Source organism: Caulobacter sp., assembly GCF_039596335.1.
Taxonomy (GTDB): domain Bacteria; phylum Pseudomonadota; class Alphaproteobacteria; order Caulobacterales; family Caulobacteraceae; genus Caulobacter.
In genome coordinates this window covers 1-55,453 of record NZ_JBCNJZ010000007.1, presented here as the reverse complement: position 1 = coordinate 55,453, position 55,453 = coordinate 1, and the positions used below count along the sequence as shown (strand labels likewise).

Genomic DNA, 55,453 nt, shown 5'->3' with positions numbered 1-55,453 from the left:
GGTCGGCGCGCGATTCCTGTTCGCGGCTGTAGCCCAGCGCGCCCAAGGCGCCGGCATATTGCGAATTGGCGATCAGGGCCGCGGCGCCGTCGGGCGATCCGGCCAGGGCGGCCAGGATGCCCAGCCCCATGGTCAGGATCATCGGCTTGAGGCCGGCCTTCATCATCTCGTCGGAGCGGATCGGGTGGCCGCCGGCCAGGTGGCCGGTTTCGTGGGCGATGACGCCGCGCAACTGGTTGGGGTTTTCGGTCTGCAGGATCAGGCCGGTGTTCAGGCCCATCTGCAGGCCCGGCGTGGCGAAGGCGTTCAGCGACTTGTCGCCGACGATCAGGATCCGGACGTTCTTGGGATCAAGGCCCGCTGCCGCGAAGATCGGCGCGGAGTCGTGATAGAGGATTTCCTCGATCTCGGTGTCCCGGATCAGGGACTGGGCCGAGGCGGACGAGGCGATGGCGCTCGACGCGAGAACGGTCAACGCGGCCGCGGCCACGCCAATTCGTCCTCCAACACGCGCACTCCGCGAGGTCATCGCATGATCTCCAGATCGCGCCCCCGCGAACCACGACCAGTCTAACTTGGATTTGAAAGGCGAGGGAACAAGGGTTCCGCTTCGCCCCACAACGAAAAAGGCCCGCGCGCCTGGAAGAGCGCGCGGGCCGTCTTCAGATCAGCCTACCGGCGCCACCAGCCCCGACGGGGCTTTTCGGGCGGGGTGGTGATCTCGTTCGGATCCGGCTCGGCCGGGGCCGCAGGCGCGACCTCGGCGACGGGCTCGGGCTCCGGCGCAACGACCGGTTCCGGCGCAGCTTCCACGACCGGCTGAGGCGCCGGTTCCGGAGCCGTCTCGGGCTCGGCAGGCACGACAGCGACGCTCTCGGTCACGGCTTCGGCGACGGCCTCGACAGCTTCCGGCGCCGGTTCAGCGGCCTTCTTGCTGCGCGAGCGGGTGCGCTTGGGCTTCTTCGGGGCTTCCTCGGCCTCAGGCAGTTCCACCCAGACGTCGGCCGGCGGGCCGGCGATCACCGGCGGGGCCAGGATCGGGGCTTCGTACGGCTCGGCCGGTTCTGCCGGAAGGACCGCGACGTTGTCGGTCACGGCTTCGGCGACGACCTCAGCAGCCTCGGCGCGTTCGCCACGGCGACCACGGTCACGACCGCGACGGCCGCGTTCGCGACGACCGCCTTCACGCTCCTCGCGATCGGGACGTTCCGGACGCTCGGCGCGTTCAACAGTCTCGACCGCGTCAGCGCGGGCTTCCAGCGCCGGGCGGCGCGGTTCGCTGTTGCCGCCGACCAGGACGGCCGGATCGTGCCAGGTGAAGACGTTCTCGCCAAACGGGACACGCGGACGGATCCACACGAAGGCGTCAGCCGGACGATCACCATCCTCGCGACCGCCACGGCGGCCGCCACGGCGACCCCGGCGGCGGCGGCGGCGACGGTCGTCGTCATCGTCGCCACCGAACTCGGCGCGGTCGTCGGCGTCGCCCTCGGCGTCGTCATCTTCGGCTTCGATCTCGGCGTCGGCGTCGCGCTCTTCGCGGCGACCACGGCCACGGCCACGATCGCGACGGCCACGACGGCCCTTGCGGTCGCCGCGCTCGTCGTCGCGGGCTTGCTTGCGTGCCGAGGCGTCGTCGTCGTCGGTGTCTTCGCGCTCGAGGTCGTCTTCGTCCTCGTCGTCGATGATCTCGTCGTCTTCTTCCTCGTCGGCGAAGGCGTCGGCGTCGAAGCCGTCATCTTCCTCAACATACGGAGGCGGGGCCACGGCGATACGTTCGCCCAGCTCGGTGCGCTCGATTTCCTGGTCGCCGGCGTGCAGGCTGTCGTCGACCACGACGGTGACGTGCAGGCCGTGCGTTTCCACCAGGCGCTGCAGATAGGCGCGCTTTTCGTTGAGGATGTAGAGGCCGACCGAGCGCGAGACCTTAAGGATCACGCTGCCGGAGCCCTTCAGGGCCTCGGCCTCGACCGCGCGCAGAGCAGCCAGGGCGCTGGACTCGACCGAGCGGACGCGGCCGGTGCCTTCGCAGTGCTCGCAGACGTGGGTGGTGCCTTCCAGGACGCCGGTGCGGCGACGCTGGCGGCTGATCTCCATTAGGCCAAAGCCCGAGATCTTGCCCATCTGGATGCGGGCGCGGTCGTCCTTGAGAGCGTCCTTCAGGACCTTCTCGACCGTGCGGTTGTTCTTGCCTTCATCCATGTCGATGAAGTCGATGACGATCAGGCCGGCTAGGTCGCGAAGGCGCAGTTGGCGCGCGGCTTCCTCGGCGGCTTCGACGTTCGTCTTCAGCGCCGTGGCTTCGATGTTCCGCTCACGCGTGGCCTTGCCCGAGTTGACGTCGATGGCGACCAGGGCCTCGGTCTGGTTGATCACCAGATAGCCGCCCGAACGCAGCGGCACGACCGGCGAGTAGATCTGGGCCAGATGGTCCTCGATCTTGTTCTTCACGAACAGCGGGGTCGGGTCGCGGTAGTTGAAGACCTTCTTGGCCTGGCTCGGCATCAACATGCGCATGAAGTCGCGCGCTTCTTTATAGCCGGCGTCGCCCTCGACCCAGATCCCGTCCAGGTCCTTGTCGTACATGTCGCGGATGGCGCGTTTGACGAGGTCTTCTTCTTCGTAAATCAGCGCCGGCGCCACTGAGTGCAGCGTGTTGTCGCGGATGTTTTCCCACAGACGCAGCAGATATTCGTAGTCGCGCTTGACCTCGGCCTTGGTGCGCTTGGCGCCGGCCGTGCGGACGATTAGGCCCATCCCCTGCGGCACGTCCAGGCTCTGGACGACGCTCTTCAGGCGCTTGCGGTCGGTGACGGCCGTGATCTTGCGGCTGATGCCGCCGCCGCGGGCGGTGTTGGGCATCAGGACGCCATAGCGGCCGGCCAGCGACAGGTAGGTGGTCAGGGCCGCGCCCTTGTTGCCACGCTCTTCCTTGACGACCTGAACCAGCATGATCTGCCGGCGGCGGATCACTTCCTGGATCTTGTACTTGCGCATCAGGCGACGCTTGCGGCGCGCCAGTTCTTCTTCGACGTCGTCTTCATCGTCGTCGATGGCGTGATCGCGACCGTTGCCGTCGTCTTCATCGTCGCCGCCCGAGGCGCGACGCGAGATCGGGGTGTCGTCCTCGTCGTCGCCCGAATCGTCGCGCATCAGCGCTTCACGGTCGGCGACCGGGATCTGGTAGTAATCCGGATGGATTTCGTTGAACGCCAGGAAGCCGTGACGATTGCCGCCGTACTCGATGAACGCAGCCTGCAGGCTGGGTTCGACGCGCGTCACCTTGGCGAGATAGATATTACCGCGAAGCTGTTTCCGGGTTTGGCTCTCGAAATCGAACTCTTCAACCCGGTTTCCGTCCACGACGACCACACGCGTCTCTTCGGCGTGTGCTGCGTCGATCAGCATCTTCTTCGACATTAAGGAAGTCTCCACGGCGCGCGGCGGGCGCTAGGCCCGGTCGCCGATCTGAATGAGGGGCGCGCGCGTCGCCGACCGTCGCACCGTCACTGCGGTTGCGAAGGGTCAGGTGCCAAAGGCGGTCGGGTGCGGCGCAGCCCATGGGGGTTTCGTTTTGTCCTTATCGCGCCAGGCGCGAAGGGGTGTCTGTTGCCGCGCCGGATTGCGCGGATCGGATGGCGCGTCGTCGCCGCTTGGCATGGGCCAAAAAGGCGTGTGAGCCCGACGCGAGCCCCGCGACACGGCGTCGAAGCAGGCGTCTTGCCCACTCGGTCGGCCGTATCTCGAACACTATCTAGTCTGCCGCCTCCGCGCCGGAAGGGGTTCAGGACCACTTTCGAAGCACAGACGGCTCGCGCGGAGACGTGACGATCACGGAACTTCGCGCGCGGCGGGACTGTAGCCACATTGCCGCACAAAAGAAAAGCACCCGAGATCGGCGTCTCGACTTAACCCTTTGGCTACCGCCTTCGAACGATATTGACGATCGGTTCACCAGTTCCGGCTACCGCGGGCGGGTATGCGTAAGGTTCTTATCAGTTTGGCCCGTATGGGCTGGGTTCGGGCGGCTCTGATCATCGGAGGCCTGACGACGGCTGGCGTCGCCGTGGCGACCGCCCAAGGTCCCGCCGCGCCCGCAGGCGTGCAGAAAGTCCGCTTCGGCGGCGACCGCAACGAGACCCGGGTGGTCATCGACCTGGATCGCGCCGCGGCCGGCAAGCTCATTTCCGACGGCATGAGCGACCAGCGCCTGGTGATGGCGCTGCCGAACGTTGTCGTCTCCGGCGATCTGCAGGGTTCAGGCCAGGGCCTGGTCAAGCGCTGGGTCATCGACGAGGCCGCCGGCGGCGCCCGCCTGCGCCTGGACCTGGCCGACAAGGCCGAGGTCCGTCGCCGCTTCCTGCTGCCGCCCGGCGACGGTGCGACGGCCTATCGCTATGTCATCGACCTGAAGGCCGTGGGCGGCGGCGCAACCGCCGCGCCGCAAGCGCTGCCGCGGGTCACCCAGGCCGCGACGCCGATCAAGGCCGCACCGCTGCGCCTGAAGAAGGTCATCGTCATCGACGCTGGTCACGGCGGCAAGGATCCCGGCTCGCTGGGCGCCAATGTTCACGAGAAGGAAGTGACCCTGGCCGCGGCCAGGGCGCTTAAGGACCGCCTGGAGCGCTCCGGCCGTTATCAGGTCGTGCTGACTCGCGAGACCGACACCTTCATTCCGCTGGAATCGCGTGTGCAGATCGCCCGCCGCGCTGATGCGGATCTCTTTATTTCTCTGCACGCCGACTCTGGTCCGGACGCCAGCACCCGCGGCGCCTCGGTCTACACCCTGTCGGACAAGGGCGCTGATCGCGTCGGCCTGGTCCTGGAGAAGGACGACTGGCTGATGAAGGCCAACATGCCGGGCCGTGACCGCGCCGTCAGCCAGATCCTGCTGGACCTGTCGCAGCGCGCCACCAAGAACCGCTCGGCCGCCTTCGCCCAGCTGCTGCTGGCCAATGTCGGTCAGGAGACGGCGCTGCTGCGCCGCAGCCACCGCGACGCCGGCTTCATCGTGCTGCTGGCGCCCGACGTTCCGGCCGTGCTGCTGGAAATGGGCTTCATCACCAATCCCGACGACGAGGCCTTCCTGACCACCAAGTCCAGCCGCAAGCGGATGGTCGATGCGGTGGCGGACTCGATCGAGGCCTATTTCACGCCGCAACTGCGCAAGTCCTGATCCTGGAAGTAGAGCGCGCTTCCCCTTTTTCGCGGCGCGCTCTAATCACGACAGGGACATCGCCGCGCGTCCTCGCAACGAGGGTGCGACTGCAAAACCGCTTACGGTTCTGCGCCAAGCGATCTAGTGAAGTGTGTGCGGCGGGCCAGGGGGCCGCCTGACGGAGGTCGCGTGGATCTGAAACCCACCGAACGATGGATGGCCATCGCGGGCGTGGCGGTGCTGTCGGCCATCGCCGTCGCGGGCTTCGCGATCGCGATCTACGCCGCCTGGCTGTTCCATGACATGCCCGACGCCGGTGAGCTGCAGGACTATCGTCCGCCGACCGCGACTCGCGTTTACGCCTGGGACGGCACCCTGATCGGCGAGTACTCCAAGGAACGCCGGATCTTCATCCCCTACGACCAGATTCCGCCCCAGCTGGCGCAATCGTTCCTGGCCGCCGAGGATCGCAACTTCTTCCAGCACGGCGGCGTCGACGTGGGCGGTCTGTCGCGCGCGATGCTGAACAATGTCGGCAACGCCATGCGCGGTCGTCGCCTCGAGGGCGGCTCGACCATCACCCAGCAGGTCGCCAAGAACGTCCTGCTGACCAGCGACGCCACTGTGGGCCGCAAGTTCAAGGAAGCGATCCTGGCGCACCGCCTGGAGCAATCGCTGACCAAGCAGCAGATCCTCGAGCTGTATCTGAACGAAATCTGGCTTGGCTACCGCTCGTTCGGCGTCGGCGCCGCGGCCTACAACTATTTCGGCAAGTCGCTGCCGGACCTGACCCTGGCCCAGTGCGCCTATCTGGCGTCGCTGCCCAAGGGGCCGGACAACTATCACCCGATCCGCAACAAGGCCAAGGCGATGGCCCGCCGCAACTGGGTGCTGGGCCAGATGGCCGAGCAGGGCTGGGTGTCGCGCGAGCAGGCCAAGCAAGCCATGGCCGAGGACCTGGTCGTGCAAGCCGCCCCCAAGCGCGCCGCCTATCGCGACGCCGACTACTTCGTCGAGGAAGTGCGTCAGCGCGGCATGGCCACGCTGGGTCCCCGCCTGAACGAAGGCGGGTACTACATGCGCACCACGCTGGATCCGCGCCTGCAGACGGCCGCCCGCGTGGCGCTGATGGACGGCCTGGAGAACTACGACCGCCGCCACGGCTGGCGCGGGGCGTGGGGCCATGTGGAATCGACCGACCTGGCCTGGGAAAAGACCGCCCTGGCCAAGCAGATCCCGTCGGAGCGCAACAATTGGCGCCCGGCCCTGGTCACCTCCAATGACGGCCGCGTGCGGCTGGTCAAGAACGAGGGCGAGGGCCAGATCGTCGGCGAGGACGTCACCTGGGCCAAGAACGGATGGGGGCTGAAGGCCGGCGACCTGGTGTTCGTCGAGAAGACCGACGCTGGCGGTTACCGCCTGCGGCAGGCTCCGGCGGTCAACGGCGCCCTGGTGGCCATGGAGCCCTATACCGGCCGCATCGTGGCGCTGGTGGGCGGCTATTCCTACTCGCTGTCGAATTTCAACCGCGCCACCCAGGCGATGCGCCAGCCCGGTTCGTCGTTCAAGCCGTTCGTCTACGCCGCGGCCCTGGAGAACGGCTACACGCCGGCCAGCGTCATCGTCGACAGCGCCATCACGTTGAAGGGCGCCAACGGCCAGGACTGGAGCCCGGAGAACTACAGCAAGCAGTTCTACGGCGCCCAACCGCTGCGCAAGGGTCTGGAGCAGTCGATCAACGCCATGACCGTGCGCCTGGCGCAGGGCGTGGGCATGAAGAAGATCGTCGAGTTCGCCAAGCGCACCGGCGTGACCCGCAACATGGATCCGGTGCTGGCCATGGCGCTGGGGGCAGGGGAGACCACGCCCTTCAAGCTGACGGCCGCCTATGCGCCTTTCGTCAACGGCGGCCGCCGCGTCGATCCGCACCTGATCGAGCTGGTCCAGGACCGCGAGGGCAAGGTGATCTTCCGGGCCGACAAGCGCGACTGCGTGCGCTGCGACGCTGGCTTCAACGGCGATGAAAGCCCGCGCTTCGCCGCCCCGGGCGAGCAGGTCATGGACCCGGTCACCGCCTATCAGGTCACCTCGATGCTGCAGGGCGTGGTCCAGCGCGGCACGGCGGCTCGGGTCAGCTCGCTGGGCCGTCCGCTGGCCGGCAAGACGGGCACGACCAACGAGTACCGCAGCGCCTGGTTCGTCGGCTATTCGCCCAACCTGATCGTCGGCGTCTTTGTGGGCTTTGACGATAACCGCTCGCTAGGCGCGGGCGAGACCGGCGCGACCGACGCCATCCCGGTGTTCATGGACTTCATGAAGGTGGCGCTGGATGGCCAACCGGTCGTCGACTTCAAGCCGCCGAAGAACGCCAAGTTCGCCATGGTGCGCGGCGTGCGCGAAGCTTTCCGCCCGGGCACCGAGCCCAAGCCCGCGCCGCTGCCGACCGGTCCGATCCCCTATACGGACCTGCAGACCGGTCTGCCCAACCCGCCGCCGCAACCTCAGCAACCGGGCAAGCCGGCGCAAAAGGTCGACCCGCTCAGCGGGCTCTACTGATCTCACATTGCGCGGGAGGACGACGCACGCTATCTCCCGCGCCCTTCAACACTGTCACGGAGTTACGTGATGAGACCGGATGTCGAGGCCGCTGCGGCCGACATCGAGCAGTCCGTGGGACTGCTCAGGAGGCGTCTTTGACTGGGATGTCGCCCTCCGCAAGCTCGATGAGCTGAACGCCCGGGTCGAAGACCCGACTCTGTGGGACCGTCCGTCCGAGGCCCAGGCTGTCTCGCGCGAACGCGCCGGCCTGGCCGCCAAGGTCGAGGCCGTGCAGTCGATCGCACGCGACCTGAAGGACGCCCTCGAATATGCCGAGCTGGCCGAGATGGAGTCCGACGAGGACTCCCTGAACGACGCTCGCGCCCAGCTGAAGGCGCTGAAGGAACGCGCCGCCAAGGCCGAGCTCGAAGCGCTGCTATCGGGCGAAGCCGACGGCAACGACTGCTACATCGAAATCAACGCCGGCGCCGGCGGCACCGAGGCCTGCGACTGGTCGCTGATGCTGTTGCGCATGTACACCCGCTGGGCCAACGCCCACGGCATGAGCACCGAGCTGATCGAAGAGACCGACGGCGACCAGGCCGGCATCAAGTCGGCCACGCTGCTGGTCAAGGGCCAGAACGCCTATGGCTGGCTGAAGACCGAGGCGGGCGTGCACCGTCTGGTCCGCATCAGCCCGTTCGACGCCGCGGCCAAGCGCCAGACCAGCTTCGCCTCGGCCTGGGTCTACCCGGTGGTGGACGACACCATCGAGATCGAGATCAACCCGGCCGACGTGCGGACCGACACCTACCGCGCTTCGGGCGCCGGCGGTCAGCACATCAACAAGACCGACTCGGCCGTGCGCCTGACGCACATTCCGACCGGCATCGCCGTGGCCTGCCAGACCGGCCGCTCGCAGCACCAGAACCGCGACGAGGCCTGGAAGATGCTGCGCGCCCGCCTCTATGAGGTGGAACTGCAGAAGCGGGAAGCCGCCCAGCAGGCGCTGGAAGACCAGAAAACCGACATCGGCTGGGGTCACCAGATCCGCAGCTACGTCTTGCAGCCCTACCAGATGGTCAAGGACCTGCGGACCAACGTCGAGACGTCCGACACTCAAGGCGTTCTGGACGGCGACCTGGACGAGTTCATGGGCGCAGCCCTGGCTCAGCGGGTCGGCGCCACACGCGACGGTGGCGCAGAGGCTTAGAGCTTCTCGCAACGGCAAACGAAAACGCCCCGGAGCATTACTCCGGGGCGCTCTTGTTTCTGCGCTCTGAAAAGCCTCAGCCCGCGGCGGGCTTGGCGATCGCCAGGGTTTCGGGATGCGGCGCCGGCTGGGCGGCCGGGGCAGGGCGCTGGAACTTCAGGCTGCGGCCTTGGAAGAAGGCGCCGGTTTCCATGGCCAGTTGCTCGTGGGTGATGTCGCCATCGACATACGAGGTGCCGTGCAGGCGGACCTGCTTGGAAGTGATCGAACCGACCACGCGGCCGCGCACTTCCACAGCCTCGGCATAGACACTGCCTTCGATGTGGCCGGTTTCGCCGACGGTCAGACGGCCGACGCGGACGTCGCCCTTGACCACGCCGTCGATCTGCAGCTCGCCTTCGCCCGTGACGCCGCCCTCGATGGTCAGGTCGGCCGACAGCAGCGAGGCGACCTTCGGCGGCGCGCGACGGGCGGTTTCGACCGGCGGCATGGCCATCGGGGTCGGCAGCGGCTCGATGCGGGCCGGGGTCTTGGACGACTTAGCTTGCTTGCTGAACATACTCACCAGCCTTCAAGAAACGATTGGGGTTCTGGGCCTTGCCGTTGACCCAGACTTCATAGTGCAGGTGCGGACCGGTCGAGCGGCCGGTCGAGCCCATGGCCGCGATGCGGTTGCCGATCGCCACACGCTGGCCGACGCGAACGCCGATGGTGGCCAGGTGGGCGTAGCGGGTCTTGAAGCCGTTGCCGTGGTCAATCTCGACCGTGTTGCCGTAGCCCGAGCGCACGCCCGTGAACGACACGACGCCCGGCGCGGTGGCCATGATCGGGGTGTAGAAGGCGCCCGGGAAGTCCAGGCCCGAATGGAAGGCCGGTCGGCGCGTGAACGGGTCGAAGCGGACGCCGTAGCTGGACGAGAGGGCCGGATTGCTGGTCGGCCGGTACAGCGGCAGCTTCTTAGTGGCCGCGCCCAGCTGGCGCATGTCCGACATGTCATTGGCGGCGCGCTGGATGCGGCTGGCGAAGTCCTCGTCCACGTCCAGCACGGCGGCCAGGGCGCGAGGATCCTTGGCCTCGATCAGCGGACCGCCCAGCGAGGCGCCGCGATTGGTGAAGTTACCGGCGTCCAGGCCCGCCATCTTCATGGCCAGGCGCAGGCGCTCGGCGCGGCTCTTGGCGAAACCTTCTGCCGCGTCGATCAGGCGCTCCTGATCCATGCGGGTGGCTTGGATGCGCTGGACCGGACTGGCGGCCAGCAGGCGCGGCTTAGCGACCTTCAGGGCGTCGGCGGCGCCGGGCACGCCCTTGAAGTCCGAGACGAGAATGGCGAGGGCGGCGTGGCGCTTCTCTACCGAAGTGGCCAAGTCATCCAGATTGCCGTTGGTGGCCGACAGCTGGGCCACGGCGCTGTTAAGGCGGGCCTGACGGTCGGCGTTGAGGCGCTCGTAATAGGCTTTCTGGCGGATGACCTGCTGGTCGGTCGAGCTGACCGCCAGGGCGTTGACCATCATCGAAGCGGTGCAGACACCCATCCACAGCGCGCCGGCGGCGACACAGGTCGCGCCCAGAAGCTGCTTGGTGGTGGAGAAGACGTACCCGCGCATTTCGCCGCCGGAGCGGATGTAGATGTGCCGCTCGGGAAACAGAGCTTCCAGAGAATGCCGCAGCCGCTTGAAGCGCTTGATCGCCATCGTACCAGGAAACCCCCCGTTTCAGGTCTGGGGGATATGCTACGAGAAAGCGGGAACGTGCAAGACTGTTCGCGCCCGAAGTGAGCGTGAGTCGCGAATTAGCACTCTGCGCCTCAATTCTTAATGAGTCCTAACCGTCAAAGCCATGCGTTAAGCCTGAAGCTCTGCCGAAAAGTCACACTCAGAGGCGCGGATACAACACAAGCCGCGCGTGAAGGTTCCCGCGCCAGGCGAATTTATTGTGTGAACTTATTTGATGGCCTTGGCGGCATTCATCACCGCCTTGATGTGGCCTGGCACCTTAACCTTGCGCCAGACTTCGCGGACCACCCCTTCGCGGTCGATCAGGAAGGTCGAGCGGTCGATGCCCATGTACTTGCGGCCGTACATGCTCTTCTCGACCCAGGCGCCATAGGCCTCGACCACGTCGCCCAGCGGGTCGGCGGCCAGTTCGATGGTCAGGTCGTGCTTCTTGCGGAACTTGGCGTGCGAGGCGGCGCTGTCCTTGGACACGCCCACGATCACCGCGCCCAATTTCTGGAACTCCTCGACTTCCGACGAGAACTGCAGGGCCTCGGACGTGCAGCCGGCGGTGTCGTCCTTCGGGTAGAAGTACAGCACGACGTTCTTGCCCTTCAGGCCCGACAGGCTGACCCGGCCGGTGTCGGTCGGCAGGTCGAAATCGGGGGCCTTGTCGCCGGGTTGCAGCATCGAACGCGTCTCCACATGAACGGCCGTCCCGGCCGGGCGCCGCCAGGACGCGAATCCTTGGCTACGCGGCTGCCGGGACGACAATCAACCAGATATCCCGTTAGGGAAACCCGCTAACTAAACAGGCTTCACCAACACGATCTTCTTCTTGCCGGCGGCCAGCTTGACCACGCCCTCGACGAGGTCGGCCGAGGTGATCGTGCGATTGGCGTCGGTTTCGGCCTGGTCGTTGACCTTCACGCCGCCGCCCTGGGCCAGGCGACGGGCTTCGCCGCGCGAAGCGGCCAGACCGGCGTCGGCGAACAGGGCCGCCAGCACAATGCCGGCTTCCAGGTCGGCGGCCGGGACCTCGAAGGTCGGTAGATCGGCCGACAGCACGCCCTGCTCGAAGGCCTTCTCGGCGGTCTCGCGCGCCTTGCGGGCTTCGTCCGCGCCGTGAACCAGGGTCGTGGCCTCGTCGGCCAGCACCTTCTTGGCGTCATTGATCTGGGCGCCTTCCAGGGCTTCCAGCTCGGCGATGCGCTCCAGCGGCAGGTCAGTGAAGAGCTTCAGGAAGCGGCCGACGTCGGCATCCTCCGTATTCCGCCAGAACTGCCAGTAGTCGTAGGGGCTCAGGGCGTCGGCGTTCAGCCAAACCGCGCCCGACATGGTCTTGCCCATCTTGGCGCCCGAGGCCGTGGTCAGCAGCGGCGTGGTCAGGCCGAAAGCGGCCTTCTGGTCGACGCGGCGGGTCAGCTCGACGCCGTTCAGGATGTTGCCCCACTGGTCCGAGCCGCCCATCTGCAGCACGCAGCCGTACTTGCGGTTCAGCTCCAGGAAGTCGGTGGCCTGCATCAGCATGTAGTTGAATTCGAGGAAGGTCATCGGCTGCTCGCGCTCGAGCCGCAGCTTGACCGAGTCGAAGGTCAGCATCCGATTGATCGTGAAGTGCACGCCGTAGTCGCGCAGGAACTGCACGTAGCCCAGCTTGCTCAGCCACTCGTCGTTATCGACCATCACCGCGTCGGTCGGACCGTCGCCGAAGGTCAGGAAGTTGGTGAAGACCTCTTTGATGCCGGCGATGTTGGCCTGGATCTGCTCGTCGGTCAGCAGCGGGCGCTGGGTGTCCTTGAAGCTGGGATCGCCGACGCGGGTGGTGCCGCCGCCCATCAGGACGATCGGCTTGTGACCGGCCTGCTGCAGGCGGCGCAGCATCATGATCTGGATCAAGTGGCCGACGTGCAGGCTGGCGGCGGTGGCGTCGAAGCCGATGTAGGCCACGATCGGCCCGGCCGCCGCGGCGGCGTCCAGATCGTCCGGATGGGTGATCTGATGGATGTAGCCGCGCGCCTGCATGGTGCGCAGGAAATCCGACTTGAAGGACGCGGCGGCGGACATGGCTCGACTCTCTGAATTGGGCAGGTCTGAAACGGACGAATGGCCGTCTAGCACGGCGAGGTCCGCCAAATCGACGACTGAATGTGAGGGTTTCATTTCATACTCCGGGACGGGGCCGGAGCGCATGATCGACTGGAAAAAGAACGACCCCGGCGAGGCGGGGCGGCGACGTGTCTGGTCGGCCTCCCGCTATGGCAGCGGGCGGTAATAGGGACGGGCCAGGACGAAAGCGTCGATCATGGGGCCTAGCTACCCGTTCGCGGCCGTGGCAGTCAACGACGCATGAAGATCCTGGGATTCATGACCGGCACCTCGCTCGACGCGGTCGACATGGCGGTGCTGGAAACCGACGGCGAAGAGATCCAGGGCTTCGGCCCGGCGGGCGAGCGCAAGCTGCGCGAGGCGACCCGCGATCTGCTGCTGAAGACCACCGACATCGCCCGCGCCTGGCCGCGCGGCGAGCCCGAACCGGCGATCTTCAAGGAAGCGCGCTGCGCCGTCGCTGACGAGCACTTCCACGCCGCGACGAGCTTCCTGGACGAGCACGGCCTGGCCTGGGGCGACTTCGACCTGTTGGGCGTGCACGGCCAGACCGTGCTGCACGAGCGACCGACTGCCGAGCGGGTGGGGCGCACGGTGCAACTGCTGGACGCCGAGCGCCTGGCCAAGGCCTGCGGCCGGCCGGTAGCCTACGACTTCCGCACCGCCGATGTGGCGGCCGGCGGGGAGGGGGCGCCGCTGGCCCCGATCTACCACGCCGCTCGCGCCCGGGCCTCGGGCCTGGCCGCGCCGGTCGCGGCGCTGAACATCGGCGGGGTGGCCAACATCACCCTAATTGGCGCGGACGGTTCGCTGCTGGCCTTCGACACCGGCCCCGGCAACGGCATGATCGACCTGATGCTGCAGGCGCGCGGCATCGCCCGCTTCGACCAGGACGGCAAGCTGGCCTCGGTCGGCCGCGTCGACGAACTGGCGTTGAACGCCCTGCTCAGCAGCCCCTATTTCGACGCGCCGGTCCCCAAGTCGCTGGATCGTTACGACTTCTCGCTGGCGCCGGTGGACCACCTTTCGCCGGAAGACGCCGCCGCGACCCTGGTGGCCTTCACCGCCGAGGGCGTGTTCCGGGCCTTCGAGCAAGGCGGCGAGGCGCCCAGCGCCCTGATCGTCTGCGGCGGCGGACGGCACAATCCGGCGATCATGAAGACCCTGGCCGACCGCGCGCCGGTGCCGGTCAAGGCCGCCGAGGATTACGGCTGGCGCGGCGACAGCATCGAGGCCGAAGCCTTCGCCTATCTGGCCGCCCGCACCGCCAAGGACCTGCCGATCAGCTTCCCGGGCACCACGGGCGTGAAGACCCCGATGACCGGCGGCCGGATCGTTCAGCCCTAGTGTAGCTTCAGCCGGCCTGACACCCGCTGTTGCAGCAGCCGCGCCAGGGCCAGGGTGGCCGTGCGGCCCACGCCCAGGATCGCCCGGTGGTGGTCCAGATGAAGCGACATGTAGGCCAACTTGGCGATCAGGCCTTCGACGAAGAAGTTCGGCCCGCCCAGGCCGCCCATCAGCGCGCCGACACCCTTGTCATTGCCCAGCGACACCAGTGAGCCGAAGTCGCGATAGACGAAGGGTCTGGTGACCTGGCCCTGCCGCAGACGGGCCAGCAGCGCCTTTTCCAGATAGCTGGCCTGCTGGTGCGCGGCCTGGGCGCGGGCCGGAACGGTGCGGCCGTCCTTCCATGGCGCGGCGGCGCAGTCGCCCAAGGCCCAGACGTCGGGCGCCGAGGTCTCCAGCCGGTCATTGACCACGAACTGGTTGCTGCGATTGGTCTGCAGGCCAAAGCCGGTATTGGCGTCGGCGGCCTTGATGCCAGCGGCCCAGACGATCAGATCGGCCGGAATGGCGCCCTGGCTGGTTTCCAGCCGGTCGGCATGGACAGCCAGCACCTTGGCGTCGGTCTTAACCGCCACACCCTTGCGCTCCAGGGCCAAGGTCGCCTTGTCGGCGATCTTCTGCGGCAGGCCGTTGAGGATGCGCGGCGCAGCCTCGACCACGGTGATGTCCAGGCGGAAGCGCTGCTCGTCGCCCAGGCTGCCCAGCAGTTCGCGATGAGCCTCGATCAGTTCGGCCGACAGCTCCACGCCGGTGGCGCCGCCGCCGACGATGGCCACCCGCATGATCTTGTCGGTCGAGAACGAGGCCTTGGTGAAGGCAGCTAGCAGCCGAGCGTGGAAGGCCTCGGCGTCCTCGGTGCGCTCCAAGAGGTGGGCTTGCTCCGCGCCAGGCGTGCCGAAGAGGTTCGATCCCGAGCCGATCGCCAGCACGCCATAGGTGAAGGTGATGGCCCGCTCGGGCGCCAGGATCTCGCCGTCCTCGCCGGTGATCGCCTTCAAGGTCAGGCGCTTGGCGGCCGGATCAAAGGTCGCCAGGTCTCCCAGCAAGAAGTTGAAGCCGTTCGAGCGGCCCAGGATCGAATAGGAGATGCCCTCCTGATGGACGTCCAGCGTACCGGCCGCCACCTCGTGCAGGGTGGGCTTCCAGATGTGGAAGCTGGAACGATCAATCAGCAGGACGCGGCGCTTGCCTTTGCGTCCGCCTAGCTTGCGGCCCAGCCGCGAGGCCAGCTCCAGTCCGCCGGCGCCCCCGCCGACAATGACGATGTCGTAGTGCATCACCGCCTCGCTTGATATTCATCAACTGATGAAAACATAGGCGCGAGATCGCTGTTACGCCAGGGGCGTTTTGATGCACCGCACAACGAAAAAGGCCTCCCCGGAGGGAGGCCCCAAAATTCGAGAAATGAAACGTCGTCTAGATCGGGTTTTCCGCCAGGCGCTTGTCGAGATAGTCGCTGACGCTCTTCTCGACGCTGGGCAGGTGCTCGGCCCAGAAGTGGGTGGCCTTGTCGATGACCTCGTAGTCGATCGTGATGCCCTTCTGGGTGCGCAGCTTGGTGACCACGCGCTCCACCTCGACCGGCGGGGTGATGGTGTCGGCCGAGCCCGTCAGGAACAGGCCCGAGGCCGGGCAGGGGGCCAGGAAGCTGAAATCGTACATGTTGGTCGGCGGTGACACCGAGATGAAGCCGTCCGTCTCGGGGCGGCGCATCAACAGCTGCATGCCGATATAGGCGCCGAAGTCGAAGCCGGCGACCCAGGTCTGACTGGCGGCCGGATTGCTGGTCTGCAGCCAGTCCAGAGCCGTGGCCGCGTCGGCCAGCTCGCCGATGCCGGCGTCGAACTCACCCTGGCTGCGACCCACGCCGCGGAAATTGAAGCGCAGGGTCGCGAAACCGCGCTTCATGAACAGGTGGTACAGCTGCACGGCGACCGGGTGGTTCATGTGACCGCCGGCCTTGGGGTGAGGATGCAGGATCAGCGCGATGGGCGCGGTTTCGGTCTTGCCCGGCGAGTAGCGGCCCTCGATCCGTCCAGAAGCGCCGGTCAAAATCACGTCAGGCATATCGCACCCTTCAGCTGGCGGCGGTCCGTATCCGGTCTTTTTGAGGACCAGAATACTTGACCACTGCGCTTGGTCTTCCTAAATCGCGAACCGCACAGCGGGCTTTGAGGGCCCGCGCGCGAAGTCGCGGCTTGTAGCACACGCAAAAGCCGATGCGCGCGGAATCTGCAAGGGGTAAGGCGATGCGCCTGAGCACCAAGGGACGTTACGCGGTCATGGCGATGACCGACCTGGCCAAGCGCCAGGACGAAAGCGAGGGCCGGGCCGTGGCCCTGGCCGAGATCGCCGCGCGCCAGCAGATCTCGCTCTCATATCTGGAGCAGCTGTTCGCGCGCCTGCGCCGCAAGGGTCTGGTGATCAGCGCCCGCGGCCCCGGGGGCGGCTATCGCCTGGCCCGTCGCGCCACCGAGACCTTCATCGCCGACATCGTGCTGGCGGTCGACGAACCGCTGCGCGCCACGCGCTGCGGCCTCTCCAAGAACCAGGCCAAGGGCTGCATGGCCGGCGGCGAGCGCTGCATGACCCACGACCTGTGGGAAGAGATGGGCCGTCAGATCCACGGCTACCTAGCCAGCGTGTCGGTCGCCGACGTGCTGAAGGGCGAGCTGCGCCCGCAAGGCGCCATCGGCGGTCGCCCCATGGAGATGGCGGCCGAGTGAGCATCACCCGCACATCGGTCTATCTGGACTACAACGCCACGGCCCCTTTGCGGCCGGAAGCGCGTGAGGCGCTGTTGCGCGCCCTGGAAAGCCCAGCCAATCCCTCGTCGGTCCACGCCGCCGGCCGCGCCGCGCGCGATGTCGTCGAGAAGGCCCGCGCTCAGGTCGGAACGCTCGTCGGCGTGCCGGCCGGGTCTGTAACCTTCGTCAGCGGCGGCACAGAGGCCAACGCCCTGGCGATCGAAAGCGCCAAGGCCGCGGGCGCCCAACGCATCATCATCAGCGCCGTCGAGCACGACGCCGTGGTTGAGACGGCCAAGGCTTCGGGCCTGCCGGTCGAGATCCTGCCGGTCGACCGCGACGGCGTCGCCGACCTAACCTGGTTGGCCCAAGCGCTTGAAACCGAAGGCAAGGCCCTGGTCTGCCTAATGCTGGCCAACAACGAGACGGGCGTCATCCAGCCGGTTGCAGAGGCCTCGGCCCTGCTCCGCGCCCGTGACGGCTGGCTGCATGTCGACGCCGTGCAGGCTGCCGGCAAGATCGCCATCGACTTCTCCGGCCTCGGCGCCGACACGCTGGCGCTGTCGGCGCACAAGCTGGGCGGCCCGCAAGGCGTGGGCGCTCTGGTCGCCGGCACGCGCGCCAGCGTTACGCGTCGCCAGCATGGCGGCGGCCAGGAGCGCGGCCGTCGGGCCGGCACCGAGAACGTGGCGGGCATCGCCGCTTTCGGCGCGGCCGCCGACGCCGCCCGGGAAGGCCTTGCCTCTCTGGCCGAACAGGGCCAATGGCGCGACGCCTTGGCCCTGCGGCTGAAGGCCGAAGGCGCGGTCGTGCTCGGGGAGGGCGCGCAACGCCTGCCCCAAACCCTCTGTTTCGTCGGCGAAGGCTTCGGCTCCGAGATCCAGGTCATGAACCTGGATCTGGCGGGCGTGATGGTCAGCGCCGGCAGCGCCTGCTCGTCGGGCAAGGTCAAGGCCAGTCGTGTGGTCGAGGCCATGGGCCGCTCGGATCTTGCTCCCTTCGCGCTGCGCGTGAGCGGCGGGTGGGCCAGCACCGAAGCGGATTGGATCAAGTGTGGCGACGCCTGGCTCGTCGCCTGGAAGCGTATCGGCGCTCGTCGCCGGGAGGTGGCTTAATGGCCGCGGTCAAAGAGACTGTTGATACCGTTGCGGCGCTCGAGAAGTACGAGCACGGCTTTACGACCGAGATCGACCAGGAGTTCGCCCCCAAAGGGCTCTCCGAGGACATCGTGCGCTTCATCTCGGCCAAGAAGGAAGAGCCGGAATGGATGCTGGAATGGCGCCTGGAAGCCTATCGCCGCTGGCTTGAGCTGGACGAGCCCGACTGGGCCAAGGTCAGCTATCCCAAGATCGACTATCAGGACACCTACTACTACGCCGCGCCGAAGACCAAGGAAGGGCCGAAAAGCCTGGACGAGGTCGATCCCGAGCTGCTGGCCGTCTACGCCAAGCTGGGCATCCCGCTAAAGGAGCAGGAAGTCCTGGCCGGCGTCGAGGGCGCGCCTCGTTACGCTGTGGACGCGGTGTTCGACAGCGTGTCGGTCGTCACGACCTTCAAGAAGGAGCTTGCCGCCGTGGGCGTCATCTTCTGCTCGATGAGCGAGGCGATCCGCGAGCATCCCGAACTGGTGCGCCAATATCTGGGCAGCGTGGTGCCGACCTCGGACAACTACTTCGCCTGCCTCAACAGCGCGGTCTTCTCGGACGGCTCGTTCGTCTACATCCCGCCGGGCGTGCGCTGTCCGATGGAGCTGTCGACCTATTTCCGGATCAACGCCAAGGACAGCGGCCAGTTCGAGCGCACCCTGATCATCGCCGACAAGGGCGCCTACTGCTCGTACCTCGAGGGCTGCACGGCCCCGATGCGCGACGAGAACCAACTGCACGCGGCCGTGGTCGAGCTTGTCCTGCTGGACGACGCCGAGATCAAATATTCGACCGTCCAGAACTGGTACCCGGGCGATCCGGAGACGGGGAAGGGCGGCATCTACAACTTCGTGACCAAGCGCGCCGACTGCCGCGGCGACCGCTCCAAGGTGTCGTGGACTCAGGTCGAGACCGGCTCGGCCATCACCTGGAAGTATCCGTCCTGCGTGCTGCGCGGGGAGGGCTCGTCGGGCGAGTTCTACTCGATCGCCGTGACCAACGGTCATCAGCAGGCCGACACCGGCACCAAGATGATCCACCTGGGCGCCAACACCAAGTCGCGGATCGTCGCTAAGGGTATCAGCGCCGGCAAGTCGACCAGCACCTATCGCGGCCTGGTCTCGGCGCACCCCAAGGCCAAGGGCACGCGCAACTTCACCCAGTGCGACAGCTTGCTGATCGGCAAGACCTGCGCGGCCCACACCGTGCCCTATATCGAAGCCCGCAACGGCCAGTCGGTGTTCGAGCACGAGGCCACCACCACGCGCCTGTCCGACGACCAGCTGTTCTACTGCCAGCAGCGCGGTCTCTCGCAAGAGGAGGCCGTGGCCCTGCTGGTCAACGGCTTCGTCAAGGACGTGCTGCAACAACTGCCCATGGAGTTCGCCGTCGAGGCCCAGAAGCTCGTGGCGATTTCTCTCGAAGGATCTGTCGGTTAAATGCTTTCCATTAAGAACCTTCACGCCCGCGTCGAAGACAAGCCGATCCTGAAAGGCGTCACGCTGGACGTTCCCGCTGGTGAGGTCCACGCGATCATGGGTCCGAACGGGGCCGGCAAGTCGACCCTGTCCTACGTGCTGAGCGGCCGTGGCGGCTATGAAGTCACGGAAGGTGCCGCCACGCTGAACAGCGACGACCTGCTGGCGCTGGAACCCAATGAGCGCGCCGCCAAAGGCCTGTTCCTGTCTTTCCAGTATCCGCTTGAAATTCCTGGCGTTCCGGCCCTGACCTTCATCCGCACCGCGCTGAACGCCCAGCGTCGCGCGCGCGGCGAGGACGAGATCGCCGCCCCGGCCTTCCTGAAGCTGGCCAAGGAAAAGGCCGCGGCGCTGAAGATCGACTTCGACATGCTCAAGCGCGGCCTGAACGTTGGCTTCTCGGGCGGCGAGAAGAAGCGGATGGAGATCTTCCAGATGTCCATGCTGTCGCCCAAGTTCCTGATCCTGGACGAGACGGACTCGGGTCTCGACATCGACGCCCTGAAGATCGTCTCCGAAGGCGTCAACGCCCTGCGCAGCCCTGAGCGCGGCATGCTGGTCATCACCCACTATCAGCGCCTGCTGGACTACATCAAACCCGACAAGGTGCACGTGCTGGCCGCCGGCCGCATCGTCGCCTCGGGCGGTCCGGAACTGGCCCTGCAGTTGGAAGCCGAAGGCTATGACCGCTACGTCGGAGCGGCGGCTTGACCCTTTCGACCGCCCTCAAGACCGGCGACCTGACCGCGCTGCCCTCGCGGCGCGACGAGGACTGGCGCTGGACCGACCTGCGCGGCCTGCTGCGCACGCTGCCGCCGGCCGCGCCGGCGCATGACGGCGACGTTCCGGCCGGTCCGTTCGCCGAGCTGACCTCGACCGAGACCCTGTTCGTCAACGGCCGCTGCGTCGCCGACGCCGAGGCCGCCTCCGGCGTCGTGGCCCTGCGCTTCGTCGCCCTGGCCGACAAGGCCTCGCAAGGCGCCAGCCACGCCCTAGTGGTCAAGCCGGGCGAGCATCTGGTCATTCTGGAAAGCCATGAAGGCCGAGCGTCGGCCTATGTCTCCGACGTCGTGCTGGACATCGCGGTCGGCAAGGGCGCCAGCGTCGAACGCATCGTGCTGGTCGAGGACGAGGCCGAGGCGGTCAACGTCGTCACCGCCGAGGTCGTCCTGGCCCCCGGCGCCCGCTACGCCCAGACGGTCCTGACCGGCGGCGCGCGTCGGCAGCGGATCGAGACCCGAGTCAGCCATCCCGGCGCCCATGCCGAAGTCCGCCTCGACGGCGCCTATCTGCTGGACGCTCAGCGCCATGCCGACCAGACCACGGTCGTCACCCATGCCGGCGTCGACGGGATCACCAGCCAACTGACCAAGGGCATGGTCACCGACCAGGCGCGTGGCGTCTTCCAGGGCCGCATCGTCGTCGCCGAGGGCGCCGACCAGACCGACGCGCGCATGGGCCACCACGCCCTGATCCTGTCGGACAAGGCCGAGATCGACGCCAAGCCTGAGCTGCTGATCTTCGCCGACGATGTCTCGTGCGCCCACGGCAACACGATCGGCGCCCTGGACGAGAATGCCCTGTTCTACGCCGAGCAACGCGGCATTCCCGAGGTCGAGGCCAAGGCCATGCTGACCGAAGCCTTCGTCGGCGAGGTCGTGGACCGCATCGAACATGAGGGCGCGCGCGAGATCGCTGCGGCCTGGGTCGCCCGCAAGCTGGGCGGTGTCCGCTGATGGCGCTCGATGTCGAAGCGATCCGCGCCCAGTTCCCGATCCTGCAGCGCACCGTCCACGGCAAGCCGCTGATCTATCTGGACAGCGCCGCCAGCGCCCAGAAGCCCGACGTGGTGCTGGACACCATGATGGGCCTGGCCCGCACCTCATACGCCAATGTCCATCGCGGCCTGCACACGCTCGCGAACGAAACGACGGAAGCCTATGAAAAGGCGCGCGAAACCGTCGCCAAGTTCATCAACGCCGACACCAATGAGGTCGTTTGGACCAAGAGCGCGACCGAGGCGGTGAACCTGGTCGCGTCCTCGTTCGGCCTTGGCCTGAACGCAGGCGACGAGATCGTGATCTCCGAAATGGAGCACCACGCCAACATCGTGCCGTGGCACTTCCTGCGCGAGCGCAAGGGCGTCGTCCTGAAGTTCATCCCGGTGATGGACGACGGCCGTCTGGACATGGAGGCCTACAAGGGCCTGCTGTCCGAGAAGACCAAGATGGTCGCCGTCACCCACATGTCGAACGTGCTGGGCACGGTCAACGACGTCGCCGAGATCGTCCGCCTGGCCCACGCGGCCGGCGCGCCGGTGCTGCTGGACGGCTGCCAGGGCGTGGTCCACACCAAGGTCGACGTGAAGGCTCTGGACGTCGATTTCTACGTCTTCTCCGGCCACAAGCTGTATGGCCCGACCGGCATCGGCGTGCTGTACGGCAAGGCCGAGCGCCTGGCGGCCCTGCCGCCGTACCAGGGCGGCGGCGAGATGATCGGCTCGGTCTCCATGGACCGGATCACCTATGCCGACCCGCCGCACCGCTTCGAGGCGGGCACCCCGGCGATCCTGGAGGCCGTCGGCTTGGGCGCGGCGATCGAATGGCTGAACGGCCTGGATCGCGACGCCATCTTCGCCCACGAGCACGCCCTCTATGAGCGCGTCGCCGAGCAAATGCGCGGCGTCAACGGTATCCGGATCCAGGGCGAGGCGCCCGGCAAGGGCGCGGTGCTGTCGTTCACGGTCGAAGGCGCCCACGCCCACGATATCGCCCAGGTACTGGATCGTTACGGCGTCGCCGTCCGCGCCGGCACCCACTGCGCTGAACCTTTGATGCGCCGTTTCGGGGTCACCTCGAGCGCGCGCGCCTCCTTCGCCCTATATAACACCCAAGCCGAGGCCGATGCGTTCGTGGACGCACTGGCCAAGGCGCGTAGCTTCTTCAGTTGAGCCGATGACCGAAACCGCTTCAGCCCTTTCCCAGGACGAACTCAATCGGCTGACCGACCAGCTGATCGAGAAGCTCAAGACCGTCTATGACCCGGAAATCCCGGTCGACATCTATGAGCTGGGCCTGATCTACAAGGTCGATGTCAGCGACGACAAGGACGTGGCCATCGACATGACCCTGACCGCGCCGGGCTGCCCGGTGGCCGGCGAGATGCCGGGCTGGGTCCGCGACGCGGTCATGGAGATCCCCGGCCTGAAGTCGTGCAATGTCGAGCTGGTGTTCGAGCCGCCGTGGGATTCCTCGCGGATGAGCGACGAAGCCAAGCTGCAACTGAACATGTTCTAATCGGTTCGAAAGCCATGGAAACCGCGATCACCGCACGTCCCCGCCGCCCGCGCCCCAAGGTCGTCACCCTGACCGACGCCGCGGCCGCGCGCGTGAAGGAGATCATGAGCCGGGCCGACAAGCCTTACGCCGGCCTGCGGGTCGGCGTGAAGAACGGTGGCTGCGCCGGTTCGGAGTACATCTTCGAATACGCCGCCGAAAAGGCGCCGCTGGACGAGGTGGTCGAGGACAAGGACGTCACCATCCTGATCGACGCAAAGGCGGTGCTGTTCCTGATCGGCACCGAGATCGACTACGAGACCACCAAGCTGTCGTCGAAGTTCGTGTTCAACAATCCGAACGAGACCGACGCCTGCGGCTGCGGCGAGAGTGTGACCATCCAGCCGGCGCCCGAGGTTCAGGACTGATGCTGGCCAAGACCCCGTCCTGCGTCGAATGCGGCCTGCCGTGGGGCGCAGCCCGGTTCAAGCACGAGGACGAGGCGCCGCTGTATTGGTCCGACACCGGCCTGCTGTGCTCCAGCACCTGCGCCCAGACCCACTTCGCCAAGCGCCGCGCCGAGGGCACTTTCAACGGCGTCCCGGCGGAGTGCCCGGTCGAGGTCTAGGCCCGCGCCGACTCGGCCTTGGCCACGTTCTCGCGGCCGTTCCATTCCACCAGCACCGACGGCCGGACCGGCTCGCCGCGCGCCTGGGCGATCAGCTCGTTGGTGCGGCCTTCGATCGTCGCTTCCATCCGGGCCATGAAGTCCTCCTTCTCCAGGCCCTGGGGCAGGGCGGGCAGGAACTCGATGGTGGCCGTGCCCGGGGTCTTCTTGGCCTCCTGCTGCTTCCAGAAGCAGCCGAGGTTGGTCGCCACCGGCACGACCGGCAGGCCGAAGTCCTTGCTCATGTAGTAGACGCCCGTGCGGTAGCGGAACCGCTCGCCCGGCGCGGCCAGGTGGCCCTCGGGATAGATCAGGATCCGCCGGCCTTCCGACGCCACCTGGGCGGCGCTCTTAGACAGGGCGGCGCGAGCCTCGGGTCCGCCACAGCTGTCGACGACGATGGCCCCGAACTTCTTCAGGATCGCCCCGACCAGCGGGAACTTCTCCAGGTGGTCGCCGGTCACGAAGCTGAGGTTATCGACATGGGCGAACATCACGAAGCCGTCGCCCCAGCTGTGGTGCTTGGCGGCGATGATGCAGGGGCCGTCCGGCAAGTTTTCCAGCCCCTTCAGCTGCACCTTCACGCCGGCCAGCGCATCCAGCGTCGCCAGCATGCGCTTGCTGTAAAGGCGCAGCACGAAGGTGACGGCGTCACGCCCCCGCGCCAAGGCGGCCAGCGCCGCCGACAAACCGTAGAAGATCGACAGAACCCAGTAGTAGGCGTTGAACAGCGCGCTGCGCATGTCGGTGTCGTCCTTTAGCGGGCGAAGAGCACGGCCTTGACGGCCGCCGTCATCAGGGGAGCGTGGGCCGACAGGGCGTCATCGCCCAGGCGGCCATAGGCCTTGTTCTGCGCGGTCTGGGTGATGACCCCGATGGCCATGGCCGCCAGCACACGCGGATCGCCGGGCGGCAGTTGCATGTCCATCATGGCGCGCTTAATCAGATCCTCGACAAGGGTGACCGGGTCGCGGCCGTCCTCCTGGTAATAGGGCAGGAAGTGATGCAGCTGCAGCAGATGGAACGAGAACAGCAGCCAGTCCTCGTCGGCCACGGCGCAATAGGCGCGCACCAGAGCCTCAGCCTTGGCCGCAATGCCCTCGACCGCGCCGGCCTCTTCCTCGATCAGGGTCGAGAGGCGTCGGTGGCAGTCCATGAACAGTCCGACGGCCAGGGCGTCCTTGCTCTTCCAGTGGCGATAGATCGCCCCTTCGGAGACGCCGGCGCGGGCGGCGATGGTCTTGGTGGTGGTCGCGTCGACGCCGTCGACCACGAAGGCCTCCAAGGCGGCGCGTTCAATGCGGGGCTTGGCGCTCATGAGCAGACCATCTCATAGCGTGAGATAGATGCAAGTGAGCGATCACTTACATTTTTGTGATCGACATTTTCTTGATGGACAGCGACCGGAGACACAGCGACTAAACGGCCATGGTCCAGACAGTTCTGATCTATTCGATGGGCGAGGTGATCGGCGACGGCCTGATCAAGCTGCCCTTCATCGCCGGCCTGCGCGCGGCGTTTCCGGACGCCCGTATCAGCTGGTGCGCGGCCAAGGTCGAGACCGTCTATGCCGGTCCGCTAAAGAGCGTGGTGGCCGGCTATATCGACGAACTGATCCTGGAGGGGCCAAACGGCGGCGCGCCCTTGGACATGCTGCCCTGGAACCGGCCCTTCGGCGGTCGCAAGTTCGACCTCGTCATCGACACCCAGGAACATGTCGGCCGCAGCGGCGTTGCCAAGCGTGGCGCGCGGGGCCCCTTCGTCTCGGCTGCCCTTCAGGCCCGTAGCAAGGACTGGCCTGTGGCCGTCACCGACCGGCTGGCGCGGCTGCTGAGCCTGGCGACGGACGGGCAGGGCGCGCCGTGCCCCCTGGCGCTGAACAATCCCGACGCGCTGAAGGCCGCCGAGGCCCTGCTGCCGGCCGGTCCCACCTACATCGGTCTGGCGCCCGGCGCCGGCGGTCAGGACAAGCGCTGGCCGCTTGAGAACTACCTGGAACTGGCGCGCCGGATCGACGCCCACGGTTGGACGCCGGTGTTCTTCTTCGGTCCCGACGAAGCCCAGGACGCCGCTATCGCCGCCCGTGAGGTTCCGCAGGCCCTGCAGCCCGAACGCAACCGCTCCGATGGCTTCACGGGCGTGAAGGGCCCGCTGCTGGTCATCGCCCTGGCCGGACGGCTGGCGGCCGGCGTGGCCAATGACGCTGGTCCTGGCCACATGCTGGCGGCCGGCGGCGCACCGTTGCTGTCGTTGCAGCAGGACCGCCGCAAGTCGGTGAAGTTCCGTCCGGCTGCGGAGCGGCTTGAGATGCTGGTCGCGGAGGACTACGGAAGCGGCATGAGCGCCCTGCCGGTCGACGCGGCCTGGCAGGCGTTGCAGACACTGGTTTCCGGAGCGTCCTGAATGTCCATCCTCGCGCCGATCTCGGCGGGCGAACTGGTCGACAAGATCACCATCCTGCGCGTGAAGGCCCAGCGCATCGGCGACCCGGCCAAGGAAGCCAATGTCCGCAAGGAGCTGGCCCTGCTGGAGGCCACGGCCCGCGAGCACCTGCCCGACAATGCCGAGATCGCCCGCCTGACCGACGACCTCACCGCCGTCAACGCCGCCCTCTGGGACATCGAGGACGGCAAGCGCGACTGCGAGCGCCGCCAGGACTTCGGCGAAGGCTTCGTCGCCCTGGCCCGCCGCGTCTATATCGACAACGACCAGCGCGCCGCTATCAAGCGCGCGATCAACGAGGCCGCCGGCTCGGAGATCGTCGAGGAAAAGAGCTACAAGCCCTACCTCTAGCGCCCCTTGAAGGCAGCGGCGCGCTTCTGCAGGAACGCGCTGACGCCCTCCAGGAAGTCCTCGGTCTTGCCGGCGAACTTCTGGGCCCTGCGCTCGGCGTGCAGCTGGCCGGTCCAGTCGCTGTCCAGGCTGTCCCAGACCAGCTTACGGATCGTCCCCAGGGCCGCCGGGCCGTTGGCCAACTCCAGGGCCAGGGCGTGAGCGGTCGACATCAACTGGTCGTCGGGCACGCAGCGATTGACCAGGCCCCATTGCAGGGCCGTGGCGGCCGGGACCTTGTCGCCCAGCAGCATCATCTCCATCGCCCGCGCCTTGCCGATCAGGCGCGGCAGCAGGTAGGTCGAGCCGCCGTCGGGCACCAGGCCGATGCGGCGGAAGGCCTGCAGGAAATAGGCGCTTTCGGCCGCGACGATCATGTCGCCCATCAGCGCGATCGAACAGCCGACGCCGGCCGCCGGACCGTTCACCGCCGTCACGATCGGCAGCGGGAAGTCGCGCAGCAGGGTCATCAGCGGATTGTAGGTGCTTTCCAGCGCCGAGCCGGCGTCGGGCTTGCCGTCGACATCCAGTTCGCGTCCGGCTGCGCCGCCGCCCGACAGATTGGCCCCGGAGCAGAAGCCACGGCCTTCGCCGGTCAGGATCACGGCGCGGGCTTCACGGCTGTGGGCGATGGCCGAGAAGGCGTGGATCAGCTCGCGGGCGATCTCCAGGCTGGCGGCGTTCAGCGTCGAGGGATCGGCGAGGGTGACGGTGGCGACGCCGCCTTCCGTCGAGACACGGATCTTCTGATAGTCCACGGCGCGGCTCCCATCTCTCTGTTCGTTGGGGAGAGTCTAGGCGCCTGTGCCGTTCGGGAAGGCTAGTGGAAATTTCAAAAAGGAAACGCCGCCGATCGTGAGACCGGCGGCGCGATAGGTAGGTCTTCTGCTGAAGCTGGTTAGGCGGCGTTGGCCGAGGCTGGCATCGACTCCGCGGCGGTGACCCGGTTGCGGCCGCCGCGCTTGGAGGCGTAGAGCGCCGCGTCGGCGCGCTCCATGAGCGAGTGGCCGGTTTCGCCCGCGCGACGGTCGGCGAAGCCCGACGAGACGGTGATGGCGCCCAGGTCCTCGTTGGTCGAGCGACGCTTGAGCATGCGCGAGGAGACCTCGACGCGGATCTCTTCCAGCACCGTGGCGACGGCCGAGGCGGATTCGCGCGGGAAGATCATCGCGAACTCCTCGCCGCCGTAGCGGGCGGCGAAGCGGGGCGGGGCGGCCACACGGCCGATCACCGAGGCGACGTAACGGATGACCTGGTCGCCCGTCTGGTGGCCCCAGGTGTCGTTGAAGCCCTTGAAATGGTCGATGTCGAGCACGGCCAAGCAGATGCTGGAGCCTTGCTCGTCGGCGTCCGAGCAGGCGCGATCCAGCTCGTCGTCGAAGGCCTTGCGGTTGGCCAGGTTGGTCAGGCCGTCGGTGGTGGCGTCGCGGCGGACCTGTTCCAGGTGCTCACGCAGGCGCTCGACCTCCGAGGTCGATTCGGCCAGGCGCGATTCCAGCGACTGGTTTTCCTTGTGCACGCGGCGCGTGGCGTCGGCCAGGTTGGTGACGACGGTCTTGATGGCCTCGACGTCGGTCGACGTATCCAGGCTCTTGCTGGCGCCGGCCAGTTGCTGGCCGAAGGCGGCGTTGGTCTTCTGGGCGTTCTGGATGGCCTTGGAGACCGCTTCCAGTTCCTTCGAGAGAATGTCGCCGGCGTCGCGGATCTGTTCGTTCAGGCGCGCCTTGGGCAGGTAGTGGGCGGCCAGTTCCTCGCTGACCAGCTCGGTCATCGGCTCGCCCAGCGAGATCAGGCGCGTCAGTTCGCGGGCCAGGGCGCCGTCCGGATCGGCCACATAGTGGGTCCAGAGCTCGAAATTCAGCGCGGTCGGCCACACCTGGTGGCGTTCCATCAGTTCCACCGCGCGCGAGGCGATCCGGTAGGCTTCAGGACCGCGCAGGATGGTTTCGACGTCCGACATCTTTCTTCCCCGGCTCGACTTTCCCGTACGGAAAGATCGATCGCTTGGAGCCACACCGTAGTCAGAAGAGTCTTACAGGGCGTTAAGCGCGAACAACGTTCGCTTGCGTGCGCTCTTTCCCTCGCTCATGGTGATCGCCGATAAGATGAGCGCCGCGCGGACGGCGTCGTTCGGGCGGAGGGAGCTAAGACCATGAATGCACCGGTGAATCTGGGATTCGAGGCGCATCGAGCGACCATGAACGACGTTCTCCAGCGTCAGAAGGCCGCAAGCCTGCGCGACGGGCCGCCCAGCGTGGAAACCCGGATCGAGTGGATTAATCGCTCGATCGATCTTCTGGTCGGCCACCAGACCGAGATCGCCCGCGCCATCAACGCCGATTTCGGCTCGCGTTCGCCCGAGGCGACCGCCCTGACCGACGTCGCCGGCTCGATCGGTCCGCTGAAATTCGCCCGCGAGAACGTCGCCAAGTGGATGAAGCCGCAAAAGCGCAAGACGACCCCGGCGATCCTGGGTCTGTTCGGCGCCAAGGCCGGCATCCAGTACCAGCCCAAGGGCGTAGTCGGGGTGATCAGCCCCTGGAACTTCCCGGTCAACCTGACCTTCGCGCCGCTGGCGGGGATCTTCGCGGCCGGCAACCGCACCATGATCAAGCCGTCGGAATACACCCCGGCGACGTCCGAGCTGCTGAAGGCCATGTTCGCCAAGGCTTTTTCGGAGGATGAGGTGGCGGTGTTCGTCGGCGGCCCGGAGGTCGGCGAGGCGTTCTCAGGCCTGGCCTTCGACCACCTGGTATTCACCGGCGCGACCTCGGTGGCGCGTCACGTGATGCGGGCGGCGGCCGAGAACCTAGTGCCGGTGACCCTGGAGCTGGGCGGCAAGAGCCCAGTGATCTTGTCGCGCGGGGCCGACATGGCCACGGCCGCGGCGCGGATCATGAACGGCAAGACCTTGAACGCCGGCCAGATCTGCCTGGCCCCCGACTACGTGCTGGCGCCGCAGGAAGAGGTCGAGACCTTCGTCGCCGAGGCCCAGGCCGCCGTCGGCCGCTACTTCCCGACCCTGAAGGACAATCCCGACTACACGGCCCTGGTCGCCCAGCGCCACTACGACCGGGTGAAGGGCTATGTCGATGACGCTCGAGCCAAGGGCGCGCGGGTCATCGAGATCAATCCCGGCGGCGAGGACCTGTCGCAGCAGGAGCACCGCAAGATCGCCCCGACCCTGATCCTGGATCCCACCGACGACATGAAGGTGATGCAGGAGGAGATCTTCGGCCCGGTGCTGCCGGTGAAGACCTACAAGACCGTCGACGAGGCCGTGGACTATGTGAACGCCCATGACCGGCCGCTGGCCCTCTACTGGTTCGGCACCGACGAGGCCGAGAAGGAGCGGGTGCTGAGCCGCACCACCAGCGGCGGGGTCACGGTCAACGATGTGATCTTCCACGTCGCCCAGGAGGACCTGCCGTTCGGCGGCGTCGGCCCGGCCGGCATGGGGGCCTATCACGGCCACGACGGCTTCCTGGAGTTCAGCCACCGCAAGGCCGTCTTCCAACAACTGAAGAAGGACATCGCTCCGATGCTGGGCCTGCGCCCGCCGTACGGGGAGGGGATCCGCAAGTACCTGGCCGGTCAGATCAAGAAGTAGCCATTTGAGGCGCGGCATGCTCCAAGCGGCGCATGACCGCGCCGCTGCCTCTGCGCCTGATCGTCGAAGCCCAGGACCTGCCGCCGCTGCTGCTGGACGCCCTGCGCGAGCGCTTTACTCGGGGCGAGACCGGCGTCGCCTGGCTGCCGGCCACCGACGCCTCGGACGGCGCGCCGGCGGGCCGGATCGGCGGGTCCCAGGCCAAGGCCTGGCCGCATGACATCGACACCCCGCCGCCGGTCAATGCGCCAGCCCTGTGCGCGATCGGCGAGAGTTGGTGGTTCCCGCGCTACGGCGGGCTGATCGGGACCGACGGCGCGCTCTACAACGCCACCATCGTCGAGGCGCGGCAGGGTTCGCGGGATCTGTCGGCCCTGCCAGGCGTCACCGACGACGCCACACACTTCACCCCGCCGACCGATGCGCCGTTTATAGAAAGCGGCGCGGTGTTCCTGCCCTGGGGCGGCACGTTCAACTACGGCCACTTCGTCATCGACGCCCTGACGTCTCTGCTGGCGCTGGAGAAGGCTGGCCTACTGAACGAGACGCCGGTGCTGGCCCCGCCGCTCACGGCCTGGCAGCGCGACCTGATCGCCATGGCCTTTCCGGGCCTGGAGGTCCGCGAGATCGACGCCCCGGTCGTGCGGCTTGGCCGGGCGGCCTACGCCACTAGCATGGATCATTTCCTGCACCATCCCAACGCCTTGCTGGCCGAGGTGGCCGAGCGGGTGCTGTCCCGCGCGCCGGCCGGGCAGAGCGCGCGGCGCGTCTATCTCTCGCGGCGCGGTCAGTCGATGCGGGTGATGGTGGGCGAGGCGGCTTTCGAGACGGCGCTGGCTGCGCGCGGCTTCACCATTGTACGGCCCGAGACCCTGAGCGCCGGCGAGCAGATCGCCCTGATGCGCGAGGCCGAGATCGTGGTCGGCGCCAGCGGCGCGGCCTTGGCCAACGCGGTGTTCCTGCCACGGGGCGCGCGGGTCGTGGAGATCCAGCCGACCAACTTCACCAGCCAGTGGGTGCGGGCGGCCTGCCGTCAGGTCGGCGTCGACTGGCGAGGCTATGTCTGCGCCTCACCATGCCCGCGCTGGCAGGCGCCGCCGCTGGCCCAACTGCGCCGCGGCTTCAAGTTTGCCTATCGGCCGCCGCTGGACGACCTGCTGCGGTTCGTGGACGAGGCGTTATAGGATGCCCTTGCGGCCGCGGGACCAAGGATCCAGCGGCTGCTTCTCCTCGCGCCGGACCATGCCGTAGTAGCCGGCCACCCAGACCAGGGCGAAGACGATCGCGCCGCCCCAGAAGCCACCGGGCGTGGCGAACCACACCGTCAATCCGCTGATCCCGGCCGCCAGGCTCAGCATCGACCAACGCAGCAGCATATTGAAGCCGTGATAGGTTTTCTCGTGCGCGATCAGGTCGGCCTCCTTCGCAGGATCCGGCTCCCGAGCGGCGTTGAAGTCGATGACGGTCATGGGCAGTCCTCCCATTCGTTGGGCGACGCACCGGGCTCCGGCGCGATCAAGCCGAGAACGAGCCCAGGATAACACCGTTCCGAAAGCGCTGCCATCGACGGGGCCCGAAACGAAAAAGGCGCCGGACTGGCCGGCGCCTTTCAAGTCATTCGATCGTGACGCGCTTACTTGCCGCGGGGCGGGCGCGCCAGGAAGGCGGGGATGTCGTTGCCGAAGCCGACCACGCGACGATCGTCGTCGTCGCGGTCGCGGACCGGCTGGACGCCGCGCACTGGGCGCTCGGGACGTTCCGGGCGCTCAGCACGCTCGGGGCGTTCCGAACGGGCAGGGCGCTCGGCGGCTTCGATGGTCGAGGCCGGGGCGGTCGGACGCGGCTCACGCTCGCGCTCGCGGCGCGGCTCACGCTCGCGGCGCGGCTTGCGTTCGCGGGCGGGACGCTCTTCGGCAGGCGCGGCTTCGGTCGCCTCGACAGCCTCGGCTTCGGCCGGGGCCTCGGCGGCGGTCTCTTCCGAACGGCCACGGCCGCGGCCACGACCTGGGCGCTCGCCACGATCGCGGTCGCGATCACGGCCGCCGCGCTTGCGATCGCGGTCGCCTTCGCGCTTCACCGTCACGGCGTTGGAGTAGTCGAGCTCGATCTTCTCTTCGTCCGGCGTCTGGCCGATCAGCTTGATGACCTTGTCGAAGCCCTTGTCGTCGGCCGGGGTCACCAGCATGTAGGCCTCGCCCGTCCGGCCGGCGCGGCCGGTGCGGCCGATGCGGTGGACGTAGTCGTCGGCGTGGTGCGGGACGTCGTAGTTGAAGACGTGGCTGACGGCCGGGATATCCAGGCCGCGGGCGGCGACGTCAGAGGCCACCAGGATCTTCAGCGCGCCCGAGCGGAAGTCCGCTAGGGTCTTGGTGCGCTGGCTCTGGTCCAGGTCGCCGTGGATCGGGGCGGCGTCGAAGCCGTGCACCTTCAGCGATTTAGCGACGATGTCGACTTCGCTCTTGCGGTTGCAGAAGACGATGCCGGTTTCCGGCGCGGCCTTCTCGATCAGGGCCCGCAGCGCCAGGCGCTTGGCCTTGGGGTCCGAGGTCGGGACGCGCAGCAGGCGCTGGGTGATGTTGGCGTTCGTCGTGGCCGGCTTGGCCACTTCGATGCGCACCGGATCCTTCAGGAACTGCTTGGTCAGGCGCGTGATTTCCGGCGGCATGGTCGCCGAGAAGAACAGCGTCTGCTTCTTGGGCGGCGTCATCTTGAAGATGCGCTCGATGTCCGGAATGAAGCCCATGTCCAGCATGCGGTCGGCTTCGTCGACGACCAGGAACTGGACGCCGGTCATCAGCAGCTTACCGCGTTCGAAGTGGTCCAGCAGGCGGCCGGGCGTGGCGATCAGCACGTCGACGCCGCGGTCCAGCTTCTTCTCCTGGTCGCCGAACGACACGCCGCCGATCAGCAGCGCCCATGAGAGCTTGGTGCCCTTGGCGTACTTCTCGAAGCTGGAGGCGACCTGGTCGGCCAGTTCGCGGGTCGGGGCGATGACCAGGGCGCGCGGCATGCGAGCCTTGGCGCGGCCCGACTGCAGCTTGTCGATCAGCGGCAGGGTGAAGGCGGCGGTCTTGCCGGTGCCCGTCTGGGCGATGCCGAGCACGTCCTGGCCGGCGAGGGCCACCGGAATGGCTTGAGCCTGAATGGGGGTCGCAGTGGTATAGCCGGTGTCGGCGACCGCCTGCAGGGTCGTGGGCGAAAGCCCGAGATCGGAAAATTCGGTCATTTACACGCTGGTCTGACGGAGCCGCCCGTGCTTGGGCGAGCGGGCGGCGCGGATTCGCCAGACCTGCTCCGAAGGTGGGGATAAATAGGCCGAAAGTCGGCAAAGTCAATCTCTGCAAGGCTGGCTGAACTCTGCTGACATGTTCGAGCATCCGTTAAGCTGGCGCCTGGGCGAGCACCGCTCTATATCCGCCGACACATGACCATCGACCACGACTCCCGTCTCAAGCGCCTTCGTTTTCGCGCCTGGCACCGCGGCTTCCGGGAAGCGGACCTGATCCTGGGCCCGTTCGCGGATGTTCACGGCCCGAACCTCAGCCCTGAGCAGTTCGACACGCTCGAAACCCTGCTGGAACAGCCGGATCGCGAGATCTACGCCTGGATCGTCGGCCAGGAGCCGACGCCTGAAAAGTTCGAGACCGACGTCCTGGCGATGATCCGCGTGTTCCGGTTCGAAGCGCACGCCGCGCGCCCGATCGGCGACGGCGCCTAAAGCACACTTAGAAGAGACGTCATGGCCTACGACGCCAAACAGATCGCCAAGGCCGCCGGCGGCCTGACCCTGGCCGGCGCGCCGGAGGGTTTCGACGCCCTGGTGATGGCCGACATCGCCCGGGCGCGCGGCGGCCTGACCGCCTTCGTCGCTCGCGACACGGCCCGGGCCGGCGCGTTCATCGACGCCCTGAAGTTCTTCGCCCCCGAGATCGAGGCGGTGCTGCTGCCCTCGTGGGACTGCCTGCCTTACGACCGCATCGGCCCGTCGTCGGGCGTTTCGGCCACGCGGATGGCGACCCTGTCGCGCCTGGCCCGCGGTCTGGGGGACAAAAAGGCCGCTATATTGGTCATCGCCGCGCCAGCACTGCTGCAGCGCGTACCGACCAAGGACGTGCTGCTGCGCGCCTCCTATTCGGCCAAGGTCGGCAACAGCGTCGATATCAAGGACTTGGAGCGCTATTTCGCCGTCAACGGCTACACTCGCGCCTCCACCGTGTCAGAGCGCGGTGAATTCGCCATTCGGGGCGGGGTCATCGACGTTTATCCGCCGGCCGCCGAGGAGCCGGTGCGCCTGGACCTGTTCGGCGACACGCTTGAAAGTATCCGCGCCTTCGATCCCGAGACCCAGCGCTCGACCAAGCAGCTGAAGGAGATCGACCTGCTGCCGGTCAGCGAAGCGCTGCTGGACGCCGACGGCATCTCACGCTTCCGCAAGGGATATGTCGCCGAGTTCGGCGCGCCGGGCGACGATCCGCTGTACGCCGCCGTCAGCGAGGGCGGCCGCCGCGCCGGTCTCGAGCACTGGCTGCCGCTGTTCTACGAGCGGATGTCGACCCTGTTCGACTATCTGCCGGACGGCTCCCTGATCGGCGTCGACCACCAGGCCGCCGAGGCCCGCGACGAGCGCCTCGCGATGATCCAGGACGCCTACGAGGCCCGCGCCAGCGCCGATCGCAAGTCGGCCTACCGCCCCCTGGCGCCCGAGGCTCTGTATCTGACCGCCGCCGAATGGGACCGCGAGCTCACCGACCGCACGCACCGCCTGTTCACGCCGTTCCAACCCCAGGGTCTGGACGTCGTCGATCTGGGCGCGAAGCTCGGCCGGGTGTTCGCCGCCGAGCGGGCTCAGGACAGCGTCAATCTGTTCGAGGCCACCGCCGACCACGCCAAGACGCTGGCCGGGGAGGGCAAGCGCGTCCTGTTCGCCTCGTGGTCCGAGGGCTCGTCTGAGCGCCTCGGGACCATGCTGGCCGACCACGGCCTGAAGAAGGTCCCGTTCGCCGGCTACTGGCAGGCGGCGAAGGCGAACGATCCTAAGACCCCGCAGCGCGTCGTGCTGCCGCTGGACCACGGCTTCGAGACCGATCAACTGGCGGTCATCTCCGAGACCGACATTCTGGGTGACCGCCTCGCGAGGCCGCGGAAGAAGCGTCGCGCCGCCAACTTCCTGGCCGAGGCCAGCGCCCTGACGCCGGGCGACCTGGTCGTGCACATCGACCATGGCATCGGCCGCTACGAGGGGCTGAAGACGCTGGACGTGCAGGGCGCGCCGCACGACTGCCTGGACCTGATGTATGGCGGCGAGGCCAAGCTCTATCTGCCGGTTGAGAACATCGACCTACTGACCCGCTACGGCGCGTCCGATCCTGACAATGTCCAGCTGGACAAGCTGGGCGGCGCGGCCTGGCAAGGTCGCAAGGCGCGGGCCAAGGAACGTCTGCGGGTCATGGCCGAGGGCCTGATCCAGATCGCCGCCGCCCGTTCGCTGAAGTCGGTCGAGGAGACCGACCCGCCGCAGGGCGTGTTCGACGAGTTCTGCGCCCGCTTCCCCTACGAGGAGACGGACGACCAGCTGAGCGCCATCCAGGACATTCTGGAAGACCTGTCCTCGGGCAAGCCGATGGACCGCCTGATCTGCGGCGACGTCGGTTTCGGCAAGACCGAGGTGGCGCTACGCGCAGCCTTCGTCGTGGCGATGAGCGGCAAGCAGGTGGCCGTGGTCTGTCCGACCACGCTCTTGGCCCGCCAGCACTACAAGACCTTCAAGGACCGCTTCCAGGGCTGGCCGGTCAAGGTCACGCGCCTGTCGCGCCTGGTCACCGGCAAGGAGGCGTCGGAGACCCGCGAGGGCTTGGCCAACGGCCAGTTCGAGATCGTGGTCGGCACCCACGCGGTGCTCAGCAAGCAGGTCGCGTTCAAGGACCTGGGCCTGGTGATCGTCGATGAAGAGCAGCACTTCGGGGTCAAGCACAAGGAGAAGCTGAAAGAGCTTCGCGCCGACGTGCACATGCTGACCCTGACCGCCACGCCGATCCCGCGCACCCTGCAGATGGCGCTGTCGGGCATCCGCGAGATGTCGATCATCGCCACCCCGCCGGTCGATCGTCTGGCGGTGCGCACCTATATCAGCCCGTTCGACCCGGTGACCCTGCGCGAGGCCCTGCTGCGCGAGAAGTACCGCGGCGGCCAGTCCTACTACGTCGTGCCGCGTATCAAGGACCTTGAGGACATCGAGAAGTTCCTCCGCACCCAGGTGCCCGAGGTGAAGTACGTCGTCGGTCACGGCCAGATGGCGGCCACCCAGCTGGAGGACGTGATGACGGCCTTCTACGAGGGCCAGTACGACGTGCTTCTCGCGACCACGATCGTGGAAAGTGGGCTGGACATCCCGTCCGCCAACACCCTGATCGTCCACCGCGCCGACATGTTCGGCCTGGCCCAGCTCTATCAGATCCGCGGGCGCGTCGGCCGCTCCAAGGCCCGCGCCTACGCCTATCTGACCACGCCGGTCGAGAAGACCCTGACCCTGTCGGCCGAGAAGCGTCTGCAGGTGCTGCAGTCGCTGGACAGCCTGGGGGCCGGCTTCCAGCTGGCCAGCCACGACCTGGACCAGCGCGGCGGCGGCAACCTGCTGGGCGACGAGCAGAGCGGCCACATCAAGGAGATCGGCGTCGAGCTCTATCAGCAGATGCTGGAAGACGCCGTGGCCGAGCTGCGCCAGCGGCAGGGCCAGGAAGCCCTGATCGAGGACCGGGGCTGGTCGCCGCAGATCAATACCGGCGCGGCCGTGATGATCCCGGACGACTATGTGCCGGACCTGAACGTGCGCCTGTCGCTGTATCGCCGCCTGTCCGAAGCCGAGCAGGCCGCCGATCGCGAAGCCCTGGCCGCCGAGATGATCGACCGCTTCGGCCCGCTGCCGCCCGAAACCGACAGCTTGCTCAAGGTCGTCGCCATCAAGGGCCTGTGCCGCGAGGCCAATGTCGCCAAGATCGACGTGGGGCCCAAGGGCGCTGTGGCCAGCTTCCGGGCCGACACCTACGCCAACCCGATGGGGCTGATGCAGCACGTGGCCAAGAACCACCTGATCTGGAAGGTCCGTCCGGACCAGAAGGTCGTGGTCAAGGGCGAGTGGGACACGCCGGCTCAACGCCTCGATGCGGCCGAGAAGATCCTGTCGGTGCTGGCGCGGCTGGCGAAAGCCTAAGCCGCCGCCTTCGCCGCCCGGGCCGCTTTCAGCAGCGCCCAGGCGCGCAGGGCCATCTCCAGGCGCGAGATGCTGAACAGACTGACGCCCAGCACGACGAAGCCATCGGTCAGCAGGGCGACGCTGAGGTGCATGGCCTCGGCGTGGCTATCCAGCACCGAGCGCAGGGCGAAGCGCGCGACGAACAGCCCCAGCAGGAAGAGCAGGGCGGCCGGCGAGCGCTTGGTGTTGAGGAGGTGAGTTTCGGGATCGATGCTGATCGGGATCAGCTTGCCGCGCATCCAGCCGATGCCCGCGCCGACCGCGAACACCAGGCCCAGCCACAGCCACTCAAGGCCGTGCGGCGGAAACTGCATCAGCAGCGCAAAGGTCGCCAGGACCATCATGGCCGGCAGCACCCACATCCATTCCAGCTTCAGCCGTCGCTCCTGGTTCAGTCGGCGCAGACGGAAGAAGAGCACGAGGCCGACCACCACGCCGGTGATGGCGTAGCTGATCATCTGCTGTTTCGAATGGTCCATGGCGCGCCCCCCGACGACTCTGGTGAGAGGAGATCAGGCCCCGGAAGCCTGGGCCTGGTCAATCGCCTGCACGATGCGCTCGGGCGTTTCGGCGCCGACGACGGCGACCTTGCCGGCGAAGATGGCGAACGGAACGCCCGTCACGCCGCCCTGGACAGCCATGGCGTGCTCACGGGCCACGGCCTCCTTGTCGGCGCCTTCGGCCAGCAGTTGCAGCACCACCAGCCGCTCCATGCCGACGGCTTCGGCGATATCGCCCAGCACCATCGGATCGCCGATGTCGAGACCCTGCTCGAAATAGGCCTTGAACAGCGCCTCGACGACTTGGTCCTGGACGCCGGCCGACAGGCCCCAGCGGATCAGGCGGTGCGCGGCGTTGGTGTTGGGCGCAAATTCGATGGCGTCGAAATTGAAGGCGATGCCTTCATCGGCCCCGCCCTCGACCAGAGCCGCATGCACGGCCTTCAGGCGCTCGGGGTCCTTGAACTTCTGGGCCATATATTCCTTGCGGTCGACGCCTTGCTCGGGCAGCGATGGGTCCAGCTGATAGGCGCGCCAGATCAGCTGGGCCGGAACGTCGGGACGCAGGGCCAGCGCCGATTTCAGCCGTCGCCAGCCCAGATAGCACCACGGACAGACCACATCGGCGACGACGTCGACCAACATGGGCTGGGGCATAGGTTGGGACTGGCTCACGCGGGTCTCCTCGGGAACGCGACTGGACCTAAGACTATATAGGGCGTCAGCCGGCGTCCCGCTTGAGGGCGCTGGAGGCCGCCCGTTCCAGGGCCTTCACCGCGCCTTCGCCGGGCTGGACCTCGGCGACCCCGATGTCGAACTCGCAGACGAACGGCGGGCGGTCCTCACCGGCGTCGAAGGCGGTGCAGCCGATCACGGCGGCGATCCGCTCGGCCGCGGCCTTGGCGGCGTTCAGGTTGGTGGCGGGCAAGGCCAGGGCGAAGACCTCGGTGGCCAGGCGCGCCGGCGTGTCCTCGACGCGCACCAGGCGGCCGACCATCGAGCCGATCTGCGGAATGGCCCGGTCCAGCCAGCCGTTCTGGCGAGCCCAGGCGGTCTCGGGCTTGTCGGCGATGCGCAGCACGCAGATCGACAGCGGCCGGGCGCGCTCGCGGGCGGCCGACGACAACCGCGCCAGGTGGGCGGCGAACAGGTCGCGGGTGAAGAGGCCGGTGGCGGCGTCCATCAGGCCCGAGCTGCGGGCCTTCTCCAGCGCGCCGCGGATGGATTCGCCGCGCCGGAAGCTGCGCGCCAGCTCCATGACACGGACGGCCGTCTCGACCTCGGGCGTCTCGGGCGAGGCCACGTCGGACACGCCGCGATGGAACGCCTCGGACATGGTCACATAGCTCTCGGCCTTCAGATACAGCAGGGCCGGGATGTGGAAGAGGCGGGTGTTGCGGCGCATGCCCGCGGCGATCGACAGGGCTTCCTGTTGGCTGTCGCCAGCCCACAGGACGACGGAGTCGAAGGCCCGCTCGTGCAGATAGTCGAAGGCGGTATAGGCGGTGAAGGCGCCGACCACTTCCGCGCCGCTGCGCTGCAGGGCGTTGGATAGGGCCAGGAATTGCGGGGCTGGCTCGCCGACGGCCAGGATGCGGAACGGCGTCTCGGGGGCTTCGGGCTGTTCCAGCCGGCGGCCACGCTCGCCGAAGGTCTCCAGCCGCAGCTCGAACTCTTCCTCGGCGATGGCGGTGCGGACCAGGGTCTCCAGGCGCAAGGCGGCCTGGGACGGGTGCAGCGGCGGTGACAGGGTCAGGTCGAAGGCCTGGTTGCGATAGTCGCCTTCGGGTTCGCCGATCGCGATGACCGGCAGGCGGCGCGGCGCCACGGCGGCCTTCAGGCGGCGGGCAAGGGTCTGGGTCTCGGGACCGGCGCTGGCCAGGTCGACGATGACGGCTTCGATCGGCAGGTCGCCCAGGGCGGCGAGGGCGGCATAGGGGCCACGCGCGGTGATGGTGCGCCAGCCCAGCCGATCCAGCCCTTCGGCCAGCGGTCCGGCGCGAACGTCGTCGCGCGCCACGATCAGGATCCGGGCGTCAACCGCCAAACCAACCTCCGCCCGAACGCTCGCTTGGTCGGTCATGCAAAACCGCCGAGATTCGACACGGCAACATAGCAGAGGCTCCGCGCGGTCAAAGGTACGGAACGCCGCAGGCTGGGGGTGAATCGAAGTTCGTCGATCCTGTCCCAGCAAGGGCTTGCCTGACCGAACGTCAGGACCGTTCTAGTAGCTCCCGACCGGCCGCGTCGAAGAGCCGACAGGGAGATAACATCATGGGCCAGGGGCCGCTTTCGGGACTGAAGATCGTCGAGTTCGCCGGCATCGGCCCGGGGCCGTTCTGCGGCATGCTGCTGTCGGACCTCGGCGCCGACGTCATCCGCATCGACCGCAAGGGGCAGGGGCGGTCATCGCCGGCTGACATCACCGCCCGTGGCCGCCGCTCGGTGGCGCTGGACCTGAAGAACCCCGAGGCCATCGAGACCTGCCTGAAGCTGCTGGAAAGCGCCGACGGCCTGATCGAGGGCTTCCGGCCGGGCGTCATGGAGCGGCTGGGCCTGGGTCCCGACGTCGCCCTGGCGCGCAATCCCAAGCTGGTCTTCGGCCGCATGACCGGCTGGGGCCAGACCGGCCCCTACGCCAAGGCCGCGGGCCACGACATGAACTACATCGCCATCACCGGCGCGCTGCACGCCATCGGCACGGAGGACAAGCCGGTGCCGCCGCTTAACCTGGTCGGCGACTTCGGGGGCGGGGCGCTCTATCTGGCCTTCGGCCTGCTGGCCGGCGTGATCCATGCCCGGTCGACGGGGCAGGGCCAGGTGATCGACTGCGCCATGAGCGACGGCGCAGCCTCGCTGATGGCCATGTTCTACGGCTTCAAGGCCGGCGGCATGTGGAACGAGGGCCGGCGCACCAACCTGCTCGACGGCGGCGCGCACTTCTACGACACCTACCAATGCGCTGACGGCAAGTGGATCTCGATCGGCTCGATCGAACCGCAGTTCTACCTGCTGCTGCTGGAGAAGACGGGCATCACCGATCCGCAGTTCCAGCATCAGATGAGCCGCGAGGAGTGGCCGGAGCTGCGCGAGAAGCTGGGCGCCGTGATCAAGACCAAGACCCGCGACGAGTGGTGCGCGATCATGGACGCCACCGATGTCTGCTTCGCTCCGGTGCTGGACCTCGACGAGGCCCCCAAGCACGCTCACAACGCCGCCCGCGAGACCTTCGTCGAGCTTTCCGGTGTCACCCAGCCGGCTCCTGCGCCGCGGTTCTCGGCCACGCCGGGCGCGATCCAGGGGCCGCCCCCCAAGATCGGCGCTCACAATGACGAGGCCCTGGGCGACTGGGGTTTCGGGGCCGATGCGATCGCCGGGCTGAAAGCGTCCGGCGCCCTCTAAAGGGATGACTGCCGCGTTCAGGTGCGGTTCAGGCGACGGATCCTAGCTTGCGGGTGTCGATCGATCGCTGCGCCATCCGTCCCTCGATGTGGCGATCGGTTCACAGGCACGTCCTGCGGAGGCGCGCCGTCCGGTCCCAGGGCGGCGCGTCTTTGACTCTGGACCTTACTTTGACTCTGAGGACATGCCCCGCCATGGTCCGGCGGATGCAAGACCCGCTGCACCGCATCCGCTGGCGCGACCTCGACCTTGATCCCATTCACTGGGCCCGCGAAATCCTGCGTGTGCTGGGCCTGGCGCTGTCCCGCCTGTGGGGCCGCGACGTGATGCTATATGTTGGCGGCGTCTCGTTCTTCGCCCTGCTGGCGGTGTTTCCCGGCCTGGCGATTCTGATCGGGCTCTACAGCTTCTTCCTCACCCCCGAAACCGCCGCCCGCCAGGCGGCCAAGCTGGCCGAGCTGGCGCCGTCGGGCGCCCGGTCGATGTTCCAGGACGAGTTCGGCCATCTGGCCCAGGCCTCGGGCCAGACCATCTCTCTGCAGAGCGCCGTGGTGCTGCTGGTCGGCGGCTACGCCGCGCACCGTGGCTTCAAGGCCCTGCTGGCCGGCCTGTCGTTTATCCACGACGAGGAGAACCAGCGTGGCTTCTTCGGTTTCAACATCATGGCGCTGCTGGTGCTGATCGCCGCCTTTGGCCTGCTGTTCGTGATGTCCGGCGTCTTCCTGGCCCTGCGCCTGCTGGCCTCGGCTGTCGACTTGCGGCCGCTGGAAGGCGTGTCGTGGATCCAGAGCGAGTGGACCTGGGCCAGCCTGGGCATCGTGATCGGCATGAGCCTGGTCTATCGCTACGCCATGTCGCGCGAGACCGTCGGTTGGCGCGCCTCGATCGCCGGCGGCGCGGCGGCCGCGGCCCTGTGCGTGTTCATGTCCTGGGCCAGCGCCTTCTATGTCGAGAAGGTCGTCCATCTGGGCGCCACCTACGGCTCGATCTCGGCCGTGATCATCTTCCTGATCTGGCTGTCGTGGAGCGTGAACGCGATCTTCTTCGGCGGCGCCCTGGCCACCGAGGTCGAGATCGCCCTGGACGAGCGTCCTCAGGCCTTGCTGGAAGGCCCCAAGCCGATCCCGCTCAAGCCGCCTTCACAATACGGAACCTGATCACCCCATCGTCCTGGTCGGTGATCTCGAGCACACTGGCGCCGATCTGGCCGGCGAAGTGCGGGACGTCGATGCGCGCCATCGGATCGGTGGCCAGCAGGACCAATTCCGAACCCGGCGCAGCGGCCTCGTGCGCCTTGCGCAGCTTTAGGGTCGGGACCGGGCAGTGATGGCCGCGGGCGTCGATCAGGATCGGCTCAGACATCCGCGAAGACCCCTTCGGCTTCGGCGGCGGGGAGGATGCGGTGCTGGCCCGGCTCCAGGTCGGCCGGCAGGACCAGTCCGCCGATCCGTTCACGGTGCAGGGCGACCACGTGGTTACCCACGGCGGCGAACATTCGGCGCACCTGGTGGTAGCGGCCCTCGGTGAGGGTCAGTCGCGCGGTCTTGTCGTCAACGACGTCCAGTTGGGCCGGCAGCAGCGGCTTTTCCTCGCTATCCAGCATTAACGTCCCGGCGGCGAACAGCTCGCCTTCCGATCCGTTCAGCGGACGGTCCAGCGTCGTGAAGTAGGTCTTGGGCACGTGGCGCTTGGGCGAGATCACCCGGTGCAGGAAGTCGCCGTCGTCAGTGATCAGGATCAGGCCGCTGGTGTCCTTGTCGAGACGCCCCACGGTCGACAGGCCCGGATCGCGCAGCCGCCAGCGGCGCGGCAGCAGGTCGTAGATCTTCTCGCCGTCTTCCTTGTGCGAACACACCACGCCCAGCGGCTTGTGCATGATCAGCACCAGCGGGGCGGGGGGATCTACGGCGACGCCGCGAATGGTCATCCGCTCGGGCAGGGTCGCGTCGACGGCGATGCGGGCCCCGGCGTCCTTCAGCACCTTGCCGTCCAGCACGACCTTGCCGGCGGCGACCAGGGCCTGGACGTCCTTGCGGCTGCCATAGCCCAGATTGGCCAGCAGTCGATCCAGGCGCGCCATCATGGCCTTAGTCATTGGATTGGGGCCATTACTTGCGGGCCTCGAACACCTTGTAGCCGCTGCCTTCCGCGACAAGCCGCACCTTGCTGAAGCTCTCGCCCAGGATCGCCTCGTAAGGCAGGTGGCGGTTGGCCACCATCCACAGCACGCCGCTCTTGCGCAGAGCCGCCGCCGCCGAGGCGATGAAGGCCTGACCCAGGGTCTTGTCCTCGCCGCCACCCTCGTGGAACGGCGGGTTGCTGACGATGAAGTCGAGGTCTTTCAGCTCCGTCTGGCGCACGTCGCCCCAGACGAAGTCGGCGCGCGGATCGGTGACGTTGCGCTTTGCGACGTCGACGGCCCGGCGATCCAACTCGACCAGGGTCAGCTTAGTGACCTTCGGCGACGCCAGGACGTTGAGCGCCAGAAGGCCAATACCGGCCCCGAAGTCCGCGCCCGCGCCGGCAAACGGCGGCAGGACCTGCAGCAGGGCGTTGGTGCCGGCGTCCAGGCGGTCCCAGCTGAACACGCCAGGCTGGGTCCACAGGCCGTTCTCGGCGATCTGGCGCGGCGAACCGGCCTTGATGTCGGCTTCAAACGCCTTGGTGTCGGCCGGGCGGACGGCCAGGCAGATGCGATTGTGGCGACGGGCGCTTTCGCCGACCTCGCAGCCCAGAGCCTCCAGCTCCTTCTTCAGGCGCAGGCCACCGCGGTCCTTCGGGGCGAAGGCGGTCAGCCGGCCGTTCGGCGCGAGGATTCGCAAGGCATGGGCCAGGACATAACGTCGCTCCACGGCGCCCGCGGGCGCGCGGACAGTCACGGCGTTAAGAGATTCGTCCGGCAGCGACGCGATGTCGGTCGAGCTGACGATCGTCGGCGACAGCTGAACGGCGTCCGGCGCGGCGGGCGCCAGATCATGGTCGGCCTGGCCGTAGAGCGCGGTAGAAGTCGCCGACATGCTTGTCCTGAAAGGGTTTTTCGAGATTTGAAGTCTGGCGGGCAGGGTGGGATTCGAACCCACGGTAGACTTTCACCTACGGCGGTTTTCAAGACCGCTGCCTTAAACCACTCGGCCACCTGCCCGGAGCAGGCGGCTATATCAGTGCTCCAGGTCCTTAACCAGACTTCAAAACAAACCAGTGACTCTATCGGCTCGGAAGGGTGTGGGCCCGACTGGACGACGAGAGCATGAACCAGCGCTTCGAACAGGTTTGGCGGAATGTGCGAGTGGCGGGCCTGATGGCCCTGGCCGCCGCCAGTCTGGCCGCCTGCGCCACGCCCAAGTACGGCACCGGCAAGTCCGGCTACACCGCCACGGCCCGCAACGACACCACGCGTGGCTCTGCGCCACGCCATGGCTCGACCGTTGGGCGCGATGGCAAGCCGCTGCGCGGCACGGCAAAGCCCTATCAAATCAACGGCGTCTGGTATTATCCGAAGGAGGATCCGAACTACAACGTCGTCGGGATCGGGTCCTGGTACGGCGATCAATTTCACAATCGCCGCACCGCCAATGGCGAGGTCTTCGACATGAACCGGCCCTCAGCCGCTCACAAGACCCTGCCGCTGCCCAGCCTGGTCGAGGTGACCAACCTGGATAACGGCCGCAAGATGATCCTGCGGGTCAACGACCGTGGCCCGTTCGTCGGCGACCGGGTCATCGATCTCTCCAAGGCCGCCGCCGACGAGCTGGGCTACAAACAAAAGGGCGTGGCCCGCGTTCGCGTGAAGTATGTTGGCCCTGCACCGAAGAACGCCTTTGATGCGCCGCGCCAATATGCCCGCGCCACAGCGTCTCCGCCGCCCCCTCCGCCGGTCCGCAACGCCGCGCGCAGCTTCGATGACATCCAGGAGCCGACCCAGCGCGTGCAGGTTCTGCCATCGCGTCCGGAGCCCGACTGGGCCTCGCCAAATGCGCCGATCCAGCAGTCGGCCCCGCCGATCAACCCGCCCGACCGCGTGTTCGCCAGCGCCGGCAAGTCAGCCTATCGCGTCCAGGCCGGCTCGTTCTCCAGCCGCGAGAACGCCGAGAAGGCCGTGCGGCAGCTGTCCGGCTCGGGCCAGGCCATGATCGACACCATCGAACGGGCCAGCGGTACGCTCTATCGCGTCACGGTTTCGGCCGGCCAGACCGAGGGCGAGGCCTGGAACCTGCGCCAGCGCGTAGAAGCCTTGGGATATCAAGGCGCGACGGTTCTTCGCCCCTAGACATAGCCCCAAAACCGGTCGATGCAGGCCGGGTGACCCAGGGTTCCTTCATCAGTTTCGAAGGCGGGGAGGGGGCTGGAAAGTCCACCCAGATCCGCCGTTTGGCCGAGCGGCTACAGACCGCCGGCCATGACGTCGTCGTCACCCGCGAGCCGGGCGGCAGCCCGGGCGCCGAGGCGATCCGCGAGCTGCTGGTCAATGGCGACGCCGACCGCTGGTCGCCGGTCACCGAGACCCTTTTGATGTACGCCGCCCGCCGCGACCACGTGGAGCGGGTGATCCGCCCGGCCCTGGCCGACGGCAAGTTCGTGCTGTGCGACCGGTTCGCCGACTCGACCCGCGCCTATCAGGGCGCCGGCGGCGACGCCCCGGCTTCGCTGATCGCGGCGCTGGAGGACCACGTGCTGGCCGGCACGGTTCCGGACCTGACCCTGATCCTGGACCTGCCCGCCGAGGTCGGCCTGGCCCGCGCCGAGGCCCGTGGGGGCGCCGCGCGGTTCGAGTCCAAGGGCCTGCCGTTCCACGAGCGTCTTCGCGCCGGCTATCTGGAGATCGCCCGTCAGGAGCCCGAGCGCTGCGTCGTCATCGGCGCCGACGCCGAGCTGGACGCCGTGACCGACGCCATCTGGGCCGCGGTCGCCCAGCGCCTGAATCTCTGATGCCGCCCCATCCGCGCGACGTCTACGGGCTGGAAGGCCAGACGGCCGCCGAGGCCGCGTTCATTGATGCGCTGGAGCGCGGCCGGCTGCACCACGCCTGGCTGCTGACCGGGCCCGAGGGCGTAGGCAAGGCGACCCTGGCCTATCGCATGGCCCGCCGCCTGCTGGGCGCGCGACCCGACCCGTCCATGGGCCTGCTGGGCGCCGCGCCGTCCGACGCCGTGAGCCGCCAGGTCGCCGCCAGGTCGCATCCCGACCTGATGGTGCTGGAGCGCCTGACCGACGACGGCAAGGCCCGCAAGTCGATCCCGGTCGACGAGGCCCGCCAACTGCCCGAGTTCTTCGCCACCACCCCGGCGGTCTCGCCCTATCGGGTGGCTATCATCGACGCCGCCGACGACCTGAACGTCAACGCCGCCAACGCTGTGCTGAAGACTCTGGAGGAGCCGCCGCCGCGCGGGGTGATCTTCCTGATCAGCCATGCGCCCGGCAAGCTCTTGCCGACCATCCGCTCGCGCTGCCGTCGCCTGGCCGTGCCGGCGCCGGGCATCGCCGCCGCCGCCGACATGGTCGAGCGCATGGCCGACATCTCCGGCCGCGACGCCGAGCGCCTGGCCCGCATGGCCCACGGCGCGCCCGGCAAGGCGCTGCAGCTGGCCGCCGCCAAGGCGTTGGAGATGGACGACGCGGCCAACGAGATCCTGCGCGGCCTGCCCAAGCTGGACGAGGGCGCGCTGCTGGCCATGGCCGATACGTTCCGCGGGGCCGAGGGCGCGGCGCGCTTCGAACTGCTGATGGATCGCCTGGCCGACCAGGTCAGGATCTTCGCCACCCAGGTGGCAGCCGACGGCAAGAATTCGCCGGGCCTGGACCGCTGGGCGGCGGCGTGGGAGCGGCTGTCGCGCTGGCCCGGCGAGGCCGAGGCCGTGAACCTGGATCGCGCCGATGTCTTCTGGAGCGTCATCTCGGACTTGCGCGCGGCGGCCAAGACGGCGATTTGAGCGGCATGCTCATCGACAGCCATGTGAATCTGCACGCGCCCCAGTTCGCCGAGGACAAGGACGCCGTCATCGCCCGCGCCCGCGAGGCCGGCATCGCCCTGATGGTCACCATCTGCGACAAGGTCTCCTCGTTCGAGGCGGTTCACGCGATCGCCATGGCCGAGCCGGACATCTGGTGCACGGTCGGCACGCACCCGCACGAGGCCAAGGAAGACCCCGAGCTGACCGCCGCGCGCCTGGTCGAGCTGGCCAGTCGTCCGCGTGTCATCGGAATCGGCGAATGCGGTCTGGACTTCCACTACGACTTCTCGCCGCGCGAGGTTCAGGCCCAGGTGTTCCGCCAGCACTGCATCGCCGCGCGTGACAGCGGCCTGCCCCTGGTGGTCCACACCCGCGAGGCCGACGAGATCATGGGCCAGATCCTCGAGGAGGAGCACGCGGCCGGTCCGTTCAAGATCCTGATGCACTGCTATACCAGCGGCGCCGAGCTGGCTGCCCGGGCTGCGGCGCTGGGCGCGTGGTTCTCGGTCTCGGGCATCGCCACCTTCAAGGCTGCCGAGGACGTCCGCGAGACCATCCGCGAGATGCCAGCCGACCGGATCATCGTCGAGACTGACTGTCCGTACCTGGCCCCCGTGCCGATGCGCGGCCGCCGCAACGAGCCGGCCTATCTGCCGCACATCTACGACAAGCTGGCCGAGATCCGCGGCTGGAGCCGGGCCGAGACCGAGCAACGCACGGAAGACGCCTTCTTCAACCTGTTTGATCGGATCCCCAGGCCATGACCGGACCGCTGGAGTTCACCATCCTGGGCTCCGGCTCGTCCGGCGGCGTGCCGCGCGCCGACGGCAATTGGGGCGACTGCGATCCGGCCGAGCCCAAGAACCATCGCTCGCGCTGCTCGCTGCTGGTCCGCAGGCTCCAAAACGAAGGAACGGGGCAGGGGCCCCAGCACGAGACCACGGTCGTCGTCGACACCTCGCCGGACCTGCGCCTGCAGACCGCCCAGGCGGGCGTGAAGCGGGTCGACGGGGCGCTGTTTACCCACGATCACGCCGACCAGGCCCACGGCATCGACGACCTGCGGCCGTTCTTCCTCAATCAGCGCCAGCGCATCCCGACCTGGATGGACCAGGCCACGCACGACGGCCTGCTGACCCGGTTCAACTACATCTTCGAGACCCGCGGCGGCTATCCGGCCATCCTGGAGCCGCGCCTGATCCCGCCGCTGGGCGAGGATTTCGAGGTCGACGGCCCCTCGGGCCCGGTCCCGGTCCACACCTTCGACGTCGACCACGGCGAGATCCGCGCCGTCGGCTACCGCTTCGGCGGCGTGGCCTACACCCCCGACGTCCGCGCCATTCCCGACGACAGCTGGAAGGATCTGGCCGATCTGGACGTCTGGATCGTCGACGCCCTGCGCTGGACGCCGCACCCGACCCACGCCCATGTCGAGCTGGCTCTGGAGTGGATCGCCAAGGCCAAGCCGCGCCGGGCCATCCTGACGAACCTGCATATCGACCTGGACTTCAACGCCCTGGCCGCGCGCCTGCCGCCGGGCGTCGAGCCGGCCTATGACGGCATGCGCTTCACATTCTGAAGCTGCATCAAGCACTTGTCCGAACACGGACACAAAAATGAACGAAAAACGTGACAGGATAACATCACCGTCACAGGAGCGCGGTACAAGCCGCGCCGCCCGCCTTAACCCTACTGTTCGCTCTCACAGATAGCCATGGCTGAAACCGTCACCATCTCCCGCGAGATCTTCCAGCGCCTGCGCTCAAAGCTGCCCGCGATCACCCGCGAGCATCTGTTCGATTGCTATGCGATCAGCGAGACGACCTGGACCAAGCTGCGCGACGGCAAGCCGGTGAAGCGCTCGACCCTGGACCGTATCCTGGTCAAGCTGGCCGCCCTGGACGCCCGGATCGCCGCCTAGAGCGACCCGGGACTTTCCGCTTTTAGATCAGGTCATAGGCCGGCAGGGTCAGGAACTCTTCTAGGCCGTCAGCCAGCACCATCCGCGTGAAGAGCTCGGCGGCGGCCTCCAGACGCGGCGAGCCGAAGTCGCGGCGCAGAGCCTCCATCTCCTGGGTGAACAGGCTGACGAACAGCTCCGAGGTCAGCACCCGGCCGTCGTCCAGCTCGGCCCCCAGGCGGATCCACTGCCAAAGCTGCGTGCGGCAGATTTCGGCTGTCGCGGCGTCCTCCATCAGATTGTAGAGCGGCACGGCCCCGCGGCCTTCCAGCCAGGCCTGGGTGTAGCGTACGCCGACGCGGATGTTCTCGCGCACGCCGGCCTCCGTGCGCACGCCCTCGTGCAGCTCCAGCATCTGGGCGGCGGTGATCTCCAGCCCCTCCAGCGTCTTGTCGCGCTGGTTGGCGCTCGGCATCAGACGGTCGAAGACCTCCATGGCCACGGGGACCAGATCCGGGTGGGCGACCCAGGTGCCATCGTGGCCGGACCCGGCTTCGCGCTCCTTGTCGGCCTTGACCTTGGCGAAGGCGGCCTGGTTGGCGGCGTCGTCGCCCTTGACCGGGATCTGGGCCGCCATGCCGCCCATGGCGAAGGCGCCGCGGCGGTGACAGGTCTGGATAAGCTTCAGCGAATAGGCGCCCAGGAACGCCTTGCCCATGACCATGGCCGAGCGGTCCGGGGTCAGGAAAGCCGGCGTGCGGCCCAGGCGCTTGATGAACGAGAAGATGTAGTCCCAGCGACCGCAGTTCAGACCGACGATATGGTCCTTCAGCTCGAACAGGATCTCGTCCATCTCGAAGGCGGCCGGGATGGTCTCGATCAGCACCGTGGCCTTGATCGTCCCGACGGGCAGGCCCAGGGCCTCCTGGGCGCGGACGAAGACGTCGTTCCACAGGCGAGCCTCAAGGTGGCTCTCCAGCTTGGGCAGATAGAAGTAGGGGCCCGAGCCCTGCGCCAGCGTCGCCTTGGCGTTGTGGAAGGCGTAGAGGCCGAAGTCGAACAACGCCCCGGCCACGGCCTGGCCGTCGACCTCCAGGTGGCGCTCCATCAGGTGCCAGCCGCGCGGGCGGATCTTCAGCACCGCCGGCGTCGCGCCCATGGCGTACGACTTGCCGGACTTGGGATCGACATGGGTCAACTGGCCGGACCAGCGATCCTTCAGATTGATCTGCCCCTCGACGACGTTCTCCCAGGTCGGGGCCGTGGCGTCCTCGAAGTCGGCCATGAACACCTTGGCCCCGCAGTTCAGGGCGTTGATGATCATCTTGCGATCGACAGGACCGGTGATCTCGACGCGGCGGTCCAGCAGGTCGGCTGGGACCGGCGCGACGCTCCAATCGGCGGCGCGGACATGGGCCGTTTCGGCCAGGAAGTCCGGCAACTCGCCGGCGTCGAACCGGGCCTGCCGCGCCTGGCGGGCCTGCAGCAGCTCCCGCCGGCGGGTGTCGAAGCGGCGATGCAGGTCGGCCACGAAGTCCAGGGCTTCGGGGGTCAGTACTTCCGCAGCTCGGCCAGCAACTGGACCGGTGACCTGAATGTTGGCGGCGATGTCGAGCGGCATGGGAAGCTTTCCTGGCGGTGAGATCGGCTCCCCGGAAGATCCGGGGAGCCGTCGTCGGGACTCTGGTCGGTTATTGTAGTCGGCGCTCTTAGGCGGCGCCGTTGGTGGGGCGGACGGTCGGGACGATCTGGTCACCCCAATTACCCGTTCCGTCGTGGTGGCGCGAGGCGCGGACCAGTTCGACCGAGTAACCGGCCTCGATGGCGCGGCGCACGGCCTCGTTCAGGCGGTGCGAGGCTTCGGCGACGCGATCGACGGCGCGATCCTTGGCGGCGGAGTCCGGCATCGAGGCGGGGGCGAATTGCGTGACAGACATCGACTTTACTCCTGGCTTGGGTGGGGAGGGGAAGAGGGCTATTCGGCCGCGAACTGGTTCATGGTGTTGGCGTGGCCGCCAGCCTTCAGGGCGCGCTCGCCGGCGACCATCTCCTTGAAGGTGTCGCCCAGGTCCGAGCCGACCTCGTGCTGGTGCTTCACGGCCGAGACCCCGCGGCGGATCTCCTCGCGCTGCACCGAATTGACGTAGGCCTTCATCCGATCGTCGCCGAAGTAGCCTCGCGACAGCTCGTCCATGCTCTTGGCCGTCAGGTGGAAGGTCGGCAGGGTGATCAGGTTGTGGAACACCCCGGCGCGGGCGGCGATGTCGACCTGGAAGCGCGCCAGGCGCTCGTCGGCCTCGCGTCCCAGGTCGCTGTTGTCGTACTCGGCCGACATCAGGACATTGCCGTCCGGATAGCTGTCCGCATGGATCTTGCCCTCGGCGATCCACTGCTCGCGCACCTGCTTACGCAGATTGAGCGTCCAGTTGAACGACGGCGAGTTGTTGTAGGTCAGCTTGGCGTTCGGCACGGCCTTGCGGACCTCGGCCACCATCGAGGCGATCTCGTCGACGTTGGGCGTGTCGGTCTCGATCCACAGCAGGTCGGCGCCGCCCTGGGTCAGGTTGGCGATGCAGTCCTCGATGACCCGCGCGCGGCCCGTGTCGTCCTGGAAGGCGAACAGGCCGTTGGCCATGCGCACGGGCTTGTGGAAGGCGCCGTCCTTCATGATCGCCAGCTCGCCGTCGCGTAGCGGGTTCGAAGGCGTGATCTCCTCGGTCTTCAGCCACTTGATGTAGTCGGCGGCCAGATCGCCTTGCCCCTGGCTGACCGGGATCTTCTGGGTCAGGCCCGCGCCCAGGCTGTCGGTGCGAGCGACGATGACGCCCTCGTCGACGCCCAGCTCCTCAAAGGCCAGGCGACAGGCGCGCAGCTTCTCGATGAAGTCCTCGCGCGGCACGGTGACCTTGCCGTCCTGGTGGCCACACTGCTTGGCGTCGCTGACCTGGTTCTCGATCTGCAGGCAGCAGGCGCCGGCCTTGATCATCTCCTTGGCCAGCAGATAGGTCGCATGCTCGTTGCCGAAGCCGGCGTCGATGTCGGCGATGATCGGCACCACGTGGGTCTCGAAGTGGTCGATCGCCTTGATCGCGGCCTGCTCGGCGACCTGGTCGCCGGCTTTGCGAGCGGCGCTCAGCGTCTTGAAGAGGTCGTTGATGGCGACTTCGTCAGCCTGGCGCAGCGAGACGTAGATCTCCTCGATCAGGTCGACGACCGAGGTCTTCTCGTGCATCGACTGGTCGGGCAGGTGACCGAAGCGATTGCGCAGGCCCGCGACCATCCAGCCCGAGAGGTAGACGTAAGCGCCCTTGGTCGTGCCGCGCAGGCGCTTGACCGACTTGATCATCTGCTGGGCGTGGAAGCCCGACCAGCAGCCCAGCGACTGGGTGAACTTGGAGCTGTCGGCGTCATAGGCGGCCATGTCGGCGCGCATGACCGGGGCCATGGCCCGAGCGATGTCCAGATGGGTCGGGAACGTGTTTTGCAGCTTCAGCTGGATGATCGCGTCGATGTCCACGCCACCGGGCGCGACACCGTCGGGATAGCGCGCCAGCAGAGTGTCGCGGTGTTCGGCGTAGGTCTTGCGCTGCGTCATCGTGTTCAATCCCAGAGGAAGTTCGTTGGGATGGAGCTAACGCTGCACTGCGGGAGCGGTCGAACCTATTGAAGGCAATTTGTCAAAGATCGACTTTGTAATTTCTGTAAAGTCGTGACAACTTGACGAAATGGCCGTGCTCGACAAAAAGCAGAACGATAAGAAGCTGTTCCTGGGAGGCCGTCTCAAGCGGCTCCGGCGCGATCTGGGCGTGACCCAGGCCCGCATGGCCGAGGAACTGGGCGTTTCGCCCAGCTATCTGAACCTGCTCGAGCGTAACCAGCGGCCGGTGACGGCCCAGATCCTGCTGCGGCTGGCCGACGCGTATGATCTCGACCTGCGCAGCCTGTCGGCTGACGATCCGGGCGGCGGCGCGGGGCTGGAAGAGGTGCTGGCCGACAAGATGTTCGCCGACCTGGGCGTCTCGCGCCACGAGGCGGCCGAGGTCGCCGAGCTGTCGCCAGGCCTGGCCGAGGCCATGAGCCGCCTCTATCGCGCCTATCTGGATCGCGGCCGCCTGATCGATCTGGGCGTCTTCGAGCGGCCGGACGGGGCAGGGGCCTCCGAGCAATCGCCGACCGACTGGGTTCGCGACCTGGTCGGCGCCCAGCGCAACCACTTCGCCGAGCTGGAGACCCTGGCCGAGAGCATCGTCGCCCAGCTGAAGGCCGATCCGCAGGACCTGGGACCCGCCGTCCGCGAGCGCCTGCAGACCAAGTTCAGCGTCCAGACCCGGATCATGCCCGTCGAGGTGATGACCGGCTCGCTGCGCCGCTACGACCATCACCGCAAGCGCCTGATGCTGTCAGAGACCCTGGCCCCGGCCAGCCGGCTGTTCGGCATGTGCTACCAGCTGGGCCTGATGGAGGGCGAGGCGGTGTTGTCGGATCTGACCGACCGCTTCAAGGCGCCGGACCGCGCCACACGCCAGCTGCTGAAAGTGTTCCTGGACGGCTATCTGGCCGCGGCGATCATGATGCCGTACGAGCCGTTCCTGGCCGCCATGGAGGCCAGCGGCTACGACATCGAGCGGGTGCGTCCGCGCTTTGGCGTCAGCTATGAACAAGCCGCCCAGCGCCTGACGACCCTGGGTCGTTCGGGCGCGCGCGGCGTGCCGTTCTTCATGATGCGACTGGACGCGGCGGGGAACATCTCCAAGCGCTTCGCCGCCGGGCCGTTCCCGTTCTCGCGCTTCGGCGGCGCCTGTCCGCGCTGGAACGTCCACGACAGCTTCAAGACCCCGGGCCGCATCGTCACCCAGGTGATCGAAACGCCGGACGCCGCGCGCTATTTCACGCTGTCGCGCACGGTGCGCCGGGTGTCGGGTCTTCATTCGGGCCTCGAGGACGAACTGGTCGTCGGCCTGGGCTGCGAGCTGAAATACGTCGGCAAGCTGGTCCACGCCCGCGGCCTGGACATGAGCGCGCCGATCACCGTCGAGATCGGTCCGTCGTGCCGGATCTGCGAACGTCCGGCATGCCCACAGCGCGCTGCCGCGCCGATCAACCGGACGCTGCTGGTCGAGGAAAACAGCAAGTCGCTGTCGCCGTTCCCGTTCGTCCTTTGAGATACAACATACACGAAACTGCGCATGGCAACGCGCCACGCCCACTGGCGCCGGCCCCGGACGTCCCGAGGCTAGTGGGTTGCCGCCGCAGCCTTTAGCGCCGCTAGCTGCGCGTCGATCATGATGCGGTTCGGGTCGTGCCCGGTGCGCGGCAGAGAGATCCAAGTCTTTTTCGGCGCCTGGATCGCATCGAAGTAAGGCTTGGAGACCTCCTGGGGCGTCACCAGGTCAACCTCTCCCTGTAGAACCCAAACTGGCATGGCGAACTGGGTCCCTAGCTTTCGTAGGTCAATCTGCGGACCCATGCCGTCGCCGTGCAGGCCGACAAAGTTCAGGAACGAGTAGTCCTCGCCCGCCGTGTAGTCGGCCTCGTAGGCGGGCGTGTCGTAGCCGGGGCCGAAGGTGAACCAGCCTTTCGGCGGGGCTTCGGCGCCTTGCGCCTCGTACTTTCGGGTGATGCGGCGCAGAATTCCGAAGGCGCGCGGATCCGTCCAAGGCGGCGGGCCCAGCGGTTCCAGCTTCGCCAGCGACTGCGCATCGCCGGCAGCCTTCGCCAAAGCCAGCGTCTTGGTGTAGCTGGCCTGCATGTCCAGCTGGTAGTTCACCAGCTGGGCCGTGCCGACATAGGCCTTGAACAGATCCGGCTGCGCCATGGCGATGTTGACGGCCAGGGCCGAGCCCCACGAGCCGCCCATCAAGATCACCTGGCGCTTGCCGAAGCGCTGGGTCGCGTAGCGCGCCATCTCGACGCCGTCGGCGGTCAGCCGAGCCACCGTCAAGGGCTCGTCCTCAGCGGGCTTATTCTCACCATAGGTCTTTCCTGCACCGCGCTGGTCCCATTGAACGACGGTGAAGTCTTTGGACCAGTCGCCGAATAGGTTTCGAGCGAAGGGGGTGTTGGGGTTGCCAGGTCCGCCATGAACAATCAGGACCACGGGATTGGCGCAATCCTGGCCATCCACGGCTACCCATTGCGGAATACCGCCGATCTGGACGAAGCCTTGTTCGCTGACTGGTCGCCCCGGCGCGCCACAGGCCGGATTGAGTTCCGCCGCGCGGGTCGTCTCATTGCCCCCCGTCATGATCATGATGGCTGCGGCGACCGCCCACAATCGTTTCATAAAGCCCCCGAGGTCCATATGGCGAGGAGCTGTCGGGCAGATCGGGCCGCGCTGCAAGCGGCATCGCCCGGTACAGGTCTCCTCAATCAGCTGTAAGTCCGATTCCTGGAGGTACATCAACGTCAGCAAACGGCGCAGCCCAGCAGACGTCGCACCAAGACCGCGACGCATATATTTCCGATAATATATCTTAGACGATAAATGTATAACGAAGGGCGGATTCTATTTTGAAGTGCGATTTGTGAGGGTTTTTATGGACTTACGTCCACGGAGATTTTTCACATGGGATCGCGCTACGACCATATCACGATTGAAGAACGCCACCTGATCTGTCGCTGGC

General features: G+C 67.4%; 54 protein-coding genes and 1 tRNA gene (1 of these 55 cut by a window edge). 28 read left to right on the top strand and 27 right to left on the bottom strand.

Annotated features, from left to right (window positions below):
* The 3 genes from ABDW31_RS15610 to ABDW31_RS15600 all read right to left on the bottom strand — a co-directional run.
* Positions 1–529, bottom strand: partial view of a M48 family metalloprotease gene (locus tag ABDW31_RS15610; protein ID WP_184719455.1) — the 5' end (the start) only. Its footprint begins 878 nt before the window's first position; the window shows 529 of its 1,407 coding nt (coding positions 1–529); its start codon is at positions 527–529; the stop codon falls past the left edge of the window.
* Positions 530–672: 143 nt separating this feature from the next.
* Positions 673–3,420: a ribonuclease E/G gene (locus ABDW31_RS15605; RefSeq protein WP_343699092.1), complete on the bottom strand. Its 2,748-nt coding sequence runs from the start codon at positions 3,418–3,420 to the stop codon at positions 673–675.
* Complete coding sequence (locus ABDW31_RS15600) at positions 3,344–3,562, bottom strand: hypothetical protein (RefSeq protein WP_184719459.1); 219 nt, start codon at positions 3,560–3,562, stop codon at positions 3,344–3,346. The genes ABDW31_RS15605 and ABDW31_RS15600 overlap by 77 nt, the downstream gene beginning before the upstream one ends.
* 417 nt (positions 3,563–3,979) lie before the next feature.
* Here ABDW31_RS15600 and ABDW31_RS15595 point away from each other — a divergent pair, with 417 nt between their 5' ends.
* From ABDW31_RS15595 to prfB, 3 genes are all read left to right on the top strand, one after another.
* Positions 3,980–5,176: an N-acetylmuramoyl-L-alanine amidase gene (locus ABDW31_RS15595; RefSeq protein WP_184719461.1), complete on the top strand. Its 1,197-nt coding sequence runs from the start codon at positions 3,980–3,982 to the stop codon at positions 5,174–5,176.
* Positions 5,177–5,347: 171 nt separating this feature from the next.
* Positions 5,348–7,714 carry a penicillin-binding protein 1A gene (locus ABDW31_RS15590; protein WP_184719463.1) on the top strand — a complete coding sequence of 789 codons (2,367 nt, stop codon included), beginning with the start codon at positions 5,348–5,350 and terminating at the stop codon, positions 7,712–7,714.
* Between the two features lie 69 nt (positions 7,715–7,783).
* Positions 7,784–8,909 (top strand): peptide chain release factor 2 gene (gene prfB, locus ABDW31_RS15585; protein WP_184719465.1). Its coding sequence is split into 2 segments (ribosomal slippage): positions 7,784–7,852 and positions 7,854–8,909, totalling 1,125 coding nucleotides; the frame shifts between segments, so codons are not numbered across the junction.
* A gap of 76 nt (positions 8,910–8,985) precedes the next feature.
* Here prfB and ABDW31_RS15580 read toward each other — a convergent pair.
* The 5 genes from ABDW31_RS15580 to ABDW31_RS15560 form a co-directional block, all read right to left on the bottom strand.
* On the bottom strand, positions 8,986–9,468 hold the full coding sequence (locus ABDW31_RS15580; RefSeq protein WP_184719468.1) for a polymer-forming cytoskeletal protein: 483 nt from the start codon (positions 9,466–9,468) through the stop codon (positions 8,986–8,988).
* The gene (locus ABDW31_RS15575; protein WP_343699091.1) at positions 9,449–10,600 is read right to left on the bottom strand and encodes a peptidoglycan DD-metalloendopeptidase family protein; all 1,152 of its coding nucleotides are present in this window, start codon (positions 10,598–10,600) and stop codon (positions 9,449–9,451) included. The genes ABDW31_RS15580 and ABDW31_RS15575 overlap by 20 nt, the downstream gene beginning before the upstream one ends.
* A gap of 249 nt (positions 10,601–10,849) precedes the next feature.
* Positions 10,850–11,311 (bottom strand): peroxiredoxin, encoded by a 462-nt coding sequence (locus ABDW31_RS15570; RefSeq protein ID WP_184719472.1) that lies wholly within the window; start codon positions 11,309–11,311, stop codon positions 10,850–10,852.
* A 117-nt stretch (positions 11,312–11,428) separates the two neighbouring features.
* On the bottom strand, positions 11,429–12,784 hold the full coding sequence (gene tyrS / locus ABDW31_RS15565; RefSeq protein WP_184719474.1) for a tyrosine--tRNA ligase: 1,356 nt from the start codon (positions 12,782–12,784) through the stop codon (positions 11,429–11,431).
* A gap of 93 nt (positions 12,785–12,877) precedes the next feature.
* Entirely contained in the window at positions 12,878–12,928 is a 51-nt protein-coding gene (locus ABDW31_RS15560) for a hypothetical protein (protein WP_024265744.1), read from the bottom strand.
* Between the two features lie 42 nt (positions 12,929–12,970).
* Between ABDW31_RS15560 and ABDW31_RS15555 the strand changes: the two genes are divergently transcribed.
* The gene (locus ABDW31_RS15555) at positions 12,971–14,077 is read left to right on the top strand and encodes an anhydro-N-acetylmuramic acid kinase (protein WP_184719475.1); all 1,107 of its coding nucleotides are present in this window, start codon (positions 12,971–12,973) and stop codon (positions 14,075–14,077) included.
* On the opposite strand, the gene ABDW31_RS15550 is transcribed toward ABDW31_RS15555, so the two are convergent.
* Together ABDW31_RS15550 and ABDW31_RS15545 are read right to left on the bottom strand one after the other, a co-directional pair.
* Positions 14,074–15,354 (bottom strand): FAD-dependent oxidoreductase, encoded by a 1,281-nt coding sequence (locus ABDW31_RS15550; protein WP_184719477.1) that lies wholly within the window; start codon positions 15,352–15,354, stop codon positions 14,074–14,076. The two genes, ABDW31_RS15555 and ABDW31_RS15550, sit on opposite strands and share 4 nt — an antisense overlap.
* Positions 15,355–15,493: 139 nt before the next feature.
* On the bottom strand, positions 15,494–16,144 hold the full coding sequence (locus ABDW31_RS15545) for an alpha/beta hydrolase (RefSeq protein ID WP_184719478.1): 651 nt from the start codon (positions 16,142–16,144) through the stop codon (positions 15,494–15,496).
* 182 nt (positions 16,145–16,326) lie between these two features.
* On the opposite strand from ABDW31_RS15545, the gene ABDW31_RS15540 reads away from it, so the two are divergent.
* Genes ABDW31_RS15540 through ABDW31_RS15500 form a run of 9 tightly spaced genes read left to right on the top strand, consistent with a single transcriptional unit; the run spans position 16,327 to position 23,350 of the window.
* Positions 16,327–16,803, top strand: a complete 477-nt coding sequence (locus ABDW31_RS15540; RefSeq protein WP_184719479.1) for an Rrf2 family transcriptional regulator — start codon at positions 16,327–16,329, stop codon at positions 16,801–16,803.
* Positions 16,800–17,939: a cysteine desulfurase family protein gene (locus ABDW31_RS15535; protein WP_184719480.1), complete on the top strand. Its 1,140-nt coding sequence runs from the start codon at positions 16,800–16,802 to the stop codon at positions 17,937–17,939. Before ABDW31_RS15540 ends, ABDW31_RS15535 begins: the two co-directional genes overlap by 4 nt.
* On the top strand, positions 17,939–19,408 hold the full coding sequence (gene sufB / locus ABDW31_RS15530) for a Fe-S cluster assembly protein SufB (protein ID WP_184719481.1): 1,470 nt from the start codon (positions 17,939–17,941) through the stop codon (positions 19,406–19,408). Before ABDW31_RS15535 ends, sufB begins: the two co-directional genes overlap by 1 nt.
* Complete coding sequence (sufC, locus tag ABDW31_RS15525; protein ID WP_184719482.1) at positions 19,409–20,158, top strand: Fe-S cluster assembly ATPase SufC; 750 nt, start codon at positions 19,409–19,411, stop codon at positions 20,156–20,158.
* Positions 20,155–21,183, top strand: coding sequence for a Fe-S cluster assembly protein SufD (sufD, locus tag ABDW31_RS15520; protein WP_184719483.1), 1,029 nt, complete (start codon positions 20,155–20,157; stop codon positions 21,181–21,183). Before sufC ends, sufD begins: the two co-directional genes overlap by 4 nt.
* The gene (locus tag ABDW31_RS15515; protein ID WP_184719484.1) at positions 21,183–22,397 is read left to right on the top strand and encodes a cysteine desulfurase; all 1,215 of its coding nucleotides are present in this window, start codon (positions 21,183–21,185) and stop codon (positions 22,395–22,397) included. Before sufD ends, ABDW31_RS15515 begins: the two co-directional genes overlap by 1 nt.
* A 4-nt stretch (positions 22,398–22,401) precedes the next feature.
* Positions 22,402–22,743, top strand: a complete 342-nt coding sequence (locus tag ABDW31_RS15510; RefSeq protein ID WP_184719486.1) for an SUF system Fe-S cluster assembly protein — start codon at positions 22,402–22,404, stop codon at positions 22,741–22,743.
* A 14-nt stretch (positions 22,744–22,757) separates the two neighbouring features.
* Positions 22,758–23,150 (top strand): iron-sulfur cluster assembly accessory protein, encoded by a 393-nt coding sequence (locus ABDW31_RS15505; protein WP_184719488.1) that lies wholly within the window; start codon positions 22,758–22,760, stop codon positions 23,148–23,150.
* Positions 23,150–23,350: a hypothetical protein gene (locus tag ABDW31_RS15500; RefSeq protein ID WP_184719490.1), complete on the top strand. Its 201-nt coding sequence runs from the start codon at positions 23,150–23,152 to the stop codon at positions 23,348–23,350. The genes ABDW31_RS15505 and ABDW31_RS15500 overlap by 1 nt, the downstream gene beginning before the upstream one ends.
* Here ABDW31_RS15500 and ABDW31_RS15495 read toward each other — a convergent pair.
* Together ABDW31_RS15495 and ABDW31_RS15490 are read right to left on the bottom strand one after the other, a co-directional pair.
* Positions 23,347–24,132 carry a lysophospholipid acyltransferase family protein gene (locus ABDW31_RS15495; RefSeq protein WP_184719492.1) on the bottom strand — a complete coding sequence of 262 codons (786 nt, stop codon included), beginning with the start codon at positions 24,130–24,132 and terminating at the stop codon, positions 23,347–23,349. The genes ABDW31_RS15500 and ABDW31_RS15495 overlap by 4 nt on opposite strands.
* Positions 24,133–24,146: 14 nt before the next feature.
* Positions 24,147–24,707: a TetR/AcrR family transcriptional regulator gene (locus ABDW31_RS15490; protein WP_184719494.1), complete on the bottom strand. Its 561-nt coding sequence runs from the start codon at positions 24,705–24,707 to the stop codon at positions 24,147–24,149.
* Between the two features lie 110 nt (positions 24,708–24,817).
* On the opposite strand from ABDW31_RS15490, the gene ABDW31_RS15485 reads away from it, so the two are divergent.
* Both ABDW31_RS15485 and ABDW31_RS15480 read left to right on the top strand, forming a co-directional pair.
* The gene (locus ABDW31_RS15485; RefSeq protein WP_184719496.1) at positions 24,818–25,792 is read left to right on the top strand and encodes a glycosyltransferase family 9 protein; all 975 of its coding nucleotides are present in this window, start codon (positions 24,818–24,820) and stop codon (positions 25,790–25,792) included.
* Positions 25,793–26,182 (top strand): DUF6165 family protein, encoded by a 390-nt coding sequence (locus tag ABDW31_RS15480; protein WP_184719498.1) that lies wholly within the window; start codon positions 25,793–25,795, stop codon positions 26,180–26,182.
* Here ABDW31_RS15480 and ABDW31_RS15475 read toward each other — a convergent pair.
* Together ABDW31_RS15475 and ABDW31_RS15470 are read right to left on the bottom strand one after the other, a co-directional pair.
* Entirely contained in the window at positions 26,179–26,979 is an 801-nt protein-coding gene (locus ABDW31_RS15475; protein ID WP_184719500.1) for an enoyl-CoA hydratase/isomerase, read from the bottom strand. The genes ABDW31_RS15480 and ABDW31_RS15475 overlap by 4 nt on opposite strands.
* A gap of 140 nt (positions 26,980–27,119) precedes the next feature.
* Positions 27,120–28,181, bottom strand: coding sequence for a diguanylate cyclase (locus tag ABDW31_RS15470; protein WP_184719503.1), 1,062 nt, complete (start codon positions 28,179–28,181; stop codon positions 27,120–27,122).
* 192 nt (positions 28,182–28,373) lie between these two features.
* Here ABDW31_RS15470 and ABDW31_RS15465 point away from each other — a divergent pair, with 192 nt between their 5' ends.
* Both ABDW31_RS15465 and ABDW31_RS15460 read left to right on the top strand, forming a co-directional pair.
* Positions 28,374–29,831 carry a coniferyl aldehyde dehydrogenase gene (locus tag ABDW31_RS15465; RefSeq protein WP_184719505.1) on the top strand — a complete coding sequence of 486 codons (1,458 nt, stop codon included), beginning with the start codon at positions 28,374–28,376 and terminating at the stop codon, positions 29,829–29,831.
* A gap of 32 nt (positions 29,832–29,863) precedes the next feature.
* On the top strand, positions 29,864–31,015 hold the full coding sequence (locus ABDW31_RS15460) for a DUF563 domain-containing protein (protein WP_343699090.1): 1,152 nt from the start codon (positions 29,864–29,866) through the stop codon (positions 31,013–31,015).
* Here the strand turns inward: ABDW31_RS15460 and ABDW31_RS15455 are convergent.
* Together ABDW31_RS15455 and ABDW31_RS15450 are read right to left on the bottom strand one after the other, a co-directional pair.
* On the bottom strand, positions 31,010–31,300 hold the full coding sequence (locus tag ABDW31_RS15455) for an aa3-type cytochrome c oxidase subunit IV (protein ID WP_184719509.1): 291 nt from the start codon (positions 31,298–31,300) through the stop codon (positions 31,010–31,012). The genes ABDW31_RS15460 and ABDW31_RS15455 overlap by 6 nt on opposite strands.
* A 164-nt stretch (positions 31,301–31,464) precedes the next feature.
* Positions 31,465–33,057, bottom strand: a complete 1,593-nt coding sequence (locus ABDW31_RS15450) for a DEAD/DEAH box helicase (RefSeq protein ID WP_184719511.1) — start codon at positions 33,055–33,057, stop codon at positions 31,465–31,467.
* A 198-nt stretch (positions 33,058–33,255) separates the two neighbouring features.
* Between ABDW31_RS15450 and ABDW31_RS15445 the strand changes: the two genes are divergently transcribed.
* Together ABDW31_RS15445 and mfd are read left to right on the top strand one after the other, a co-directional pair.
* The gene (locus tag ABDW31_RS15445) at positions 33,256–33,549 is read left to right on the top strand and encodes a succinate dehydrogenase assembly factor 2 (RefSeq protein ID WP_184719513.1); all 294 of its coding nucleotides are present in this window, start codon (positions 33,256–33,258) and stop codon (positions 33,547–33,549) included.
* A 21-nt stretch (positions 33,550–33,570) separates the two neighbouring features.
* A complete protein-coding gene (gene mfd / locus ABDW31_RS15440) occupies positions 33,571–37,038 on the top strand; it encodes a transcription-repair coupling factor (protein ID WP_184719515.1) in 3,468 nt (1,155 codons plus the stop codon).
* Here mfd and ABDW31_RS15435 read toward each other — a convergent pair.
* The 3 genes from ABDW31_RS15435 to ABDW31_RS15425 all read right to left on the bottom strand — a co-directional run bounded on the left by ABDW31_RS15435 (position 37,035) and on the right by ABDW31_RS15425 (position 39,627).
* Entirely contained in the window at positions 37,035–37,559 is a 525-nt protein-coding gene (locus tag ABDW31_RS15435; RefSeq protein ID WP_184719517.1) for a CcdC protein domain-containing protein, read from the bottom strand. The two genes, mfd and ABDW31_RS15435, sit on opposite strands and share 4 nt — an antisense overlap.
* Positions 37,560–37,592: 33 nt before the next feature.
* Positions 37,593–38,237, bottom strand: a complete 645-nt coding sequence (locus ABDW31_RS15430; RefSeq protein WP_184723905.1) for a DsbA family protein — start codon at positions 38,235–38,237, stop codon at positions 37,593–37,595.
* Positions 38,238–38,301: 64 nt separating this feature from the next.
* Positions 38,302–39,627 (bottom strand): PleD family two-component system response regulator, encoded by a 1,326-nt coding sequence (locus tag ABDW31_RS15425; RefSeq protein WP_184723907.1) that lies wholly within the window; start codon positions 39,625–39,627, stop codon positions 38,302–38,304.
* A gap of 227 nt (positions 39,628–39,854) precedes the next feature.
* Between ABDW31_RS15425 and ABDW31_RS15420 the strand changes: the two genes are divergently transcribed.
* Positions 39,855–40,982, top strand: coding sequence for a CaiB/BaiF CoA-transferase family protein (locus tag ABDW31_RS15420; protein WP_184719519.1), 1,128 nt, complete (start codon positions 39,855–39,857; stop codon positions 40,980–40,982).
* A gap of 194 nt (positions 40,983–41,176) precedes the next feature.
* The gene (locus tag ABDW31_RS15415) at positions 41,177–42,139 is read left to right on the top strand and encodes a YihY/virulence factor BrkB family protein (protein WP_184719521.1); all 963 of its coding nucleotides are present in this window, start codon (positions 41,177–41,179) and stop codon (positions 42,137–42,139) included.
* Here ABDW31_RS15415 and ABDW31_RS15410 read toward each other — a convergent pair.
* The 4 genes from ABDW31_RS15410 to ABDW31_RS15395 form a co-directional block, all read right to left on the bottom strand.
* Positions 42,111–42,344, bottom strand: coding sequence for a sulfurtransferase TusA family protein (locus ABDW31_RS15410; protein WP_184719523.1), 234 nt, complete (start codon positions 42,342–42,344; stop codon positions 42,111–42,113). The two genes, ABDW31_RS15415 and ABDW31_RS15410, sit on opposite strands and share 29 nt — an antisense overlap.
* Entirely contained in the window at positions 42,337–43,077 is a 741-nt protein-coding gene (locus tag ABDW31_RS15405) for a pseudouridine synthase (protein ID WP_184719526.1), read from the bottom strand. Before ABDW31_RS15405 ends, ABDW31_RS15410 begins: the two co-directional genes overlap by 8 nt.
* Before the next feature lie 13 nt (positions 43,078–43,090).
* Complete coding sequence (locus ABDW31_RS15400) at positions 43,091–43,999, bottom strand: class I SAM-dependent methyltransferase (protein WP_184719528.1); 909 nt, start codon at positions 43,997–43,999, stop codon at positions 43,091–43,093.
* 35 nt (positions 44,000–44,034) lie between these two features.
* Positions 44,035–44,124, bottom strand: a tRNA-Ser gene (locus tag ABDW31_RS15395).
* Positions 44,125–44,229: 105 nt separating this feature from the next.
* On the opposite strand from ABDW31_RS15395, the gene ABDW31_RS15390 reads away from it, so the two are divergent.
* The 6 genes from ABDW31_RS15390 to ABDW31_RS15365 all read left to right on the top strand — a co-directional run bounded on the left by ABDW31_RS15390 (position 44,230) and on the right by ABDW31_RS15365 (position 48,851).
* Positions 44,230–45,249 carry a septal ring lytic transglycosylase RlpA family protein gene (locus tag ABDW31_RS15390; RefSeq protein WP_184719530.1) on the top strand — a complete coding sequence of 340 codons (1,020 nt, stop codon included), beginning with the start codon at positions 44,230–44,232 and terminating at the stop codon, positions 45,247–45,249.
* Between the two features lie 32 nt (positions 45,250–45,281).
* Positions 45,282–45,908, top strand: a complete 627-nt coding sequence (gene tmk, locus ABDW31_RS15385) for a dTMP kinase (protein WP_184719532.1) — start codon at positions 45,282–45,284, stop codon at positions 45,906–45,908.
* Positions 45,908–46,909 (top strand): DNA polymerase III subunit delta', encoded by a 1,002-nt coding sequence (locus ABDW31_RS15380; RefSeq protein WP_184719534.1) that lies wholly within the window; start codon positions 45,908–45,910, stop codon positions 46,907–46,909. The genes tmk and ABDW31_RS15380 overlap by 1 nt, the downstream gene beginning before the upstream one ends.
* Positions 46,906–47,694 (top strand): TatD family hydrolase, encoded by a 789-nt coding sequence (locus ABDW31_RS15375; protein ID WP_184719536.1) that lies wholly within the window; start codon positions 46,906–46,908, stop codon positions 47,692–47,694. The genes ABDW31_RS15380 and ABDW31_RS15375 overlap by 4 nt, the downstream gene beginning before the upstream one ends.
* On the top strand, positions 47,691–48,509 hold the full coding sequence (locus ABDW31_RS15370; RefSeq protein WP_184719537.1) for an MBL fold metallo-hydrolase: 819 nt from the start codon (positions 47,691–47,693) through the stop codon (positions 48,507–48,509). The genes ABDW31_RS15375 and ABDW31_RS15370 overlap by 4 nt, the downstream gene beginning before the upstream one ends.
* Before the next feature lie 135 nt (positions 48,510–48,644).
* On the top strand, positions 48,645–48,851 hold the full coding sequence (locus ABDW31_RS15365; RefSeq protein WP_184719539.1) for a hypothetical protein: 207 nt from the start codon (positions 48,645–48,647) through the stop codon (positions 48,849–48,851).
* A gap of 22 nt (positions 48,852–48,873) precedes the next feature.
* Here the strand turns inward: ABDW31_RS15365 and aceB are convergent, their stop codons facing one another.
* The 3 genes from aceB to ABDW31_RS15350 all read right to left on the bottom strand — a co-directional run bounded on the left by aceB (position 48,874) and on the right by ABDW31_RS15350 (position 52,425).
* Positions 48,874–50,451, bottom strand: coding sequence for a malate synthase A (gene aceB, locus ABDW31_RS15360; protein ID WP_184719541.1), 1,578 nt, complete (start codon positions 50,449–50,451; stop codon positions 48,874–48,876).
* 88 nt (positions 50,452–50,539) lie between these two features.
* Positions 50,540–50,767: a hypothetical protein gene (locus tag ABDW31_RS15355; RefSeq protein ID WP_184719543.1), complete on the bottom strand. Its 228-nt coding sequence runs from the start codon at positions 50,765–50,767 to the stop codon at positions 50,540–50,542.
* A 38-nt stretch (positions 50,768–50,805) separates the two neighbouring features.
* A complete protein-coding gene (locus ABDW31_RS15350; RefSeq protein WP_343699089.1) occupies positions 50,806–52,425 on the bottom strand; it encodes an isocitrate lyase in 1,620 nt (539 codons plus the stop codon).
* A 130-nt stretch (positions 52,426–52,555) separates the two neighbouring features.
* Here ABDW31_RS15350 and ABDW31_RS15345 point away from each other — a divergent pair, with 130 nt between their 5' ends.
* The gene (locus ABDW31_RS15345) at positions 52,556–53,992 is read left to right on the top strand and encodes a helix-turn-helix transcriptional regulator (protein WP_184719546.1); all 1,437 of its coding nucleotides are present in this window, start codon (positions 52,556–52,558) and stop codon (positions 53,990–53,992) included.
* A gap of 71 nt (positions 53,993–54,063) precedes the next feature.
* On the opposite strand, the gene ABDW31_RS15340 is transcribed toward ABDW31_RS15345, so the two are convergent.
* Complete coding sequence (locus ABDW31_RS15340; protein WP_343699088.1) at positions 54,064–55,242, bottom strand: alpha/beta hydrolase; 1,179 nt, start codon at positions 55,240–55,242, stop codon at positions 54,064–54,066.
* Positions 55,243–55,453: the final 211 nt, after the last annotated feature.

Bases quoted from the DNA above. Each gene is read 5' to 3' on its own strand.
- ABDW31_RS15605 (WP_343699092.1), bottom strand. From the start codon at position 3,420: ATGTCGAAGAAGATGCTGATCGACGCAGCACACGCCGAAGAGACGCGT.
- ABDW31_RS15600 (WP_184719459.1), bottom strand. From the start codon at position 3,562: ATGGGCTGCGCCGCACCCGACCGCCTTTGGCACCTGACCCTTCGCAAC.
- ABDW31_RS15595 (WP_184719461.1), top strand. From the start codon at position 3,980: ATGCGTAAGGTTCTTATCAGTTTGGCCCGTATGGGCTGGGTTCGGGCG.
- ABDW31_RS15580 (WP_184719468.1), bottom strand. From the start codon at position 9,468: ATGTTCAGCAAGCAAGCTAAGTCGTCCAAGACCCCGGCCCGCATCGAG.
- ABDW31_RS15575 (WP_343699091.1), bottom strand. From the start codon at position 10,600: ATGGCGATCAAGCGCTTCAAGCGGCTGCGGCATTCTCTGGAAGCTCTG.
- ABDW31_RS15570 (WP_184719472.1), bottom strand. From the start codon at position 11,311: ATGCTGCAACCCGGCGACAAGGCCCCCGATTTCGACCTGCCGACCGAC.
- tyrS (WP_184719474.1), bottom strand. From the start codon at position 12,784: ATGAAACCCTCACATTCAGTCGTCGATTTGGCGGACCTCGCCGTGCTA.
- ABDW31_RS15555 (WP_184719475.1), top strand. From the start codon at position 12,971: ATGAAGATCCTGGGATTCATGACCGGCACCTCGCTCGACGCGGTCGAC.
- ABDW31_RS15550 (WP_184719477.1), bottom strand. From the start codon at position 15,354: ATGCACTACGACATCGTCATTGTCGGCGGGGGCGCCGGCGGACTGGAG.
- ABDW31_RS15545 (WP_184719478.1), bottom strand. From the start codon at position 16,144: ATGCCTGACGTGATTTTGACCGGCGCTTCTGGACGGATCGAGGGCCGC.
- ABDW31_RS15540 (WP_184719479.1), top strand. From the start codon at position 16,327: ATGCGCCTGAGCACCAAGGGACGTTACGCGGTCATGGCGATGACCGAC.
- sufB (WP_184719481.1), top strand. From the start codon at position 17,939: ATGGCCGCGGTCAAAGAGACTGTTGATACCGTTGCGGCGCTCGAGAAG.
- sufC (WP_184719482.1), top strand. From the start codon at position 19,409: ATGCTTTCCATTAAGAACCTTCACGCCCGCGTCGAAGACAAGCCGATC.
- ABDW31_RS15515 (WP_184719484.1), top strand. From the start codon at position 21,183: ATGGCGCTCGATGTCGAAGCGATCCGCGCCCAGTTCCCGATCCTGCAG.
- ABDW31_RS15510 (WP_184719486.1), top strand. From the start codon at position 22,402: ATGACCGAAACCGCTTCAGCCCTTTCCCAGGACGAACTCAATCGGCTG.
- ABDW31_RS15505 (WP_184719488.1), top strand. From the start codon at position 22,758: ATGGAAACCGCGATCACCGCACGTCCCCGCCGCCCGCGCCCCAAGGTC.
- ABDW31_RS15500 (WP_184719490.1), top strand. From the start codon at position 23,150: ATGCTGGCCAAGACCCCGTCCTGCGTCGAATGCGGCCTGCCGTGGGGC.
- ABDW31_RS15495 (WP_184719492.1), bottom strand. From the start codon at position 24,132: ATGCGCAGCGCGCTGTTCAACGCCTACTACTGGGTTCTGTCGATCTTC.
- ABDW31_RS15490 (WP_184719494.1), bottom strand. From the start codon at position 24,707: ATGAGCGCCAAGCCCCGCATTGAACGCGCCGCCTTGGAGGCCTTCGTG.
- ABDW31_RS15485 (WP_184719496.1), top strand. From the start codon at position 24,818: ATGGTCCAGACAGTTCTGATCTATTCGATGGGCGAGGTGATCGGCGAC.
- ABDW31_RS15480 (WP_184719498.1), top strand. From the start codon at position 25,793: ATGTCCATCCTCGCGCCGATCTCGGCGGGCGAACTGGTCGACAAGATC.
- ABDW31_RS15470 (WP_184719503.1), bottom strand. From the start codon at position 28,181: ATGTCGGACGTCGAAACCATCCTGCGCGGTCCTGAAGCCTACCGGATC.
- ABDW31_RS15465 (WP_184719505.1), top strand. From the start codon at position 28,374: ATGAATGCACCGGTGAATCTGGGATTCGAGGCGCATCGAGCGACCATG.
- ABDW31_RS15460 (WP_343699090.1), top strand. From the start codon at position 29,864: ATGACCGCGCCGCTGCCTCTGCGCCTGATCGTCGAAGCCCAGGACCTG.
- ABDW31_RS15455 (WP_184719509.1), bottom strand. From the start codon at position 31,300: ATGACCGTCATCGACTTCAACGCCGCTCGGGAGCCGGATCCTGCGAAG.
- ABDW31_RS15450 (WP_184719511.1), bottom strand. From the start codon at position 33,057: ATGACCGAATTTTCCGATCTCGGGCTTTCGCCCACGACCCTGCAGGCG.
- ABDW31_RS15445 (WP_184719513.1), top strand. From the start codon at position 33,256: ATGACCATCGACCACGACTCCCGTCTCAAGCGCCTTCGTTTTCGCGCC.
- mfd (WP_184719515.1), top strand. From the start codon at position 33,571: ATGGCCTACGACGCCAAACAGATCGCCAAGGCCGCCGGCGGCCTGACC.
- ABDW31_RS15435 (WP_184719517.1), bottom strand. From the start codon at position 37,559: ATGGACCATTCGAAACAGCAGATGATCAGCTACGCCATCACCGGCGTG.
- ABDW31_RS15430 (WP_184723905.1), bottom strand. From the start codon at position 38,237: ATGCCCCAGCCCATGTTGGTCGACGTCGTCGCCGATGTGGTCTGTCCG.
- ABDW31_RS15420 (WP_184719519.1), top strand. From the start codon at position 39,855: ATGGGCCAGGGGCCGCTTTCGGGACTGAAGATCGTCGAGTTCGCCGGC.
- ABDW31_RS15415 (WP_184719521.1), top strand. From the start codon at position 41,177: ATGGTCCGGCGGATGCAAGACCCGCTGCACCGCATCCGCTGGCGCGAC.
- ABDW31_RS15410 (WP_184719523.1), bottom strand. From the start codon at position 42,344: ATGTCTGAGCCGATCCTGATCGACGCCCGCGGCCATCACTGCCCGGTC.
- ABDW31_RS15405 (WP_184719526.1), bottom strand. From the start codon at position 43,077: ATGACTAAGGCCATGATGGCGCGCCTGGATCGACTGCTGGCCAATCTG.
- ABDW31_RS15400 (WP_184719528.1), bottom strand. From the start codon at position 43,999: ATGTCGGCGACTTCTACCGCGCTCTACGGCCAGGCCGACCATGATCTG.
- ABDW31_RS15390 (WP_184719530.1), top strand. From the start codon at position 44,230: ATGAACCAGCGCTTCGAACAGGTTTGGCGGAATGTGCGAGTGGCGGGC.
- ABDW31_RS15380 (WP_184719534.1), top strand. From the start codon at position 45,908: ATGCCGCCCCATCCGCGCGACGTCTACGGGCTGGAAGGCCAGACGGCC.
- ABDW31_RS15370 (WP_184719537.1), top strand. From the start codon at position 47,691: ATGACCGGACCGCTGGAGTTCACCATCCTGGGCTCCGGCTCGTCCGGC.
- ABDW31_RS15365 (WP_184719539.1), top strand. From the start codon at position 48,645: ATGGCTGAAACCGTCACCATCTCCCGCGAGATCTTCCAGCGCCTGCGC.
- aceB (WP_184719541.1), bottom strand. From the start codon at position 50,451: ATGCCGCTCGACATCGCCGCCAACATTCAGGTCACCGGTCCAGTTGCT.
- ABDW31_RS15355 (WP_184719543.1), bottom strand. From the start codon at position 50,767: ATGTCTGTCACGCAATTCGCCCCCGCCTCGATGCCGGACTCCGCCGCC.
- ABDW31_RS15350 (WP_343699089.1), bottom strand. From the start codon at position 52,425: ATGACGCAGCGCAAGACCTACGCCGAACACCGCGACACTCTGCTGGCG.
- ABDW31_RS15345 (WP_184719546.1), top strand. From the start codon at position 52,556: ATGGCCGTGCTCGACAAAAAGCAGAACGATAAGAAGCTGTTCCTGGGA.